A 57172-nucleotide genomic window follows, 5' to 3' on the forward strand; every position below is an offset into this window, starting at 1 on the left:
TGACGAGGGGTCGGAGAGATCGGCCCCGTTGCGTTCGGCGCCCTGCGGGGATCACCCCGACACACACCCGACCCCGCCCCAACCGGCCCGGCTGCGCCGACTTTCAGCCCTGCCGCACCAACTCCAGCCTGGCCGCACCATCCAGCTTCGCCGTACACATTCAGCCTCGGCCGCACAAATTCAGCCCCTCCGGCGTTTGAGGAGCGGGTCCGGGCAGAGCCCGGTGGGGTCCGGGGCGGAGCCCCGATCTTTGAGCCGCACCATTCACCGGCGCCGCACCACTCCAGCCTCCGCCGCACAAATTCAGCCTCGCCGGCGTTTGAGGCGCGGGGTCCGGGGCGGAGCCCCGATCTTTGAGCCGCACCACTCCAGCCCTGCTGCACCACTCCGACCCGCCGCACAAATTCAGCCCCTCCGGCGCTTGAGGAGCGGGGTGCGGGGCGGAGCCCGCGCAGCGGCGGCACACCGGGAAACGGCAGACGGCAAGGCCCGAAAGCGACGGCCTAGTCGAAGCGGATGTGCCGCACGCCGATCAGCGCCCGCCGAATCCGCCCCCGCAACGCCCCGTCGGTGTCCGGCGCCAGGTCCAAGCCCGCAGACGCGGCCACCCGGTCGGCGACCTCGGACACGGTCAGCCGGTCAGTGGTCACGTGCTGCGCGAACTCGGGCGCGCGCAGTGCCTCCAGGCACCCTTCCAGCCGGGCCACCGCAAAGCTCTCCCGCTTCAGCCCGCGCCCCAGCCCCCGCTCCCGCAGCCGCCGCAGCACCGTCTCCCGCCGCGCCAGCAGCGCGAAATGCCGTACGTCGTGCCCCTGTTCCCGCAGCCGCCCCACGGTCTGCGCGAAATAGGCCGGCTCCGTGACCGTCATCGGCACCAGCAGCACCCCCGGATGCCGCCGCGCCGCGAGGTCCAGTACCTCGAACACCCCCTGGCGCCAGGCCGGAAGGTCCTGGAAATCGCCGCGCAGCGCGGGCGGCAGCATCCGGTGGAGCCCGAACCCGACGTGCTCGGGATCGCACACGACGCTTCCCGGCAGCCGCCGGTGCACCTCGTACGCCGTCTGCGTCTTCCCACCCCCGAAGGGCCCGTTGAGCCAGACGATCACCGGGTCACCGCCGTCCACGGGCCGATGCCCAGCTTCCCGGTGTTCCCGAGGTCGAACGGCCGGGCCAGCCGCAGCCACAGCCGGGGCGCTCCGGGGCGGGGCGCGATCTCCAGCACCGGCACCGTCGTGGCCGTCACGGTCGCGTCGGTGACGAGGTTGCGCCACACCACCGACCACGACGCGGCCTGTCCCGGTGCCAGCGTCACCCGTTCCGGGGCCGCCTCGATGTTCGGCACGCCCGTGGTGATCCCCTCCGCGCCGTGCACCACGGTGACGTCCAGCGGATCGTTGCGGCCGTCCCGCAGCGACACCTCCGGGTAGCCCTCCAGTACGTAGGGCTCCGTACCGCAGTTGACCAGCTGGAAGCCCTCCACGCGCAGCCCCATCGCCGCGTCCCCGCCCGTCTCGACGAGCCGGACCCCGCCCTCGGGGCACTTTTCGTGAGGCGTCCGATCCGGGGCGGGCGAGCTCCGGTTCGGCGTGGGTCTGACCTGCGGCCCGAGGGTCGGCCCCGGCGCGGCCCGCGGCGCCGGCGGCGTACTGCACCCCGCCACCACCCCCGCAACGACCACGCCCCCGACAACGCCACGCACCCACCGCTTCCCGATCACCCACCGACCCTACGACGCCCCGCCACTGGCCCACCCAACGCCTCGGCCGGTTCCGGCAGGAGGCTCCGACCCCCGGGCGGTTTCGGCGGGGTCGGGTGTGTGCCGGGGCGATCCCCGCAGGGCGCCGAACGCAACAGGCCTCCGCTCTCCGACCCCTCGCCACGTTCGGTGTCCGAGGAGACGTCCCGGCGCGCGCCCGGCCCCGCCGAAACCGCCCCACCCCACCCGGCCCAGCCCGCGCCGTCCGTGCTTCGGCCGCGCCCGTGGCCCGCCAAGCCCCGGAGGATCCGACCCGCGGCGCGCGGGCCCGGCGACGCGCGGGCCAATCCGTGCCGATTGGCCCGCCCCGGCAGGGCGCGGCGCGCCTACCGTGCCCCCATGGACCGTACGCTCGCCGCCGACCTCGCCCGGCTCCCCGACCTGCTCGAAGCCACCCGCCGCGCCGCCGCCGACGCGCTCGCCACCCTGGACGCGCGTCCCGTCGTACCGCCCGCCGGCAAGCGGCCCCCCGGCCCCAACCCCGACCCCGCCCCCGAACCCCTCCCCGAGCACGGCACCGGCACAGCCGCCGCCCTCACCGCCTTCCGCGCGCGCTGGGAGCCGCGCCTCTCCGCCTCCGCCGGCCCCCGCTACCTCGGCTTCGTCACCGGCGGAGCCACCCCCGCCGCCCTCGCCGGGGACTGGCTCACCGCCGCCCACGACCAGAGCTCCAACTCCGCCCTCGACGGCGCCGGCCAGGACCTCGAACGCGAGACCGTCGGCTGGCTCCGCGAGCTCTTCCACCTCTCCGCCGCCCACACCGGCACCTTCGTCAGCGGCGCCACCATGTCCAACACCACCGGCCTCGCCATCGCCCGCGAATGGCTCGGCGAACGCCTCGGCGTCTCCCCGGCCGACGACGGCGCAGCCGCCCTCGGCCCGGTCCGCGTCCTCTCCGGCGCCCCGCACTCCTCCATCGCCAAGGCCCTCTCGGTCCTCGGCCTCGGCCGCAGCTCCCTCGTACGCGTCCCGACCCTGCCCGGCCGCGAGGCCGTGGACCCGGCCGCCCTGGACCGCGCCCTCGCCGACACCCCCGGCCCGGCCGTGGTCGTCGCCAACGCGGGCACCGTCAACACCGTCGACTTCGACGACCTCCCCGCCATCACCGCCCTGCGCGAACGCCACGACTTCTGGCTGCACACCGACGCCGCGTTCGGCGCCTTCGCCGCCCTCTCCCCGGACCACGCGCACCTCGCCGCCGGCCTCGACGCCTCCGACTCCCTCTGCGTCGACCTGCACAAGTGGCTCAACGTCCCCTACGACAGCGCCGTCCAGTTCACCCGCCGCCAAGACCTCCAGGCCCGCGTCTTCCAGAACTCCGCCGCCTACCTCGGCCCCCTCGGCGACCACCCCGACCTCGTCCACCTCACCCCGGAGAACTCCCACCGGCTGCGCGCCCTCGCCGCCTGGTTCACGCTCCGCGCGTACGGCCGCGAAGGCCACCGCGAGATCGTCGAACGCGACATCGCCTGCGCCCGCGCCCTGGGCACCGCACTGGACGAGGACCCCGCCTTCACCCTCCTCGCCCCGGTCCGCCTCAACGTCGTCTGCTTCACCCTCGCCGACACCCCCACCGCGGCCCGGCTGACCGCCCTGCGCGAGGCCGCGGCCGCCGAGGTCTTCGTCACCCCGACCGTCTACGGTGGAACCCCCGCCCTGCGCGCCGCGTTCTCCAACTGGCGTACCACGCAGGCGGATGTACGCCGGGCCGCGGAGGCCCTCGGCGCGGCGGCAAGGGAGATCGCATGACGGACAACCCCCTGACCCTCATCGAGGTGGAGGCCCTCGCGCGCACCGCGCACGAAGGCCAGACGGACAAGGCCGGCCGGCCCTACGCCGAGCACCTGGCGGCCGTGGCCGAGGGAGTCCGCCTGCGCGGCGGCAGCCCCGAACAGCAGGCGGCGGCCTGGCTCCACGACGCGATCGAGGACGATGCCCTCAGCCTCACCTGGCTGGATTCCGCCGCCCTTCCCCCCTCGGTGAAGGACATGATCCTCGCGGTCACCAAGCGCCCCGGCGAACCGGTCGAGCAGTACACGGCCCGCATCCTCGCCACGCCCGGCGCCCTCCTCGTCAAGGAGGCCGACCTGGCGCACAACGCCGACCCCGTACGCCTCTCCGTACTGGACGGTCCCACGCGCGATCGGCTGTCCGCGAAGTACGCGTATGTCCGGTCCCTGCTCGGTCTCACCACCCCATAACCCGGGCCCCGCGCCCGAAACATGCCCGGCGCACATGTGGTTGGCGGAAACGGAACCACGGCGATTCGCCACCCGGCGGATAGCCGGGGCCCGTTGGTGGGAGGATGGTCCATGTGGGGGTGTGCCTGGCCGCGCGCCCCGGGCCGACCAGGGGACGACCGAAGGTGTGATCAGTAGTGGCCATTTCGCTGTCAGTGGTGGTTCTGTTGGCGGTCATCCTGGTGGTGCTGATCCGCGGCAACCACATCAAGACGGGCCCCGCCATCGTCGCGGCCCTCTTCGGCTTCTTCCTCGCATCCAGCTCGATCGCGGACGACGTGAACCGTTTCCTCAACTCCCTCGCGACGATGATCGCCAACATCAAACTCTGACCCGGCCCTTCGTCTTCAGACCGGGCAACGGGAACCACACCCGCGCAACCGGTTCCGAAGATCGCGTACGCACAAGAGGCCCCCCGAACGCTCCCCGGCATTCCCCCCGGAGCGTTCGGAGGGCAGATCCTCATGCCCGCTCGACTGCGTGAGGCGCCCTGCCCCTGAAAAGGGCACGCTGTACGCCCCAGGGACGGCTCGAACGTCTGTGAACATCCGGACGGAGCGGGTCGGAGAGTTCTGCCCGCAGGGCAGCCTCCAGCAGCGCAAGCCCTTCTTCCACGGCCTCAAGAGGTGGCCGCCCCGTTGTCGGCGTGCGCCTGAGGACCACGAGCTGGGCGGCGGAGAACCTGCCCTGCAGATCCTCAATGGCAGTCCGAACCGGCTCGGATGCTATGAGCGAAGCCTCGACGCCCCACTTGTAGGCACTTCCCCGAGCCTCCGAGAGCCGCCCGTCGTCCTCGTCGCGCCAGATGGAAACCAACGAGTCGTGCCAGCCGTTCGTCGCGATCAGGAGATCGCGATACAGGCCCTTCTTGTCATCCAGCCAACGCACTCGTTCCTCGTACGCCCGCTGCTCTCGCTGTTGGCGTAGCTGCCCCCGCTGGGCGAGCCAGGCCCCTGCGAAGCCGGCCATCGCGCCTACGGTTGTGCCTGCAAGTCCCGTCAGAGCCGCGTCCATGGCCGCTTCTTAGCAGACGGAGAGCCCCGCCCGTCGGTCAAAGGACGAGATCCACGCAGCCCCCGCCTGCGTGGCCTTCACCTCTGCCGGCCGTCCTGGACCCGGAGACCAGCCAGTGACGACGGGCGCGCGCACAGCCTCAGTTCGCCGTTCGGGTGGATATCCAAGGTCACGGCGTCGAGCAGGCTCCCGATCGGCGGGAACTCGTCCGAGGTCAGGTGCCTGCGTTCGTCGGTCAGCAGGACGAAGTCGACGAAGGCGGCGACGTCGGATCGGGGCTTGACGATGGAGACCTCTACGCCGAAGCGCCCTCGGTGCCCGGTGACCTCACATCGAACGACCTGGTCCGGGTGAAGCCCGATGCTCGCCCAAAGATCGTCCATCTCCCCGCCTCTCGTACGGAACGACGAAGGGCCAGGTTCAGGAGAACTCCCTGACCTGGCCCTTTTGTGCTTCAGAGTGGGTGGCGGGAATCGAACTCGCTTAGCTGGTTAGGAAGATCGCGTACGCGCCTACCCGCTCACCGGCCAAGTCCCTGGCCTGCACCTTACGGCCAGCCTCCCCGCGTCTCCCCGACACTCCCCGCCCGAGGCCCCCGCGCGGCCACGCGGGGGACACGGCCCGCCGGGGCCTTGGGGGGATGGCGTCGGCGAGTGGCATACACGGTTGTGGTACATCGCTACCGGAACCCACAGCCGGCAACGAACCTCGTCGAAGCCGCTTAGTCGCGCTTGGGCCAAACGGGGCCCTGGTCGGTCCAGGTGACGCCCTTGTTGCGGCACAGGCAGAAGGGGTGGCCGATCGGGTCGGTGTAGACCTGCCAGCCGTAGCCGTTGGGGCCGATGAAGTCCTGCCTCAGCGTCGCGCCGAGGTCGAGGACGCGGCGCTGCTCGGACTCGATCTCGTCCACTTCGAAGTCGAGGTGGAACTGCTTGGGGTGCTCGCTGTCGGGCCACTGCGGAGCGCGGTAGTCGTCCACCCGGATGAATGCCAGCTCGATCTCGCCGAACTGGATGCCGGCCCAGTCCTCAGAGCTGCCTTCCTTGATCGGACGGCCCGTCACCTCGGAGTAGAAAGTTGCCAGCTTCATCGTGTCCGGGCAGTCGATAATGAAATCGGTGAGTCGCAGCATCCCGCGATCTTGGCACAACCTCACACCCGACTTCGAGAGCAGGCCCTTCGCCCCCAGATCCCGTTCACCAGGGGCGGCCAGGGTTGTCCCGCAGGTGCGGATCGGCAGCGGACTTCGGCGGAGCCGATTAGAGCGAGTCGTCACGCTCCAGAACGAGGCCGGACGAGCCGTCCTCAAGGTCAACGCCCGCATCGAGGTGCAGGTGGCGCCCGTCCCGTACGCCGGGGCCGGCGAGCTCCAACAGCCGCTCCGCGAGGACGCGAAGCCCTTCGGCGTTGGCCTTGATGTGAGCCTCGCCGGCTGAGCTCTGCACCTTGATCAGCGGTTCATCCATGCAGCCACGCTAATGCCGGGCGGCCACGAAACGGGTTGCAGCATGTCCGCGCTGGCGGCCGACAGGGATCTCGTGGACGATCTCGCACAGTGCGGCGGGGACGACGATGTCCGCCGTCTCCACGGGCCGCCCCTGGTCGCTGTAATACCTCCGCCGGATGCGGGTGACCAGAGCGGCCTTCTGGATCCCGGGGAGCGATGCCTCCTCCGCGCTCGCCTGTCGCGGCCCCGGATGCTCGACGGCGCGGCTGACCGTGATCCCGATCTCGGCCATCCGGTTCACGACGCCAACGCCGGCATGCGGCCCACCCTCCGGCAGGACGACGAGCGTGCCCGCGGTGAGTCCGTGCGGCTCCCAGCTCGTCGACAACTGAACCGGCCGCTCATCGGCGAGGAACTCATAGACCGTACGCACGCACAGGTCGCGTCGACGAGGCTCGGCGACGTACGTGCCCGACCCCGCGCGCCCCTCCAGCACTCCCTGGGAGATCAGCAACGCGCCCAGGCGTCCCCAGCCGCCGCACCCGTTGGCCTCCCCGTGATCTGCGAGGCTTGCGACTGCCCCTGCCACACCCCGGACACTGCACTGGCCCCGCGGCAGGTGAACCAATGAGCGGCTGGGCTCCCAGCGGCGCCTTCGCCGCCAACATCGAGATCAGTTCGATCAGCGTGCGTCGCGGCGACGTTGTCCAGATCGGCGGCCAAGCGTGCCGCGTGACCGCCCTCGTCCAACTGCCCGCCGGCGCCAAACGGCGGTTCTCGAGTCAGGCGAGGCGCTGACGATGCACGCTCGTCCCCGTCCTCACCTGCGACAGAGCGGACGCCCTCTTCACCACCCGCCTCGTGACCGAGGAGAGGAGCTCGAAGGAGTGACCGAGAGAAACGAACTGCGCCTCCTCCCATGGTCGGGCCTCGAAGACAAGCCCTGCTACCTGAGCGCCGACACTCCCACCGGCTACCTGTCCCGCCTCGCCGACAACACCGAAGAGATCCAGCTCGGCTTGGGATCCGAGCTCCTGGCCCAGGCCCTCGAAGTGCTCGCCGACACGAATTCGGCCTGACCGGAGCCCTCCGGAATGCAGTCCGAGTAGCAACCAGCCGCGGCCACCGCCTCCCGCACCCAGCGCACTCCGCCCACGAAGGAGCGTCGGCGCACCTCAGAGAGCAAGAGCTCACACGAATCAACGGAGCGGCCCCAAACCTAGTCAGGAAGGTGCCGCAAGACAGGGTGGGGCGAAGACTGGGAGTAGGTCCTACGGAGTGGGTTAACCGTGCAGTTCGATCTTGACGGCACTGACGAATTGCGCTTCTTTCTCGCGGAATTGGTGAACGGCATCGAGGTATGAGCTGCTCGATGTCGGAGGATGAGATGACCATCCCTCTAGTAGTGCTCTGAACTCGCCGTCGTCCAGAGTGTCCGGTGGCAATGTGCTCCAGGCGTCGCGGCAGGACCGTTCCGCAGCTCGGCCCTCATGAGTATTCTGCCTACCCGGCTCATCGAGTTCTGATCGGAAAGTGGAGCGGAGGTTAGCCAGTGCCTCCATGAGTCTCACAGCAGCAGCGCTCACATCTGGCGATTGGTGATCCAATGTCCGGCCGAGCTTGCTCCACGCTCTCTCGTACGTTGCCTGCTTCCCGAGGTGATAGCCCATCGAGTGTGCGGCATCGGTCATGCCTGCAGCAGGGGCGGCAACGTCGTCAGGCCCTTCTAGCTCAATCACCGTTTGAGCCGCCTTAAGGTTCGCGAGAGCGTCGTAAATATCAGCCTTCCCGGCTCTGATGGTCTCCGCTGATATCTCCTCCTCGTTGTTCGCGACGAATCGCTCACCCAACTCCTGCACTCGATTGGCAGTGAGGAGGAAGGAGGCATAGGCGTCCCTCTGGATGCCACGACGCCATTGCAGGTGAGCGGCGTTCGCCTGGGCGCGAACAGCGTCCAGCGCTGCACGGTATGTAGACTCGGCTTGAGCCAGCCCCGCTTTGCTTGTGGCCTCCGCCGTACGCAAGCCGGCCTTCATCTGCCATCGGCCAATCAGCATGGTCGTCGGAATCCCGATGCTCGCTACGACGGCCGCAGACAGCGCGCCTATCCCCTCAAGGTCCATGCTGGTTATGGTGCCGCAAGCGAAGGGCGTGGCCGCGTGACCTTGGTCGGCGGAGCTGCTTTGGGGCGGCTCTGTATAAGCGCGAGTATCTGCACGGCTCGTTCAGTGCGTCGCCGACTGCGCCACCATACGCGCGAGTCGCCTCCGCGACGGGCTGTGCCACCTGCCAGCCAGGTCCACGTGGCGACCTCCGTGGCGACGAGGTGCTAGTACGCAGAGATTTCCCCGCCCCTTGTACGGAGCTGGCGTGCCGACAAGCTGGCCGCCGGCACCGGGCCCACCACCGTCGCCAAGGCCTACGCCCTGCTCCGGGCCATCCTGGGGACGGCCGTGTCCGACGAGCTGATCCGGCGGAACCCCTGCCAGGTGAAGGGGGCCAGCAGCGTCCGCACGCCGGAACGGCCGACCGCCACGGTCGAGGAGGTCTACGCGCTGGCCGAGGCGATCCAGCCGCGCTACCGCGCCCTCGTGCTCATGGCCGGGCGAGACGTGGACCTGGAGCACCGGACCGTACGGGTCCGGCGGGCCGTCGCCGAACTGAGCAACGGGCAGCGGGAGATCAAGGCGCCGAAGAGTGCCGCCGGCAAGAGGACGGTCTCCATCCCCGGCGTGATCCTCCCGGACCTCCACGAGCACCTGAAGCGATACGCCGAGGCCGGCGCCGACGGGTGTGTCTTCGTCGGGGCCAAGAGAGCGACCCCGCGCTGCATTTTCATGACCTTCGGCAGACGGGCAACACGCTCGCCGCGTCAACAGGTTCCAGCACAAGGGAGTTGATGACGCGCATGGGCCACAGCACCGCTCGTGCCGCACTGATTTACCAGCACGCGAGCGCCGATGCGCTCAGTGGGCTGGTGCAGGCGGGGCGCAAGGGTGCGAAGGGGCAACTCGGCAGGACTGCCGAAGCGGACGGCTGAACACGGCATTCGTGCGGGCGACCCGGGCCAGGCCGGGGATATTCCTGCGGCCTGGCCCTGAGTCGTGGATGCGGATCAGCTTTCGGTGTCCGAATCGCTGACCGGCGGCGCGACCTCCTGCCAGTCGGTGACCGGCTTGGTGCGGAACATGCCCCGGTACACCTCACGCGTCAGCACCACGGCACCCTCGCCGTACTCGTGCAGCTCCTCGAAGGCTTCCTCCGCGGACTCGTACACGAACTTCCGCCCCTTGGCGTTGCGGATGATCCATTCCCGGTCGTGACTGACCCCGAGTGCCATGCCGGCGCTCATGCGATACCCCCTGGACAGTGGGCGCTGATCGTACTGGCAGGCACGTGGCGAGTGAGGGGCACGCGGGGGGCACGCGCGAGTGATCCGGGCCCCGGGAATGACCAAGGGCCAGGTCGAGGAAACGTCCTCTGACCTGGCCCTTTGTGGTTCAGAGCGGGTGACGGGAATCGAACCCGCGTAGCTAGTTTGGAAGACTAGTGCTCTACCATTGAGCTACACCCGCAACGCGCGCGCCGCAGGTACGGGACCGCGGCACGGACAGCATCCTAGCGGGTCGTACAGGGGGAGCGCACACCACATTTCGCGCGCACGCCCCGGACGAGCCCGAAACGCATCGGGAAACCCCGCACATCAGAGGGTCTCCGGGCATGTACCCTACGTGTCGCACCGACGGGGTGTGGCGCAGCTTGGTAGCGCGTCCGCTTTGGGAGCGGAAGGTCGTCGGTTCGAATCCGGCCACCCCGACCAGCAGCAGTGTCTCCACAAGATCGCGTTGTGGGCTGATTGCCGCTTGCGGCTACTATGCAAGCTGCGTGCCCGTGTGTCTGATGTACCGGGCCGAAGTCCGCTGAACCGCTGAATCGCAGCGAGACGGCAGATCCCCCAGAAGTCAGCCACAAGGAGACCGAACCGTGAAGAGCGCCGTGGAGACCCTGAACCCGACTCGGGTTCGGCTCACTGTTGAGGTGCCCTTCGAGGAGCTCAAGGACAGCCTCGACGCGGCGTACAAGAAGATCAACCAGCAGGTCACGGTGAAGGGCTTCCGCAAGGGCAAGATCCCGGCCCGCGTCATCGACCAGCGCTTCGGCCGCGGTGCGGTGCTGGAGGAGGCCGTCAACGACGCCCTCCCGAAGTTCTACACCGAGGCCGTCAACGAGGCCGACCTGAACCCGCTGGGCCAGCCCGAGGTGGACATCACGGAGCTGAAGGACGGCGAGCTGCTGGCCTTCACCGCCGAGGTCGACGTCCGTCCCGAGATCGAGATCCCGGACTACTCCGGCATCGAGGTCGAGGTCGACGCCATCGAGGTCTCCGACGAGGACGTCGAGAAGTCGGTCGAGCAGCTGCGCGGCCGTTTCGGCTCCACCAAGGACGTCGAGCGCGCCGCCGCCGACGGTGACGTCGTCACCATCGACCTGGAGGCCAAGGTCGACGGCGAGGTGCTGCCCGACGGCGTCGCCTCCGACGTCGCGTACACCATCGGCTCGGGCGAGCTCCTCGAGGGCATCGACGAGGCCGTCACGGGCCTGGAGGCCGGTGGCGAGGCCACCTTCACCTCCCAGCTGAAGGGCGGCTCCGCCGAGGGCAAGGACGCCGAGGTCACCGTCAAGGTCACCAAGGTCTCCGCCAAGGAGCTCCCGGAGCTGGACGACGAGTTCGCGCAGATGGCGAGCGAGTTCGACACCCTTGAGGACCTCAAGGCGGACAGCCGCAAGCGCCTCGAGAACATGAAGCAGTACGACCAGGCCACGCAGGCCCAGGAGCGCGTCCTGGAGAAGCTGCTGGAGCTCGTCGAGGTCCCGATCCCCGAGAAGCTCCTCGCGGACGAGGTCCAGACCCGCAAGCACAACCTGGAGCACCACCAGCTCGGCCAGATGGGTCTGACCATCGAGAAGTACCTGGAGTTCCAGGGCAAGACGGTCGAGGAGTTCGACGCCGAGACCTCCGAGCAGGCGATCAAGGGCATCAAGACCCAGTTCGTCCTCGACGCGCTGGTCAACAAGGAGAAGCTGGGCGTCAACCAGGAGGAGCTCACCGAGCACCTCATGCGCCGTGCCCAGTCCTCCGGCATGTCCCCCGACCAGTTCGCCCAGGCGGTCGTCGAGGGTGGCCAGGTTCCGATGCTCGTCGGCGAGGTCGCCCGCGGCAAGGCCCTCGCGGTCGTCGTCGAGGCCGCCAAGGTCGTCGACACCAACGGTGACGTCGTGGACCTGTCCGACGAGGACGAGGAGACGGCCGTCGAGACCGTCGAGGCCACCGTCGACGGTGACGACGAGGTCAAGGCCGACGAGGCCAAGTAACACCCCGGGCGAAGCCCACTGAGCAGTGCCCCGAAGGGCCCGTACGCAGCCGCGTCCGGGCCCTTCGGCCTGGCGCCCCAACGGCCCCGGGACCTTGCGCTCCGAGCGAACAGTTCGGGAAGCGGGATGGCGTTGTCCGACCTGCGCGTTAGGGTCCATGAATACGAGGGCACGTGAGTACCCGGGCGCCGGCGGACTCGTCCGCACCGGCCGGACCGCGCCCCAGAACGAGACGCTGAGACGGCACATGGCCGTCGGAGACGAGCAGGTGGATACGTGACGAATCTGAAGCCTTACGCCGCGGGTGAGCCGTCCATCGGTGGCGGCCTCGGCGACCATGTCTACAACCGGCTGCTCGGCGAGCGCATCATCTTCCTCGGCCAGCAGGTTGACGACGACATCGCGAACAAGATCACCGCACAGCTCCTGCTCCTGGCCGCCGAGCCGGAGAAGGACATCTACCTCTACATCAACAGCCCCGGTGGCTCCGTGACGGCCGGCATGGCCGTCTACGACACCATGCAGTACATCCCCAACGACGTCGTGACCATCGGCATGGGCATGGCGGCCTCGATGGGGCAGTTCCTGCTCACCGGTGGCGCCAAGGGCAAGCGCTTCGCCCTGCCGAACACCGACATCCTGATGCACCAGGGCTCCGCCGGCATCGGTGGCACCGCGTCGGACATCAAGATCCAGGCCCAGTACCTGCTGCGCACCAAGCAGCGGATGGCCGAGATCACCGCGTTCCACTCGGGCCAGACCGTCGAGGCGATCATCCGCGACGGTGACCGCGACCGCTGGTTCACCTCCCAGGAGGCCAAGGACTACGGCCTCATCGACGAGATCATCTCGGCCGCGTCCAACGTTCCGGGCGGCGGCGGCACCGGGGCCTGATCCCGGCACCACCGTCAGTACCCAGCAGTCGACAGCCCGCAGAACGCCACCAGGATGGTGAACACCCAGATGCAGAACAACTTCTCCGCGAGCGCCAACGGCCTCTACACCGGCCCGCAGGTGGACAACCGCTACGTCATCCCGCGCTTCGTCGAGCGCACCTCGCAGGGCGTGCGCGAGTACGACCCGTACGCGAAGCTCTTCGAGGAGCGCGTGATCTTCCTCGGCGTGCAGATCGACGACGCCTCCGCCAACGACGTCATGGCGCAGCTGCTGTGCCTGGAGTCGATGGACCCCGACCGCGACATCTCGATCTACATCAACAGCCCCGGTGGCTCCTTCACCGCGCTGACGGCGATCTACGACACGATGCAGTTCGTGAAGCCGGACATCCAGACGGTCTGCATGGGCCAGGCGGCCTCCGCCGCCGCGGTCCTGCTCGCCGCCGGCACCCCCGGCAAGCGCATGGCCCTGCCGAACGCCCGTGTGCTGATCCACCAGCCCTCCGGCGGCACCGGCCGTGAGCAGCTCTCCGACCTGGAGATCGCGGCCAACGAGATCCTGCGCATGCGCGACCAGCTGGAGACCATGCTGGCCAAGCACTCGACGACGCCGATCGAGAAGATCCGCGACGACATCGAGCGCGACAAGATCCTGACGGCCGAGGACGCGCTCGCGTACGGCCTGATCGACCAGATCATCTCCACCCGCAAGAGTTCGCACTGATCCTTGCCGCCAGTTGGCGTGGAACCGCCGCCGGATTCGGCGATGTGAACCACGTCAAGGGGGCCCCGCACGGGGCCCCCGGCAAGGTACCGTCGGATATGAGGCACCAGGAGCGCTGAACCAGGCGTCTCCCAGGCGAAGGGGAAGCACCTCGTGGCACGCATCGGTGACGGCGGCGACCTGCTCAAGTGCTCGTTCTGCGGAAAGAGCCAGAAGCAGGTGAAGAAGCTCATCGCAGGACCCGGTGTGTACATCTGCGACGAGTGCATCGACCTCTGCAACGAGATCATCGAAGAAGAGCTCGCGGAGACCTCCGAGGTCCGGTGGGAGGAACTCCCCAAGCCCCGTGAGATCTACGAGTTCCTGGAGAGCTACGTCGTCGGCCAGGAGCCGGCGAAGAAGGCTCTCTCCGTAGCGGTCTACAACCACTACAAGCGGGTCCAGGCCGGCGAGAACGGCGGCGCGCAGGGCCGGGACGACGCGATCGAGCTCGCGAAGTCCAACATCCTGCTGCTGGGCCCCACGGGCTCCGGCAAGACGCTGCTCGCGCAGACCCTCGCCCGCATGCTGAACGTCCCGTTCGCCATCGCCGACGCGACGGCGCTGACGGAGGCCGGGTACGTCGGCGAGGACGTCGAGAACATCCTGCTGAAGCTGATCCAGGCCGCCGACTACGACGTCAAGAAGGCCGAGACCGGGATCATCTACATCGACGAGATCGACAAGGTGGCCCGCAAGAGCGAGAACCCGTCGATCACGCGCGACGTGAGCGGCGAGGGCGTGCAGCAGGCCCTCCTGAAGATCCTGGAAGGCACGACCGCCTCCGTACCGCCGCAGGGCGGCCGGAAGCACCCGCACCAGGAGTTCATCCAGATCGACACGACGAACGTGCTCTTCATCGTGGGCGGCGCCTTCTCCGGCCTGGAGAAGATCATCGAGTCGCGTGCGGGCGCCAAGGGCATCGGCTTCGGGGCGACGATCCGCTCGAAGCGCGAGATCGAGGCCAGCGACCAGTTCCAGGAGGTCATGCCGGAGGACCTGGTGAAGTTCGGGATGATCCCCGAGTTCATCGGCCGCCTCCCCGTGCTGACCTCCGTGCACAACCTGGACCGGGAGGCCCTGCTCCAGATCCTGATCGAGCCGCGCAACGCCCTGGTGAAGCAGTACCAGCGGCTGTTCGAACTCGACGGTGTGGAGCTGGACTTCGAGCGCGAGGCCCTCGAGGCCATCGCCGACCAGGCGATCCTCCGCCAGACCGGCGCGCGCGGCCTGCGCGCCATCATGGAAGAGGTCCTCATGTCGGTGATGTACGAGGTCCCGTCCCGCAAGGACGTGGCCCGCGTGGTCATCACGTCCGACGTGGTCCGCTCCAACGTCAACCCGACGCTGGTCCCCCGGATCGTCCCGAAGGACCAGGGCCCGCACGAGAAGTCCGCGTAGCCCGCAGAGCAGCATGCAGAAGGGGCGCCCCCGGCCGGGGGCGCCCCTTCTGCATGTCCTGCCGTGCCGCTACTTCTTGACGCGGGCGGTGTTGTAGAGCTTCGCGGCGAGCTCCGCGGTCTGCTCCTGGGTGTAACCCGACTTGCCGGAGAGCAGCGAGGCCATCTCCATGGAAGTGACCGTGCTCAGGGTGCTGTAGTCACCCCAGATGCAGATCGGGACCGTGAACTCCTTCGGCCCCTTGACGGTCGTGTCCTTCGAGGTGAACTTGGCTTCCTGGCACTTGAGCACGGCGCCCTTGAAGTTGGCCGGGCTCATCGTCTTGGGGCTCCCGACGAGGTCGACCGTGGACTTGCTGTCGTCCTTGGTGCCCTGCAGCTTGGCCAGGGCGAAGTACGCGTCCACCGCCTTCTCCGGGTCCGCGATCTCGCCGTAGACGCCCGAGAAGTTGAGGAGCTTCCCGGCCAGCGGGTTGCTCGGGTCACCGGACTGGTAGGTCATCCCCACCTGGGTGGGGTTCTTGACGCCCACCGCCTCGGCTTCCTTCTTGTCCTTGTCGGTGAAGGGCTTTTCCTTGTACTTCGGGTCCTTCTTGAAGTCGTCCACCGACTCCGGGGCGACCAGCTTGTAGCCCTTGGTGTCGGCCGCGATGTCGCCGCCCGCGCCGCCGCCCTTCGTGAAGTACCAGCCGGCGCCCGCGACGACCGCGACCGCGACGACCGCGGCGATGATCACCCCGGCCTTGGACTTCTTCGGCGGCTGCCCGCCGTACGGAGCCTGCTGCTGCGGGTAGCCGTACGCCGGCGTCGGCGGCTGCTGCGGGTAGCCCTGCGGGGGAACGCCCGGCTGCTGCGGGTAGCCGTAGCCCGGCTGCGGGGCGGGCTGGCCGTAGGGCCCGGGCTGGGGGGCGGGCTGGCCGTACGGATTCGGCTGCGCGGGCTGCTGCCCGTACGGTCCCGGCTGCTGAGGCTGCTGCCCGTAGGGCCCTGGCTGGTTGTAACTCATCCCGCGTCCCCCAATGAGGTTGGCTATCCGTTTTGCTTATCCGTTCCACACATCCTGGCGGAAGGGGATGGCGCCCGGGGCGGCGGGCCCCCTCATTACCGGTTTCATGACTGGACTGTTACGGCCGTAAACTGTGGCCCGTGACCGAGAACACGCAGACACCCAGCAGCCCCAACTCCGAATTGCCGACCGCGTACACGCCGGCCGAGGTAGAGGGGAAGCTCTACGAGCGCTGGGTAGAGCGTGGGTATTTCGAGGCCGACGCGAAGAGCGAGAAGCCGCCGTACACCATCGTCATCCCGCCGCCGAACGTCACCGGCTCGCTCCACCTGGGCCACGCCTTCGAGCACACGCTCATCGACGCCCTGACCCGCCGCAAGCGCATGCAGGGCTTCGAGACGCTGTGGCAGCCCGGCATGGACCACGCCGGCATCGCCACCCAGAACGTCGTCGAGCGTGAGCTCGCCAAGGAGGGCAAGTCCCGCCACGACCTGGGCCGCGAGGCGTTCGTCGAGCGCGTCTGGCAGTGGAAGGGCGAGTCCGGCGGGCAGATCTCCGGCCAGATGCGCCGCCTCGGTGACGGTGTCGACTGGTCGCGCGAGCGGTTCACCATGGACGAGGGCCTCTCCGAGGCCGTCCAGACCATCTTCAAGAAGCTCTACGACGACGAGCTCATCTACCGGGCCGAGCGCATCATCAACTGGTGCCCGCGCTGCCTCACCGCGATCTCCGACATCGAGGTCGAGTACCAGGACGACGAGGGCGAGCTCGTCTCCATCCGGTACGGCGAGGGTGACGCCTCCATCATCGTGGCGACCACCCGCGCCGAGACGATGCTCGGCGACACCGCCGTCGCCGTCCACCCGGAGGACGAGCGCTACAAGCACCTCGTCGGCACCGAGATCGAGCTGCCGCTGACCGGCCGCCGCATCCCGGTCGTCGCGGACGAGCACGTCGACCCGGAGTTCGGCACCGGCGCCGTCAAGGTGACCCCGGCGCACGACCCGAACGACTTCGAGATCGGCCAGCGCCACGGCCTGCCGAACCTCGCCGTCATGGACGAGCACGCCATCATCACGGCCCACGGCCCCTTCCAGGGCCTGGACCGGCTGGAGGCCCGCTCCGCCATCGTCGCCGCGCTGCGTGCCGAGGGCCGGATCGTCGCCGAGAAGCGCCCGTACACCCACTCCGTCGGCCACTGCTCGCGCTGCAAGACCACCATCGAGCCGCGTCTGTCCATGCAGTGGTGGGTCAAGGTCGGCCCGCTCGCCCAGGCCGCCGGTGACGCGGTCCGCGACGGCCGGGTCAAGATCCACCCGCAGGAGATGGAGAAGCGCTACTTCGACTGGGTCGACAACCTCCACGACTGGTGCATCTCGCGCCAGCTGTGGTGGGGCCACCGCATCCCCGTCTGGTACGGCCCGAACGGCGAGGTCGTCTGCGTCGGACCGGACGAGCAGCCGCCCGCGGGCGAGGGCTGGACCCAGGACACCGACGTCCTCGACACGTGGTTCTCGTCGGGCCTGTGGCCCTTCTCCACGCTCGGCTGGCCGAACCGGACCGAGAGCCTGGCGAAGTTCTATCCGAACTCCGTCCTGGTCACCGGCTACGACATCCTCTTCTTCTGGGTCGCCCGGATGATGATGTTCGGCCTGTACGCGATGGACGGCACCCCGCCGTTCCACACCATCGCCCTGCACGGCATGGTCCGTGACGAGCGCGGCAAGAAGATGTCGAAGTCCTTCGGCAACGCGGTCAACCCGCTGGACTGGATGGACCGGTACGGCTCCGACGCCGTCCGCTTCACCCTGGCCCGCGGCGCCAACCCGGGCGTCGACGTCCCGATCGGCGAGGACTGGGTCCAGGCGTCCAGCAAGTTCGCCAACAAGATCTGGAACGCCACGCGCTTCGCGCTGATGAACGGCGCCACGATCGAGGGCGAGCTGCCGGCCGTCGAGGAGATGTCGGCGACCGACCGTTGGATCCTGTCGCGGCTCAACAAGACCGTGGCCGAGGTCGACGCGTTCTACGACGACTACCAGTTCTCGAAGCTGTCGGACTCCCTCTACCACTTCGCGTGGGACGAGGTCTTCGACTGGTACGTGGAGCTGTCGAAGACGACCTTCTTCGCGGGCGGCGAGCAGGCCAAGGCCTCCGCCCGGGTCCTCGGCGAGGTCCTCGACGTCATGCTGCGCCTGCTGCACCCGGTGGTCCCGTTCGTCACCGAGACCCTGTGGACCACGCTGACCGGTGGCGAGTCCCTCGTGATCGCCGACTGGCCGAAGGACAGCGGCTTCCGCGACGCGGCCGCCGAGGCCGAGATCGAGGCCGTCCAGAGCCTGGTCCGTGAGGTCCGCCGGTTCCGCAGGGAGCAGAACCTCGACGACAAGCAGAAGGTCCCGGGCCGCCTGGACCTGTCGGGCACGACGCTGGGCCTGCACGAGGCCGCCATCCGCCAGCTGCTGCGCCTGCAGCCGGAGGGCGAGGGCTTCGAGGCCACCGCGACCCTCCCGGTCGGCGGTGCCACCGTCGCGCTCGACCTGTCGGGCACGATCGACATCCCGGCGGAGCGCAAGCGGCTGAGCAAGGACCTGGCCGCCGCCGAGAAGGAGAAGCAGCAGGCCGAGGCGAAGCTGGGGAACGAGGCGTTCATCGCCAAGGCCCCCGACAACGTCGTGGACAAGATCAAGGGCCGGCTCGCCAAGGCCGAGGCGGACATCACGCGCCTCCAGGCCCAGCTGGCCGCGCTGCCCGCCGCCTAGCGGTCCGCAGGAACAGGCACAGGGCGAAGGCCCCCACACCGTCGGTCGGTGCGGGGGCCTTCGCCGTATCCCTTCCCCGTGCGGGGGACGGCGTCACAGCAGGCGGGTGCCGAACCGCGCCAGGACCAGCGCGGCCGGCACCGCGTACCCGGCCGGCGGCACCAGCCAGTGCGGGAGCGCGCCGGGAGCAAGGTCGCGGGAGGCCGGGACCGGACCTCCGACCTGTCCGAAGTGCCCTAAATCACTGCGTTTTCGGTCTCCGTCGATCCGATCCGATCCGCTGACCACGGATGATGGAGGGCATGCGCGTCCAGCCCCTCGTCTCGGCGTACCACCGGTGGGTGGCCTCCGGCCGCCGGCTCACCGAGAGCTGGGCCGGATCGCCGCGGGCGCTGGACGTGCTCACGGCACTGAGCTGCCTCGGCCTGATGGCCCTCGACCTGCCGGGACTCGCCGCCGCCGACAACTCGCTGAGCGGGCCCGCCGCCGCCGTCGTGCTCGCCGTGGGCTGCGCGAGCCTGCTGGTGCGCCGCCGGACGCCCTGGATCTCGTACGTGGCCGCGCTGCTCTTCATCGGATGGCTGCACGAGCTGACCCTGATCCAGTTCGCGCTGTACTCGGTGGGCCGCTACCGGGGCCGGCGGGCCGCCGTCCTGGCCACCATCGGGTATGTCGGCTTCGCGCTGCTCCTGTTCTCCTGCGTGCCGGGCTGGGCGGCGGACAAGGCCGAGACGCTCAGCGGCTTCCTCAGCCTGTTCGTGCCCATCGGGGTGCTCGCCGCGGCGGTGGGCATCGCCGCCTACCGGCACGACCTGGTGGGGGAGCTCACCGCCCGGCGGGCCGAGTCCGCCGTGCTCCAGGCCGTCCAGCAGGAGCGCACCTCCGTCGCCCGCGACGTCCACGACTTCGTCGGGCGGGAGCTGACCTTGCTGACGGTGCGTTCCGAGGTGCTGTCGGTACGGGCGCGCGAGACGACGCACGCGAAGGACTTCGAGGAGCTGGCCGACACCGCGCGCCGGGCCCACCTGGTGCTCAACGAGATCATCGTGCAGCGCGGGGAGCGGGCCGCGACCCCGGGCGTGGACGGGCTGGCCGCGCTGGCCGAGGAGAGCGGGCGGGCGGGGTCGCCCGTACGGCTCGCCATGGACCGGGAGGTGCACGGGCTGTCGCCGCTGCGGCAGGCGGCGGTCTACCGGGTGGTGCAGGAGTGCCTGACCAACGCCGCCAAGCACGCGCACGGGGAGACCATCGAGGTGTCGATCGCGGCGGACGGACCCCGGCTGCGGATCGCCGTGAGCAACGCGCTGCCGGCCCGGACCCCGGGCCGGGCCCCCGTCTCGGCGGGCTCCGGCACGGCGAGCATGTCCGAGCGCGTACGCAGCCTGGGCGGGACCCTGACGGCGCGGCGCACGCAGGACGCGTACGAGGTCGTGGCCACGCTCCCGCGCGGCTAGATCTGTCCGGGACCTCAGGCCTTCGCGGGGACCAGCAGGCTGCCCAGTGTGTCGAGGTCCTCCACGCACCGGCCGGAGCCCAGCGCCACGCAGTCCAGCGGGTTGTCCGCCACGAAGACGGGGATGCCGGTCGCGGAGGCCATCCGCAGGTCCAGTCCGGGGAGCAGGGCGCCGCCGCCGGTCAGGACGATGCCGTGCTCCATCACGTCGCCGGACAGTTCGGGCGGGCACTCCTCCAGGGTGGTGCGCACGGCGGCGATGATCGCCTCGACCGGCTCGTCGAGGGCCGCCCGGACGTCCGCGGCGCCCAGCTCCAGCGTCTTGGGCATGCCGCCGACCTTCTCGCGGCCGCGCACGGTGAAGGTGCGCGTCTCCAGCTCCGGCCGGTCCGGCACCGGCCAGGCCGAGCCGATGGCGAGCTTGACGTCCTCGGCGGTGCGCTCCCCGATGAGCAGCGCGTGCCGCTTGCGCACGTGGTCGATGATCGCGGCGTCGAGCCGGTCCCCGCCCACGCGCAGCGACTGGGAGGTGACGATGCCGCCCAGGGAGATGACGGCGACCTCGGAGGTGCCGCCGCCGATGTCCACGACCATGGAGCCGCGGGGTTCGGCCACGGGCAGTCCGGCGCCGATCGCCGCCGCCATCGGCTCCTCGATCAGGTGCACGGCCTTGGCGCCGGCCCGGGTGGAGGCGTGGATGATGGCCCGCCGCTCGACGGGGGTGACCCCGGACGGTACGCAGATCACCATGCGGGTGCGGGGCCGGCGGCCGGGGACGGCCTTGCGCACGAAGTGCCGGATCATCTCCTCGGCCGCCTCGTAGTCGCAGATCACACCGCCCTTGAGGGGACGGATCGCGGTGATGGAGCCGGGGGTGCGGCCGATGGTCTCCTTGGCGTCCGCCCCGACGGCCAGGGCGGTGGTGGTGCCCGCCTTGACGGCGACCACGGACGGCTCATTGAGGACGATCCCGTGGCCCCGTGCGTAGACGAGGGTGTTCGCGGTCCCCAGGTCTATCCCTGTGTCGCGGCTGGAAGCCGTCTTGTTGGTACTGGCCTGCGGCATTTGTTCCCCTATCTGCTGCCCGCAAGGCTTGCATAACGATCCGGTCGCTCTTGCCGCCGAAAGTCCCCAAACGGCCGGGCCGAAAGTCCTCGGGGTCCCCGTCCGTAGACTGGCCCTGTGAGTGAGCAGCAGCCCGAGAGCCACGACCGCGACGACAACGACGACCTCGCCGGCACCTTCGACGAGTTCGACCAGATCGTGGCGGAAGAGTCCGACCGCGACCCCGACCTGGCGGTGATCGAGGCCGGCAGCCGTACCCTGCGCGCCCAGGCCGGTCCGCCCCAGGGCGACCCGGTACCCGCCCCGCCCGTCGACCCGGAGGTCGCGAAGGCGCTGCTGGAGGTGGAACAGGAGCTTTCCACCCGCTGGGGCGAGACCAAGCTCGAACCATCGGTGTCGCGGATCGCGGCGCTGATGGACGTGCTGGGCGAGCCGCAGCGCGCGTACCCCTCCATCCACGTCACCGGCACCAACGGCAAGACGAGCACGGCCCGCATGATCGAGTGCCTGCTGAACGCCTTCGAGCTGCGCACCGGGCGCTACACCAGCCCGCACGTGCAGTCGATCACCGAGCGGATCAGCCTCGACGGGGCGCCGATCAGCGCCGAGCGGTTCGTCGAGACGTACCACGACATCAAGCCGTACATGGAGATGGTCGACGCCGCCGAGGAGTTCCGGCTGTCGTTCTTCGAGGTGCTCACCGGAATGGCCTACGCGGCCTTCGCGGACGCGCCCGTCGACGTCGCGGTGGTCGAGGTCGGCATGGGCGGCAGCTGGGACGCGACCAACGTCATCGACGCCTCGGTCGCGGTGGTCACCCCGATCAGCCTGGACCACACCGACCGGCTCGGCTCCACGCCCGGCGAGATCGCCGTGGAGAAGGGCGGCGTCATCAAGCAGGACGCGACCGTGATCCTGGCGCAGCAGCCGGTGGACGCGGCGCAGGTGCTGCTGAAGAAGGCCGTGGAGGTCGACGCCACGGTGGCCCGCGAGGGCATGGAGTTCGGCGTCGTCTCGCGCGAGGTCGCCGTCGGCGGCCAGCAGCTGACGCTGCGCGGTGTGGGCGGGGAGTACGGCGGCATCTTCCTGCCGCTGTACGGCGCCCACATGGCGCACAACGCGGCGGTGGCGCTGGCGGCGGTTGAGGCCTTCTTCGGCATCGGCCAGGAGCACGCGCGGGTGCTGGACCTGGAGACCGTGCAGCGGGCCTTCGCCTCGGTGACCTCGCCGGGCCGCATGGAGGTCGTGCGGCGCAGCCCGACGGTGGTCCTGGACGCGGCGCACAACCCGGCGGGTGCCGCGGCGACGGCGGAGGCGGTGACCGAGTCCTTCGGCTTCAGCCGGCTGATCGGGGTCGTGGCCGCGAGCGAGGGCAAGGACGTCCGCGGGGTGCTGGAGGCCTTCGAGCCGATCTTCGCGGAGGTGGTGGTCACGGAGAACTCCAGCCACCGTTCGATGGGCGCGGACGAGCTGGCGGCCGTCGCGGTCGAGGTCTTCGGCGTGGACCGGGTGCAGGTGGAGCCGCGGCTGGACGACGCCCTGGAGGCGGCGATCACCCTGGCGGAGGACGAGGCCGAGTACGGAGGGGCCGGGGTCCTGGTGACCGGTTCCGTGATCACGGTGGGCGAGGCCCGCCTGCTGCTGAAGAGGGGCTGAGGATGCGCACGCTGTGTGCGAGCACGCTGATCGGCGAGTTCTTCGTGATCGGCTTCGCGGGGCTGGTGGCGATGAAGGACCCCGACCTGACCCAGGCCACGGTCTGGACGGTCTGCGGGGTCGCGATGCTGCTGTCGGTGCTGCTGTGCGGGATGCTGTCGCGTCCCGGGGCGGTCCAGCTGGGCTGGGCGCTGCAGATCGGTCTGATCGTGAGCGGGTTCGTCGTCCCGACGATGTTCTTCCTTGGCGCGGTGTTCGCCGGCCTGTGGTGGTGCTCGGTGCACTACGGCCGGAGGATCGACACGATCAAGGCGAGGTGGGCCGCCGCGCAGGAGGCGTCCGGGGCGTCCGGGGCCTCCACGGCGCCCGACACCGCGTGACGGATCCCCTTCGGGTCCGGCCGGGGACCGGCCGGACCGCCCCCTGATGGCCCTGTAGATTCGTCCCACCGCACCCGTTTGCCGCAAGGAGCCGAAACATGACCCAGCGCACCCTCGTCCTGCTCAAGCCCGACGCCGTCCGTCGCGGTCTGGTCGGCGAGATCATCGGCCGCATCGAGCGGAAGGCCGGCTGGACGATTCCCGCACTGGAGCTGCGCACGCTGGACCAGGAGACCCTGGAGACGCACTACGGCGAGCACAAGGGCAAGCCCTTCTACGAGCCCCTGATGGGCTTCATGGCGAGCGGTCCGATCGTCGCCCTGGTCGTCGAAGGGGAACGCGTGATCGAGGGTGTCCGCCAGCTGGCCGGACCCACCGACCCGATCGCCGCGGCGCCCGGCTCCATCCGGGGCGACTTCGGCACCGTCACCCGGGAGAACCTGATCCACGCCTCGGATTCCGAGGAGTCCGCGGAGCGCGAGCTGAAGCTGTTCTTTCCCGCTCTCTGACTCTTCCGGAGCACTCCTTACTGACGAGACATCAGCCAAATAGCGCTCATGACCTGGGGCGACCGAAGTAATTTCGGTCGCCCCTTGGTATTTCCCGGCGCGAGCGGGAACGCCTGGGCAGGACACGTCGTCACCACTAAGGGGGCGGGTATCCATTCCGGCGGGATTGCCGGAGTCCCGTCGCGCGGTGTCGGTACAACCGTGACTACGATGGGGCCTCCACCCACACACCCACCTCGCCGACCTGACAGCAGCCGCTATCAACTGGAAGGCCAGACGCTCCTCATGGGGAACAAGGGGAACAAAATGTCGTTCATCGGCCGTGACATGGCGATCGACCTCGGGACCGCCAACACGCTGGTGTACGTGAGGGGCCGGGGGATCGTCCTGAACGAGCCGTCCGTGGTCGCCATCAACACGAACACCGGTGGCATTCTGGCGGTCGGCTCCGAGGCGAAGAAGATGATCGGGCGCACGCCCGGCAACATCGTCGCCGTACGACCCCTCAAGGACGGCGTCATCGCCGACTTCGAGATCACCGAGCGCATGCTCCGGTACTTCATCCTCAAGATCCACAAGCGACGCTACCTGGCACGTCCGCGCGTCGTGGTCTGTGTCCCCTCCGGCATCACCGGGGTGGAGCGACGCGCCGTCATCGAGGCGTCCACGCAGGCCGGCGCCCGTCAGGTGCACATCATCGAGGAGCCCATGGCCGCCGCCATCGGCTCGGGCCTGCCCGTCCACGAGGCCACCGGCAACATGGTCGTGGACATCGGCGGCGGCACCACTGAGGTCGCCGTCATCTCCCTCGGCGGAATCGTCACGGCGCAGTCCATCAGGGTGGCCGGCGACGAGCTCGACAACGCGATCATCCAGCACATCAAGAAGGAGTACTCGCTCCTCCTCGGTGAGCGGACGGCCGAACAGATCAAGATCACCATCGGGTCGGCGTACGACCTCGACAAGGACGAGCACACCGAGATCCGAGGACGCGACCTGGTCTCCGGCCTGCCCAAGACGGTCGTCATCTCGGCCGCCGAGGTCCGCAAGGCCATCGAGGAGCCGGTCAACGCCATCGTCGACGCGGTCAAGACCACGCTCGACAAGTGTCCGCCGGAGCTCTCCGGCGACATCATGGACCGCGGCATCGTCCTGACCGGCGGCGGCGCCCTGCTGCGCGGCCTCGACGAGCGGCTGCGCCGGGAGACCGGCATGCCGATCCACATCGCCGAGGACCCGCTCGACTCCGTGGCGCTCGGCTCCGGCAAGTGCGTCGAGGAGTTCGAGGCGCTCCAGCAGGTCCTGGACGCCCAGCCCCGTCGCTGACAGAAACCCCTCCCTGCCGGAGGGGCCATGCGGAACACACAAGGATCCGCCGTACGGGTGCTACCGGGCCCGTGCGGCGGATCGTTGATATACAGGCAAAAGAGAATTCCGACGAGGAAGGCACGGCCGCCGCACGTGAGGGACACACGAGAAAGCCGGCTGCTCCTGGTGCTTCTGATCGCCATCGCGTTCGCGTTGATCACGGTGGACATCAGGGCAGGCGAGGAGTCGCCGGTCGACGGTGCCCGGCAGGCCGCGGCAGCGGTCTTCGGGCCGGTCGAGGAGGGTGTGGCGACCGCTGTCGATCCGGTCGCCAACGCCATAGGGGCGGTACGGGACTCGGGCGAGCGGCACAACCGCATCGCCACGCTGGAGCGCGAGAACGCCGCCCTGAAGGCCAAGCTGGGCAGCGAGGACCAGACCCGCAGCCGCATCCACGAGCTCGACGAGATGCTCAAGCGGGCCGGCGCCGGACAGTACGGCATCAAGGGCGCCGAGGTCATCGCGATAGGAGCGGCCCAGGGCTTCTCCTGGACCGTCACCATCGACGCCGGCAGCAAGGACGGCATCGAACGCGACATGACCGTCCTCAACGGGGACGGCCTCGTCGGCCGGGTCAGCACCGTCGGCCCGGACACCGCCACCGTCGTCCTCGCCAACGACCCCGACTTCACCGTCGGCACCCGCCTGGAGAAGACCGGCGAACTCGGCTTCGCCACCGGCCAGGGCGACCGCGCGATGTCCGTGCAGATGCTCAACGGCAAGGCCAAGATCAACCCCGGTGACCGGCTCGTCACCTTCGGCTCGCGCGGCAACAAGCCGTTCGTGCCCGGCGTGCCGATCGGCGAGGTCGTCAAGGTCGACCCCTCGCGCGGAGACCTGACCCGCACCGTATGGGTCAATCCGGCCGTCGCGTTCTCGCGCCTCGACATCGTCGGCGTCGTCGTGATGCCGCCGCGCGAGGACCCGCGCGACGCCGTCCTGCCGCCCAAGCCCGAGGCCCCCAAGCCCACCCCGACGGTCACCGTCACGGTGACCCCGTCCGGGTCCGCCAGCGTGCCCGGCAAGCCGGCCGACGAGTAGGAGCAGACCGCCCATGCGCTTCAACCGGATCCTGCTCTCGGCCACGCTCGTCGTGGTCGCCCTCGTCGTCCAGGTCACCGTCCTGGGCCGGCTCCAACTGCCCGGTGCCGTCCCGGACCTGCTGCTCCTCACCGTCGTCGCCCTCGCACTCGTGTACGGGCACGTCAGCGGAGCCCTGATCGGCTTCGCCGCCGGTCTCCTCGCCGACCTGGCCCCGCCCGCCGACCACGCCGCCGGCCGGTACGCGCTCGTGCTGTGCGTCATCGGCTACGTCTGCGGGCTGGTCCGGCCCGACGGCGGGCGCTTCCGCTCCGCCTGGGGCCCGATGCTCACCGTCGTCGCCGCCGCGATCGGCTCCACCCTGCTCTACGCCGGCGTGGGCGCGCTCGTCGGCGACACCGCCGCCCGCCACGTGGGCCTGACCGGGCTGCTGTTCACGGCGACCCTCTACGACCTGCTGCTCGCGCCGTTCACGGTGCCGTTCATCATGGCCCTGGCCCGGCGCGCCGAGAACGACCCGATGGCCGTCGAGGCCGGCGGCGGTCCCACGAACAAGGCCGCCGACGTCTCCGCCGGCTGGCTGGCCGGCGGTACGGGCCTGCGCATCGGCAGCCAGCGCGGCGGCCTGCGACTGAAGACCGCGCGCTCCCGCGCCAACAAGGCCGTCCGCATAAAGGGCGTCAAGGCAGTCAAGGGTGTGAAGAGCGTCAAGAAGCTGTGAGGGAGGAGCAGGCATGACGAACGTTCCGGAGACCGGCCGCACCTCCCGGGTGCAGATCAGGCTCGTCATCATGCAGGTGCTCATCCTCTCGATGCTGGTCACCCTCGGCGGCCGGCTCTGGTTCCTGCAGATCCGCAACGGCGCCGAGTACTACCACGAGGCCAAGAGCAACCACGTGCAGCGCGTGGTCCAGCCCGCCGTCCGCGGCTCGATCCTCGACGCCCGCGGGGTCCCCCTCGCCGACAACGAGACCCGGCTCGTCGTCTCCGCCAGCCGCACCGCGCTGATGAAGATGAAGGACCGGGGCAAGGGCGTCATGACCCGCCTCGCCGACGTCCTGGACATGACCCCCAAGGAGGTCATGGAGAAGGTCCGGCTCTGCGACTCCCAGACCCCGGCGCCCTGCTGGAACGGTTCCCCGTACCAGCCGATCCCGGTCACCCTGGAGGCCACCACCCAGCAGGCGCTCCAGCTGCGCGAGCGCCCCGAGGACTTCCCCGGCATCACCGCGGAGCCCACCGCCGTCCGCCGCTACCCGGCCCCCGGCGGGGCCCGCACCTCGCAGGTGCTCGGCTACCTCTCGCCGGTCACCGACGACGAGATCCAGAAGGCCAAGGACACCGACTCGCCGCACCTGCGCTCCGATCAGGTCGGCCGCTCCGGGATCGAACGCACCTATGACCGGCAGCTGCGCGGCAAGGCGGAGGTCACCTCGTACGAGGTCGACAACCTCGGCCGGGTCATGGGCCAGACCAAGTCCGACCCGGGCGTGGCCGGGGCCACCCTCATCACCAGCATCGACGCCCGGGTCCAGGCCGTGGCGGAGTTTGAGCTCCAGGCGGCGATGAAGGTCGTCCGCAACGAGACCGACAACATCACCGGCCGCAAGTACGAGGCCGACTCGGGCGCCGTCGTCGTCATGGAGGCCAAGACCGGCCGCGTCGTCGCGATGGCCTCCCAGCCCGACTACGACCCCAACGCCTGGGTCGGCGGCATCTCCGGCAAGGACTACGCCAGGCTCACCAGCAAGAACTCCAACTACCCGCTGCTCAACCGGGCCATCCAGGGCCAGGCTCCCGCGGGCTCCATCTTCAAGGTGGTCTCGGCGAGCGCGGCCGTGCGGGCCGGCTACGACTTCAACGACAAGTACAACTGCAGCAGCTCCTACAGCCTCGGCGGCCGGAGCTTCGCGAACTTCGAGTCCAAGGGCCACGGCCCCATCACCCTCGGGGACGCGCTCAAGTTCTCCTGCAACACCGTCTTCTACGCCCTCGGCCACAAGGAGTGGCAGCGCGACGGCGGCCTCAAGCCCAAGAAGAACGCCCACGACTGGTTCTACCGGACCGCCCGCGAGTTCGGACTCGGCTCCGAGACCCACATCGACCTGCCGAACGAGGTCACCGGCCGGATCCCCGACCGCCAGTGGAAGCAGAGCTTCTGGGCGGCCAACAAGGACTCCTGGTGCAAGCAGGGCAAACGGGGCGGCAGCTACGTCGAGCAGATCGCCTACGAGAGCTGCCTCGAAGGCAACCAGCTGAAGGCCTACGACAGCATCAACTTCGCCATCGGCCAGGGAGACGTCCTCGTCACCCCCATCCAGATGGCCACCGCGTACTCCGCCATCAGCAACGGCGGCACCCTCTACAACCCCACCGTCGGCAAGGCCCTGGTCAGCCCCGACGGCAAGGGCATCGAGATGATCAAGCCGCAGTCCCACGGCAGGCTGCCGATCGACGCCAAGACCATCGGCGACCTCGACAAGGGCCTGCGCTCGGTGGCCGAGCCGGGCGGCACCGCCGCCTGGCGCTTCATCGGCTGGCCGATGGACAAGATCCCGATGCACGCCAAGACCGGCACCGCCCAGGTCTACGGCAAGCAGACCACGTCCTGGCTGGCGACCTACACCAAGGACTTCACGATCGTCATGACGATCTCCCAGGGTGGCACCGGCTCCGGAGCCTCCGGCCCCGCCGTCCGCAACCTCTACAACGCCATCTACGGTCTCGACATGGCAGGCAAGCAGGACCTGAAGAAGGCCCTGCTGCTGCAGCCCGAGGCGAAACTGCCCAAGATCCGCCCCGACGGCTCCATCGACTCCCCGGAGATCCGGCCGTACGTGCCGCCGTCCCCGGAGGAGCTGGAACCGCCCGCCCTCGCCGGGCCGCCCGCCCCGCCTCCCGCACGGCACGACTGAGGACCGAAAGACATGCAGACCGCCAACAAGTTCTCCGTCTCCCGGTACGCGCCCGAGCGCGGGGCGATGGCCAAGCTCACCGCCCGCGACTCCGTGGTGCGCCGGCTCGACTGGCCGATACTCCTCTCCGCGCTCGCCCTGTCCTTCATGGGCGCCCTGCTGGTGTGGTCGGCGACCCGCAACAGGACCCAGCTGAACCAGGGGGACCCGTACTACTTCCTGGCCCGGCACGCCCTGAACACCGGTATCGGCCTCGTCCTGATGATCGGCACCGTCTGGCTCGGCCACCGCACCCTGCGCGGTGCGGTGCCGGTCCTCTACGGGCTCTCGCTGGTGCTCATCCTGGCCGTGCTCACCCCGCTCGGCGCCACCATCAACGGCGCCCACGCGTGGATCGTGATCGGCGGCGGATTCTCCCTCCAGCCCTCCGAGTTCGTGAAGATCACGATCATCCTGGTCATGGCGATGCTGCTGGCCACCCGGGTGGACGCGGGCGACCTCACCCATCCGGACCACCGCACGGTCGTCAAGGCGCTCTGCCTGGCCGCCGCCCCGATGGGCATCGTCATGCTGATGCCCGACCTCGGGTCCGTCATGGTCATGATCGTCATCGTGCTCGGCGTGCTGCTGGCCTCCGGCGCCTCCAACCGGTGGGTGCTCGGGCTCCTCGGCACCGGCGCCGGCGGCGCCATCCTGATCTGGCAGCTCGGCGTCCTCGACGAGTACCAGATCAACCGCTTCGCGGCCTTCGCCAACCCCGAGCTCGACCCCGCGGGCGTCGGCTACAACACCAACCAGGCACGCATCGCGATCGGCTCCGGCGGGCTCACCGGCTCCGGGCTGTTCAAGGGCTCGCAGACCACCGGCCAGTTCGTGCCGGAGCAGCAGACCGACTTCGTCTTCACCGTGGCGGGGGAGGAACTGGGCTTCCTCGGGGCCGGGCTGATCCTGTTCCTGCTGGCCGTCATCCTGTGGCGGGCCTGCATGATCGCCCGGGAGACCACCGAGCTGTACGGGACGATCGTGTGCGCCGGGATCATCGCCTGGTTCGCGTTCCAGTCCTTCGAGAACATCGGGATGACCCTCGGGATCATGCCGGTGGCCGGGCTGCCACTGCCGTTCGTCTCGTACGGAGGCTCGTCGATGTTCGCCGTGTGGGTGGCCATCGGACTGCTGCAATCGATCAAGGTGCAGCGGCCATTGTCAGCCTGATCTGCTGTTCACCCTGCCGCCGTGATCCGTTCAGGACTAAGTTCGGTCTATGGCGGACACCAAGCGCGAAATCGAGCGTAAATTCGAGTTCTCCAAGGCCAAATCTGCCCGGCGCGGGCTGCCGGACCTGACGGGCACGGCCGCGATCGCGGCCGTCTCCGACCAGGGCACCGTCGACCTCGACGCCGTCTACTACGACACCCCCGACCAACGGCTGGCCGCCGACGGTCTCACCCTGCGGCGCAGAACGGGCGGCGCCGACGCGGGCTGGCACCTCAAACTGCCCGTCTCCCCCGGAGTGCGCGACGAGGTCACGTCCGCGCTCAGCGACACCGTCCCGCCCGCCCTCGCCGCCCTCGTCCGCTCCCGGGTGCGCGGCGCCGGCCTCCGGCCGCAGGTCAGGCTGGTCTCCTCGCGCCGCGTCAGCCACCTGCTCGACGCCGACGGAGCCCTCCTCGCGGAACTGAGCACCGACGAGGTCCTCGCCGAGCGGGGCGAGGCCAGCGCCTCCTGGACCGAGGTCGAGGTGGAACTCGCCGACGGCGTGGACCCCGAACTGCTCGACGCCGTCGAGAAGACCTTCCGCAAGGCCGGCCTCCGGGTCTCCGACGCCCCCTCGAAGCTCGCCCGGGCCCTCGTGGAGACCGACGCCGCGCCCCCGGCCCGGCCCGAGGGCGGCGGCCCCGAGGGCACGGCGGGCGCGTACGTGCTGGCGTACCTGCGGGACCAGCGCGACGCCCTGGTCGCGCAGGACCCGGCCGTGCGGCGGGGCCTGCCGGACTCCGTCCACCAGATGCGGGTCGCCACCCGGCGGCTGCGCAGCGCCTTCAAGACGTACCGCAAGGTGCTGGACCGGACGGCCACCGACCCGATCGGCGAGGAGCTGCGCTGGCTGGCCGCCGAACTCGGCGTCGACCGCGATCAGGAGGTGCTCCTGGAGCGGATCCAGACCCGGCTCGGCGAGCTGCCGCGCACCCTGGTGATCGGCCCGGTCCGCAGCCGGCTGCGGACGTGGAACACCGCCCGGCGCTCCGCGTCGCGGCGCCGGGCCGTGGCCGTCCTCGACGGCGAGCGGTACGTCTCCCTCCTGGACTCCCTCGACGCCCTGCTGGAGGCGCCGCCGCTGCTCAAGGGCGCCGAGGCGCAGCCGCGGGCGGTCCTGCCGAAGGCGGTGCTCGGCGACTACGCGCGCCTGGCCGTCCGGGTCGAGGGCGCGCTCGCCCTGCCGGAGGGCGAGGAACGGGACCTGGCCCTGCACGACGCCCGCAAGGCGGCCAAGCGCCTGCGGTACGCGGCGGAGTCGGCCGTGCCGGCCCTCGGCAAGCCGGCGAAACACCTGGCCAAGGCGGGGAAGACGGTCCAGACCCTGCTCGGCGACCACCAGGACAGCGTGGTGGCCCGCGAGGCCCTGCGCGGTCTCGCGGGCCAGGCGGCCGGCGCGGGCGAGTCGGCCTTCACCTGGGGCGTCCTGTACGCCCGCGAGGAGGCCCTGGCCGAGCGGCGCGAACGGGAACTTCCGGACATCTGGGCGAAGACCGCGGACCCCGCGCTGCGGGGGGCATTGGGATGATCATGTGGGCGGGGGCGGCTGGGGGCCGAGGTACGCTTGAGAGCTGCCCCCTGCCCGCTTCACGAAAGTCGCGTGATGACCGAATCGGTCTTCCCTCAGCTTGAGGCCCTGCTTCCGCATGTGCAGAAGCCCATCCAGTACGTCGGCGGTGAACTCAACTCCACGGTCAAGGAGTGGGAGAGCTGCGATGTCCGCTGGGCGCTCATGTACCCGGACGCGTACGAAGTCGGGCTGCCCAACCAGGGCGTCATGATCCTTTACGAGGTGCTGAACGAGCGCGAGGGCGTCCTCGCCGAGCGCACGTACAGCGTGTGGCCCGACCTCGAAGAGCTGATGCGCGAGCACAAGGTGCCGCAGTTCACCGTGGACAGCCACCGTCCGGTCTCCGCCTTCGACGTGTTCGGCCTGTCCTTCTCCACGGAGCTGGGCTACACCAACATGCTCACGGCGCTGGACCTCGCGGGCATCCCGCTGGAGGCCCGCAACCGTACGGTCGACCACCCGATCGTCCTCGCGGGCGGCCACGCGGCCTTCAACCCCGAGCCGATCGCGGAGTTCATCGACTGCGCGGTCATCGGCGACGGCGAGCAGGCCGTCCTCGACATGACCGAGATCATCCGCACCTGGAAGGCCGAGGGGCGGCCGGGCGGGCGCGAGGAAGTCCTGCTCCGCCTGGCGAAGACCGGCAACGTCTACGTGCCGGGCTTCTACGACGTGGAGTACCTGCCGGACGGCCGCATCGGCCGTGTCGTGCCCAACCGCTCCGGCGCGCCGTGGCGCGTGTCCAAGCACACGGTCATGGACCTCGACGAGTGGCCCTACCCCAAGCAGCCCCTGGTCCCGCTCGCCGAGACCGTCCACGAGCGCATGTCCGTGGAGATCTTCCGCGGCTGCACCCGCGGCTGCCGTTTCTGCCAGGCCGGCATGATCACGCGCCCCGTGCGGGAGCGAAGCATCACCGGCATCGGCGAAATGGTGGAGAAGGGCCTCAAGGCGACCGGCTTCGAAGAGGTCGGCCTGCTCTCCCTCTCCTCGGCGGACCACACGGAGATCGCCGACATCGCCAAGGGCCTCGCGGACCGCTACACGGACGACAAGGTCGGCCTCTCCCTCCCCTCCACCCGCGTGGACGCCTTCAACGTGGACCTGGCCAACGAGCTGACCCGCAACGGGCGCCGCTCCGGCCTGACCTTCGCCCCCGAGGGCGGCTCCGAGCGCATGCGCAAGGTCATCAACAAGATGGTCTCGGAAGAGGACCTGATCCGCACGGTCTCCACCGCGTACGGCAACGGCTGGCGCCAGGTGAAGCTGTACTTCATGTGCGGCCTGCCCACCGAGACCGACGAGGACGTCCTCCAGATCGGCGACATGGCGGTCAACGTCATCGCCAAGGGCCGCGAGGTCTCGGGCCAGAACGACATCCGCTGCACGGTCTCGATCGGCGGGTTCGTCCCCAAGCCGCACACCCCGTTCCAGTGGGCGCCGCAGCTGTCGGCCGAGGAGACGGACGCCCGCCTGGGCAAGCTCCGCGACAAGATCCGCGGCGACAAGAAGTACGGCCGCTCCATCGGCTTCCGCTACCACGACGGCAAGCCGGGCATCGTCGAGGGTCTCCTCTCCCGCGGCGACCGCCGCATCGGCGACGTCATCCGCGCCGTGTACGAGTCGGGCGGCCGCTTCGACGGCTGGCGCGAGCACTTCTCGTACGACCGCTGGATGGAGGCCGCGGAGAAGGCGCTGCCGGCCTACGGCGTGGACGTCGCCTGGTACACGACGCGCGAGCGCACGTACGAGGAGGTCCTGCCCTGGGACCACCTGGACTCCGGCCTCGACAAGGACTGGCTCTGGGAGGACTGGCAGGACGCCCTCGACGAAACCGAGGTCGACGACTGCCGCTGGACCCCCTGCTTCGACTGTGGCGTGTGTCCTCAGATGCAGACCGAGATCCAGATCGGTCCGACGGGCAAGAAGCTGCTGCCGCTGTCCGTCGTGAAGTAACCCTTGGGTCACGAGAGGCCCCCGCCCGCAACGGGTGGGGGCCTCTGCCGTGTCCTTGACTGCATGGAACTGGACGAACGGCCTCCCGGCGGCGGTGGCGACGGATGCCTGGTGGGGGTCATCAGGATCCCCGTCAAGATCGTCGCCGTACTCGTCGTACTGCCCGTACGAGTGGTCTGGGAACTGCTCGTCGCCGTCGGCCGGGCCGCGCACCGGCACGTCCTCGGGCCGCTGTACGTCCACGTCGTCGAGCCGGCGCTCCGGGTGCTCGGCTGGGTACTGGTCACCCTGCTCAAGCTGGTCTTCGTCTGGCCGTGGGTCGGGCTGTGGCGGTACGTGATCACCCCGGTGGGGCGGGGGCTGGCCTGGCTGGGCCGCGGCGCGTACGCGCACCTGCTCGCGCCCGCCGGGCGGATCCTGAGCACGTACGTGTTCCGGCCGCTCTGGGCAGCGCTGACCTGGGCCGGCCGGGGCGGGCTGCGGTACCTGCTCGCCCCGCTCGGCAAGGGGGTGGCCTGGGTCGCGTGGGCCCTGGCCATGGTGCTGTTCGTGTGGCCGTGGGTCGGACTGTGGCGGTACGTGCTCGCGCCCGTCGGCCGCGGCCTCGCCCGGCTGGCCGCCGCGGCCTACCGGTACGTGCTCACCCCGCTCGGACACGGCCTCGCGTGGCTGGCCACCGCGGTGTACCGCTACCTGCTGCGGCCCGTCGGGCTGGGCCTCGTATGGCTGGTGGTGGCGGTGTACCGGTACCTGCTGCGGCCCGTCGGGCTCGGCCTCGCGTGGCTGGCGGTCGCGCTGTACCGGTACGTGCTCACCCCGCTCGGGCAGGTCCTTCTCTGGGCCTGGCACGTGGCCGGGCGGATCGCCGGCTGGCTGTGGCGCGGGCTCAAGTGGGTCGGCTGGGTCCTGGTCGGCTGGCCCGCATCCCGGGTGTACCGGCACGTGCTGACCCCCGCCGGCCACGCCGTCCGCGAGGTCTGGCGCACCGGCCGCGCCGCGGTCCGGGAGGCGCGGGCCGCAGTGCGCACGGCGCTCTTCGGTGCTCCTCCCGTGGAACCGGCGAGGTCACGGGCGCGTACTCTGGGTAGTACGACAGCCGCAGGCAACACGCCCGCTCCCGAGATCTCCCTCCACGAACGGCAGGGGTGAGCCGGAGGCAGGGCGGCGCCGGCCGGTCCCACAGACGCTCAGGGCGACGCGCGAGCCGCGGAGCCCCGCACAAGGAGAAGAACCACTGGGCAAGCGACAGCCCGAAGGCCCGCCTCCCGCACCGGTGGTGCAGCGCATTCGACTGCGCTACACCAAGCGCGGCCGCCTCCGGTTCACCAGCCACCGAGACTTCCAGCGCGCCTTCGAGCGGGCCCTGCGCCGCGCCGAGGTGCCGATGGCGTACTCGGCCGGCTTCACCCCCCACCCGCGCGTCTCGTACGCGAACGCCGCCCCCACCGGGACCGGCAGCGAGGCCGAATACCTGGAGATCGCCCTCGCAGAGCCCCGCGACCCCGAGAAGCTCCGCGAGCTGCTCGACGAGTCGATGCCGACCGGGCTCGACATCATCGACGCCGTCGAGGCCCGCACCTCGGGCCTCGCCGACCGGCTGACCGCCTCCGTGTGGGAGCTGCGCCTGGACGGCGTGGAGCCCGCCGAGGCCGAGCGGGCCGTGACGGCCTTCCTCGCCGCCGAGACCGTGGAGGTGCAGCGCCGTACCAAGAACGGGATGCGGACCTTCGACACGCGTGGCGCGGTCGTCAGCCTGGAAGCCCTTCCTGCCCCGGCTGATAGGCCGCTGGACAATGCCTGTGCGATACTGCGGCTGGTTGTTCGGCATCTGACACCTGCCGTGCGACCCGACGACGTCCTGTCCGGTCTCCGAGCTGTGGCCGACCTGGCGCCGCCGGTCCCCTCAGCGGTGACCAGGCTGGCGCAGGGGCTCTTCGACGAGGAGTCCGGCACGGTGACCGACCCGCTCGCGCCCGACCGCGAGGCTGATACGGCCGCTCCACCCACGGCCGCCGTAGCCGCCGACGCGAAGGCGCCGGAAGGTCCCGCCGCGTAGGGATCGTCGTCGTCGCGCAGCCCTGGTACTCGGGAGCCACCTGGGTCGGGCCGCGCACTGACCTGAAGACTTCCGCCAGGCCGTACGGACAACACGTACGGAACCGGCGGCCATGGACTACAGCTCCCGTGTGGCGAACGCGCCCCGGAGGCCGGTTCCGCGCTCATTACGCGGAGCCGAGCCGGACCGGAAGTCAGCCGCGGCGCCCGGGAGCGTGACGGGAGAACCGCCCGCAATGCTCAACAACGAAAACGACACCACCGCAGGTAACGCCGACAGCGGCAGCCCCAGCGACAACCTGCCCCCGCGCAGGCGTCGCCGCGCCGCTTCCCGGCCCGCCGGCCCGCCCGGCGGGGCCACCGCAGAGGCGACCCCGGCGACAGAGGCCGCTCCGGCCGACCCCCAGGCGGGCGCCGATGAGGCCGCTCCGGCCGCCGCCCCCGCACGTACCCGCCGCCGCGCGACCCGCGCCGTGGCCGCTCCCGAGACGCCGGCCGAGGCCGTCGTCGTCGAGGCTCCGGCCGCCGCGGCTCCCGCTGCCGCCGCCCCCGCCGCCGAGGAGCCCACCGCTGCCGCCCCGCGTGCCCGTCGTCGTGCCACCCGTGCGGTGACCGCTCCGGAGGCTCCGGCCGCCGAGGCTCCCGTGGTCGAGGCCGCGCCCGTGGTCGAGGAGGAGGCCCCGGCCGCTCCCGCTCCGCGTGCCCGTCGTCGTGCCACCCGCGCCGTGACCGCGCCGGCCGCCGAGGCCGCCGTCGCGGAGGCCCCCGTGGCCGAGGCCGCGCCGGTGGTCGAGGAGGAGGCTCCGGCCGCTCCGGCTCCGCGTGCCCGTCGTCGTGCCACCCGTGCCGTGACCGCTCCGGAGGCTCCGGCCGCCGAGGCTCCCGTGGTCGAGGCCGCGCCGGTGGTCGAGGCCGCGCCCGTGGTCGAGGAGGAGGCCCCGGCCGCTCCCGCCCCGCGTGCCCGTCGCCGTGCCACCCGCGCCGTGACCGCCCCGGCCGCTCCGGCCGCCGAGGCCGCCGCCGTCGCCGAGGCCCCGGCCGCCGAGGCCGAACCGGTCGTGGAGGAGGCCCCCAAGGCCACCGCCCGCACCTTCACCGTGGCCGACGCCCTGGACTCCCCGAAGCGCGGCGGCCGCCGCCGCGCCACCCGCTCCACCACCGCGTCGGCCGCCCCCGCGCAGCCCGCCGCCGAGGCCGAGGCGCCCGCCGCCCCGGCCCGCGCCCGCCGCGCCGCGCGCCCCGCCGTGGCCGTCTTCCAGGCCCCGGTCTTCGCCGAGCCGATGTTCCAGACCCCCGAGACGGCCGCCATGGCCGCCGCGGCCGCCCGCGCCGCCGCCCCGGCCGACGAGGTCGAGGAGGAGGAGGAGCTCGAGGCCGAGGCCGAGGTCGTCCAGACCCCCGCCCCGCAGCCCGCCGGCCGCCGCCGTCGCCGTGGGCGCGGCGCCGCCGAGTCCGCTCCGGCCGCCGAGTCCGCACCGGTCTCCCTCCCCGAGGTGCTCGCCGAGGAGGAGCCCGAGGCCGAGCTCGAAGAGGAGTCCGGCGAGTTCGACGAGGGCGACGAGTCGGGCGAGCGCCCGTCGCGCCGCCGCCGTCGCGGTGGCCGTCGCCGCCGCCGCGGTGAGGCCGCCGACCTCGACGAGTCCGCCGAGGAGGAGACCGAGGCAGAGGCCACCGAGCAGGAGGCCGAGGCCGAGGACGAGGAAGACGACGAGGCCGAGGAGGCCCTCGGCTCCAGCTCCAGCCGCCGTCGCCGCCGTCGCCGTCGCCGCAGTGGCGACAACGCCGGCGAGTCCGCCGAAGCGGGTGACGAGGACGGTGTGCGCACCGTCGTCAAGGTCCGCGAGCCGCGCCCGGCGCGCGAGAAGGCCGAGCCGTCCGACGAGGTCCAGTCCATCAAGGGCTCGACCCGTCTGGAGGCGAAGAAGCAGCGCCGCCGCGAGGGCCGCGAGCAGGGCCGTCGCCGCGTCCCGATCATCACCGAGGCCGAGTTCCTGGCCCGCCGTGAGGCCGTCGAGCGCGTCATGGTCGTCCGCCAGGCCGGCGAGCGCACCCAGATCGGCGTCCTCGAGGACAACGTGCTCGTCGAGCACTACGTCAACAAGGAAGAAGCCACCTCGTACGTCGGCAACGTCTACCTGGGCAAGGTCCAGAACGTGCTGCCGTCCATGGAGGCCGCCTTCATCGACATCGGCAAGGGCCGCAACGCCGTCCTGTACGCCGGTGAGGTCAACTTCGAGGCGCTCGGCATGGCCAACGGGCCGCGCCGCATCGAGTCCGCCCTCAAGTCCGGCCAGTCGGTCCTGGTGCAGGTCACCAAGGACCCGATCGGCCACAAGGGCGCCCGCCTGACCAGCCAGGTCTCGCTGCCCGGCCGCTACCTGGTCTACGTGCCCGAGGGCTCGATGACCGGTATCAGCCGCAAGCTGCCCGACACCGAGCGCGCGCGTCTGAAGACCATCCTCAAGAAGATCGTCCCCGAGGACGCGGGCGTCATCGTGCGCACCGCCGCCGAGGGCGCGAGCGAGGACGAGCTGCGCCGCGACGTCGAGCGTCTGCAGGCCCAGTGGGAGGACATCCAGAAGAAGTCGAAGCAGATCTCGACCTCTTCGCCGAGCCTGCTGTACGGCGAGCCGGACATGACCGTCCGCGTCGTGCGCGACATCTTCAACGAGGACTTCTCGAAGGTCATCGTCAGCGGCGACGGCGCCTGGGAGACCATCCACGGCTACGTGAACCACGTGGCCCCGGACCTGGCCGACCGGCTGTCGCGCTGGACCTCCGAGGTCGACGTCTTCGCGACGTACCGGATCGACGAGCAGCTCGCCAAGGCGCTCGACCGCAAGGTGTGGCTGCCCTCGGGCGGCTCGCTTGTGATCGACAAGACCGAGGCGATGATCGTCATTGACGTCAACACCGGCAAGTTCACCGGTCAGGGCGGCAACCTCGAGGAGACCGTCACCAGGAACAACCTGGAGGCGGCCGAGGAGATCGTGCGCCAGCTGCGGCTGCGCGACCTGGGCGGCATCGTCGTCATCGACTTCATCGACATGGTCCTGGAGTCCAACCGCGACCTGGTCCTGCGCCGGATGCTGGAGTGCCTGGGCCGCGACCGTACGAAGCACCAGGTGGCCGAGGTCACCTCGCTGGGCCTGGTCCAGATGACCCGCAAGCGGGTGGGCCAGGGTCTGCTGGAGTCCTTCTCCGAGACCTGCGTCCACTGCAACGGCCGCGGTGTCATCGTCCACATGGAGACGCCGACCGCGATCGGCGGCGGTGGCAACGGCAAGCGCTCGAAGCGCCGCGGCGGCCGTGGCGAGTTCGACCAGCACGACCACGAGGTCGAGACGGTCGAGTCGGTCGACGCGGAGTTCGAGTCCGAGGCGGAGGTGGCTGCCGAGGCCGCCGCTCCGCGGGCGCTGCCCGAGCCGGAGTTCGTCGCGGACGAGGAGCTCTACAGCAGCCCCGCCGAGGCCGAGGCCGCGGCGGGTGTGAGCAGCCGTCGCAACCGGCGCCGCGCCACCCGCAAGGCGACCGCTCCGGCGGGTGCCCCGCGCGGTGCGGCCGCTCCGGCGCAGGCCGAGGTCCAGGCCCCGGCCCCCGTGGCCGAGGCGGAGCCGGTGACCGAGCGGGCCGACACGGTGCTGGTCCCCGAGCCCGAGCCCGTCGTCGAGGCCGTGGCCGAGGTCGTCGCGGAGCCGGTGGCGGAGGAGGCCCCCAAGGGCCGTACCCGTCGCCGTGCGACCCGTAAGGCCACCGCCCCCGCGGGTGCCCCGGCCACCGCGGCCGAGGTGGCCCCGGAGCCGGAGCCCGAGCCGGTCGTCGTGCCGGAGCCCGAGCCCGTCGTCGAGCCCGAGCCCGTGGCCGTCGTCGAGGAGGCCCCCGTGGCGGAGGCCGCACCGGCCCGTCCGCGCCGGCGTGCCACCCGTAAGGCCACCGCACCCGCCGGGTCCCCGGCAGGCGCGGCGGAGGCCGCCGTGGTGGTCGTCGAGGCCCCGGTGACCGAGGCCCCGGCTCCCGCCGAGGACGCCGCACCGGCCGAGGAGGCCGCACCGGCGAAGAAGGCCGCCAAGAAGGCTCCGGCCAAGAAGGCGACCGCGGCGAAGAAGGCCCCGGCCAAGAAGGCGGCGGCCGCCAAGAAGACCGTGGCCAAGAAGGCGGCCACGGTCAAGAAGACCGCGACGAAGCGGGCGACGAAGAAGACCGCGGCGGCGGAGCAGCAGACTGCCCCGTCCGTCTCGGCTCCGACCGAAGCCTGATCCGCTCCTGACCGTGGGCCCCGCCGAGCGGCGGGGCCCACGGTCGCGCGGGGCCCGGTTTGACCCTCCGGAACCGGCCCCGTAACCTAGACCGTCGGCGTGTCTTGGACGAATCCGTCCAGCGTGCGCCGCGCTCCTGAGCACCTTCCTCCCGTTCCGCACGCGCGAGCGTCGTTCGAGAGAGGCCGCTCGTCCAATCCGGATCAGAGCCGTCCCCGTCAGCACGAGGGGTCTGTCTGAGCGGCTGGCTTCAGGAGCATCCGTCCCGAGTGAGAGAGAGATCCGCGTGTACGCCATCGTGCGCAGCGGTGGTCGCCAGCACAAGGTTGCTGTCGGCGACATCGTTGAAGTTGACAAGATTCCCACTGCCAAGGTTGGCGACACGGTCGAGCTCTCGACCCTGCTCGTTGTCGACGGCGAAGCCGTGACCAGCGACCCGTGGGTCCTGGCCGGCATCAAGGTCCAGGCCGAGATCGTGGACCACCACAAGGGTGCCAAGATCGACATCCTTCGGTACAAGAACAAGACCGGCTACCGCCGTCGCCAGGGTCACCGCCAGCAGTACACGGCGATCAAGGTCACCGGTATCCCCGCGGCTGCGAAGTAAGAGGGACTGAGACATGGCACACAAGAAGGGCGCATCGTCCACCCGGAACGGGCGCGACTCCAATGCCCAGCGGCTCGGCGTGAAGCGCTTCGGCGGTCAGGTCGTCTCCGCCGGCGAGATCCTCGTCCGCCAGCGTGGCACCCACTTCCACCCGGGTTCGGGTGTCGGTCGTGGTGGCGACGACACGCTGTTCGCGCTGCAGGCGGGTGCCGTGCAGTTCGGCACGCACCGTGGCCGCAAGGTCGTCAACATCGTTCCGGCCGCCTGATCCAGCTTCGGCTGATCAAGCGTTCGTAACTTCCCGAGGGCGGATCTCAGCTCTTCCCGGCTCTGGCCGGGAAGAGAGGTCCGCCCTCGGCGCGTTGGTACGTACAGACGTTTTAATGGACAGCAAGGCCTGTCCGGGACATTCCCGTATGTAACTGGAGGAACAACCATGACCACCTTCGTGGACCGCGTCGAGCTGCATGTCGCCGCGGGTAACGGGGGCCACGGCTGCGCCTCCGTTCACCGGGAGAAGTTCAAGCCGCTCGGCGGCCCCGACGGCGGCAACGGCGGCCGTGGCGGCGACGTCATCCTGGTGGTGGAGCAGGCGATCACCACCCTGCTGGACTACCACCACAGCCCCCACCGCAAGGCCACCAACGGGCAGCCCGGTGCGGGCGACAACCGCTCCGGCAAGGACGGCCAGGACATGATCCTGCCCGTCCCGGACGGCACCGTCGTCCTCGACAAGGAGGGCAACGTCCTCGCCGACCTCGTCGGCCAGGGCACCACCTACGTCGCGGCCGAAGGCGGCCGGGGCGGCCTCGGCAACGCCGCGCTGTCCTCCGCCCGGCGCAAGGCCCCCGGCTTCGCCCTGCTCGGCGTACCGGGCACCGGCGGCGACGTCGTCCTGGAGCTGAAGACCGTCGCCGACGTGGCGCTCGTCGGATTCCCGAGCGCGGGCAAGTCCTCGCTCATCTCGGTGCTCTCGGCGGCCAAGCCGAAGATCGCCGACTACCCCTTCACCACCCTGGTCCCCAACCTCGGCGTGGTCACCGCCGGCTCGACGGTCTACACGATCGCCGACGTCCCCGGCCTCATCCCCGGCGCCAGCCAGGGCCGTGGCCTCGGTCTGGAGTTCCTGCGCCACGTCGAGCGCTGCTCGATCCTCGTGCACGTGCTGGACACCGCCACCCTGGAGTCCGACCGCGACCCGCTGGCCGACCTCGACGCCATCGAGAACGAGCTGAAGCTCTACGGCGGCGGCCTGGAGAAGCGTCCGCGCCTCGTCGTCCTGAACAAGGTCGACATCCCCGACGGCCAGGACCTCGCCGACATGGTCCGCCCGGACCTGGAAGCCCGCGGCTACAAGGTCTTCGAAGTCTCCGCGGTCGCCCGTACGGGCCTCAAGGAGCTGTCGTACTTCCTCGCCGAGGTCATCGCGAAGGCCCGCGCCCGCAAGCCGAAGGAGGAGGCGACCCGCGTCGTCATCCGTCCGAAGGCCGTGGACGACTCCGGCTTCACCATCACCTACGACGAGGTCGAGGACGTGTACAACGTCCGCGGCGAGAAGCCCGAGCGCTGGGTCCGCCAGACCGACTTCAACAACGACGAGGCCGTCGGCTACCTCGCCGACCGCCTCAACCGCCTCGGCGTCGAGGACGCGCTGCGCAAGGCCGGCGCCCGTGCCGGTGACGGCGTCTCGATCGGCTCCGACGAGAACTCGGTCGTCTTCGACTGGGAGCCGACCGTGATGGCCGGCGCCGAGATGCTGGGCCGCCGCGGCGAGGACCACCGTCTGGACGCCCCGCGTCCGGCGACCACCCGCCGCAAGGACAAGGAAGCCGCCCGCGGGGACTCGGCGCAGAAGGAGTACGACGAATTCCGGCCGTTCTAGTCCCCTCCCGAGGGAATCCCGCCCGGAGGGTTTGAAGGCGTCTTTATGTGGGTCGCCTAGGATCCTTCGGGTGAACAGCAGCAACCTCCCCACGGTCTCCGTCGTGGTCATCGCGTACAACGACGCCGGGCTCGTGGGCGAGGCCGTCTCCTCGGCCCTCGCCCAGGGCCCGGTGGTCGCCGAGGTCATCGCGGTGAACGACGCCTCGTCCGACGGCACCGCGCGGGTGCTGGACGAGCTGGCGGCCGCGCACCCCCGCCTGAAGGTCGTGCACCGCACGGAGAACAGCGGGGGGTGCGGCACCCCGCGCAACGACGGGATCGCGGCCGCGTCCGGCCGGTACGTCCTCTTCCTCGACAGCGACGACGTCCTGCCGCCGGGTGCGGCCGACGCCCTGGTGCGCACCGCCGAGCGGCACGGCGCCCCGGTCACCGTGGGCGCGGCGGTCCGGCGCGAGCTGCCCCAGCGCCACGACGTGCCGTGGATGCCCGGGCTGTACACGCCCGGCGACGTCATCGAGCGGCCGGCGGACCGGCCCGAGCTCGTCCGCGACACCCTCTGCGTCAACAAGCTCTACGACCGTGCCTTCCTGGAGGAGCACGGCCTGCGCTTCCCCGACGGCCGGTTCGTCTACGAGGACTTCGTCTTCACCTCGCGCGTGCTGGCCGCGGCCCCCCGCATCGCCGTCACCGGCGACCTCGTCTACATCTGGCACGTGCGCCGCAGCGCCGCCCAGGTGTCGATCTCCCTGGACCGCAAGGACGTCGGGAACTGGCGCGCCCGCATCGAGGCCCACCGGACGGCCGCCCGGACCCTCGCCGCCGCCTCCCCGGTGCTGGGCAGCGCCTGCCAGGTGAAGTTCCTCGAGTACGACCTGCGCATGTACCTGCGCGAGCTCGGCAAGGACCCCGAGTACCAGGCCGCCTGGTGGACCCTCACCCGCGAGTACCTCGACACCTTCGCCGAGGCCGACATCGAGTCCGCCGCCGCACACGCCCGCTGGATCGTGGGGGTGCTGCGGGCCACCGCGACCCCGCCCGCCGACATCGGCCGGCTCACCCGGCTGGCCGCCGAACCGCCGCGGCTGCTGCCCCCGTACGCGGTCGATCCCACCGGTGCCCCGGTGTGGAGCGAGGAGCTCCCGGTGGAGCTGGACGGCCTGGCCGGGCTGCCGGTCGCCGAACTGCCCGTCACCGTCGACGCGGAACCGGCCGGCCGCGGCGCCGTCCGGGTCCGCCTGCACGACCTGTACGGGCGCCTCGCCGAGGCCGGGCCCCGGACCGTACAGCTGAGCTTCATCCCCCGCGCGGGAGCCGAACCGGTCCTCGCCCAGCCGGTCGAGCTGCGCCCCGACCGCAACGGCGGCTGGATCGCCGTGCTGCCCTTCCGGCTGGCCGACCTGGCCGTCACGGGCCGCCGCCAGGGGCTGCGCAGGATGCAGGCCTGGAACGTCGGGGTGCGCGTGGAGTGCGCCGACGGGAGCTCGGTGTTCACCTCCCTGCGCCCCGGCGGCCGTCTGCTCCGCCGACGGGCCCTGCCCAGCAGCCGGTACGGTGTTCTGCTGGCGCAGCCCTACCGGACGGGGGCCGGCGCCCTCGCGCTGCGCCTCGCGCCCGGCGCCGAGGGAGCGCTGTACCTCGTGCGCAACCGCCTCCACCGGGCCCGGGCAGGCCGCGGGGCGGGCTGACGTCCCCTTCCACACCGCTGTGCTTTCACCACCGAAGTCGGACAGGACCAAGGAGATACACATGACGTTTCTGATCACCGGTGGCGCCGGTTACATCGGCGCGCACGTCGTCCGCGCGATGCTGCTCGCAGGGGAGAAGGTCGTCGTGCTCGACGACCTCTCCACGGGCAACGAGGACCGCGTCCCGGAGGGCGTCCCGCTGGTGGTCGGCTCCGTCCTGGACCGGCTGACCCTGGACAAGACCCTCCGCGCGCACAAGATCACCGGCGTGGTGCACCTGGCGGGCAAGAAGCAGGTCGGCGAGTCCGTCGAGAAGCCGCTGTACTACTACCACGAGAACGTGCAGGGCCTCACGGTCCTGCTCCAGGCCGTGGCCGACGCGGGCATCCGCAACTTCCTCTTCTCCTCCTCCGCCTCCGTCTACGGCATGCCCGACGTGGACCTGGTCACCGAGGACACCCCCTGTGCGCCGCTGAGCCCCTACGGCGAGACGAAGCTGGCCGGCGAGTGGCTGGTTCGCGCCGCGGGCAAGGCGCACGGCATCTCCACCGCCTGCCTGCGCTACTTCAACGTGGCGGGCGCGGCGACCCCCGAGCTCGCCGACACCGGCGTCTTCAACCTGGTCCCGATGGTGTTCGAGCGCTACGACTCCGGCCAGGGCGCCAAGATCTTCGGTGACGACTACCCGACCCCGGACGGCACCTGCATCCGCGACTACATCCACGTCGAGGACCTCGCGGAGGCCCACGTGGCGGCGGCCCGCAAGCTCGCCGAGTGGGGTGCGGCCGGGGACTACAAGGACCTCACCGTCAACATCGGGCGCGGCGAGGGCGTCTCGGTCGCCGAGATGGTGGCGCTCCTGAACAAGAACACCGGGCACGACTACGCGCCGGTGATCAGCCCGCGCCGCGCCGGCGACCCGGCGAAGGTCGTGGCCTCGGCCGACAAGATCACCGGTGAGCTGGGCTGGAAGGCCCGCCACGACGTCCGCGAGATGGTCACCTCCGCCTGGGCGGGCTGGGAGGCCAACAAGGCCGCCCGCACGGACCGTCACAAGGACGTCCACAAGGCCTGACCGGCCGGCGAAGGACACGTACGAAGCCGCCCGCCCCGGATGTGTCCGGGGCGGGCGGCTTCGTGTGTCGCGCGGCGGGGGAGCTCAGCGCTCCAGGAAGGAGAACAGCTTCTCCCAGCGGTCGGTGATGTCGGTGCTGGAGTACCGCTTCACCGCGTGGAAGGCGTTGTCCCCGAGCCGGTCGCGCAGTTCGCGGTCGGACATCAGCGCGTTCAGGTGCCCGGCCAGTTCCATCGTGTTGCCCAGCCGGGCCAGCAGCCCGTCCTCGCCGTGCTCGACGATCTCCCGTACGCCCGGCGCGCAGTCGAAGGCGGCCACCGGAACGCCCGCCGCCATCGCCTCCAGCAGCGTGATCGGGAAGCCCTCGGCCCGCGAGGCCTGGGCGAAGACCGAGGCCCCGCGCAGGGCGCCCAGTACGTCGCCGGTGCTGCCCATCCACTCCACGGAGTCGTCCAGGCCCAGCGAGGTGCAGTGCGCCCGCAGCGCCTCCTCCTCCGCGCCCGCCCCGTAGATCCGCAGGACCCAGTCGGGGTGGTGCGGCGCGGCGTCCGCCCACGCGTCGAGGAGCAGGTCGACGCCCTTCTCGAAGGCGAGGCGGCCCACGCACGCCACGACCTTCTCCGTGCGCGGGGCCGGGGTGTCGGGCATGAAGGGCAGCGGGTTCGGCATGCTGCCGACGTTCTCCATGCCCGCCCGGATCCACAGGTCCGCGTCCTCGGCGGTCAGCACCAGCAGCCGGTCGACCTCGGGGTAGTAGCGGCGGACCCGCTCGCCGCGGGTGGACTTGTGGCTGGCCTCGAAGGACTCGTGGCTCATGCCGATGACGCTGAGCCCCTTGGTGTCGGCGAGCGCCACCCACTCCATCGCCCAGACCTGCGTGACGATGACCACGGCGCCCGGACGGGCCGCGCGCAGCAGCTCGCCGAGTTGCTCCGCCTTGACCCGCATCTTCGCCCGCCGGGCCGCCTGACGGCGCCGCTCGGGGGCGTTCAGCCGGCCCTTGATGCCGCGCAGCCGGCGGGCCGACGGCGGGTGGGCGTCGTAGAGCGTGGTCATCGCGTATGGCAGGTCCTGCGGCAGCTGCTGCCGGATCTCCTCGGCGACCGGGGCGATGCCGACGATGTGCACCCGGTGCCCGCGGTCCGTGAACAGCCGGGCCATCTGGTGCGACCAGGTGGTCACGCCGCCGAGCTCGTCGACGTTGTTGGAGACGATGAAGATGTCACGGCCGCCCGGGGTGCTGGTCTCCTGGCTCACTTGCCGCTCCTGGTGAAGAACTTCTCGACGATCTGGCGGGCCGCGTCCCCGCGGTCGTACTCGCCGAACTCGGCGAGGAAGCGCTGGCGCGCCTGGGCGTACTTGACGTCCGCCTCCTCGAAGGCGGCGACCGCCTGCAGGAGTTCGTCCGCGGTGGCCACCACCGGGCCCGGGGCCTTCTCCTTCAGGTCGAAGTACGTGCCGCGGATGTCGTTGGCGTACTTCTCGTAGTCGTACGCGAAGAACAGCATCGGCCGGTCCAGGACCGCGTAGTCGAACATCACGGACGAGTAGTCGGTGATCAGTCCGTCGGCGAGGGCCAGCAGCGGGGTGATGTCGTGGTGCCGGGACACGTCGATGACGCGGCCCGCGACCGACGGCGGCAGCGAGACGCTGTTGAGGTAGTGGGTCCGCACCAGCAGCGTGAAGCGGTCGCCGAGCCGGTCCGCGAACTCCTCCACGTCGAAGGGGAAGGTGAAGCCCTCCACCGCGCCGTCCGCGCCCGCCCGGAAGGTCGGCGCGTACAGCAGCACCTTCTTGTCCGGGTCGATGCCGAGCTCCGTCGCCAGCGGGCCGCGGACCCGCTCACCGCTGTCCGCCTCGGTCCGGTACGCCTCGACGAGGGCGTCGTTGCGCGGGTAGCCCGTGCGCAGCAGCACCTCGTCGCGCAGCCGGAAGCCCTTGGCGAGGGTGCGGGTGTCGTGCTCGGAGCGGATCAGGAAGTGGTCGAAGCGGTCGACGGCCTCCTGGAAGCGCTTCTGGCCGGCCCGGCCCTGCGCCTTGGTGCGGGGCTCGTGGAAGCCCATGCGCTTGAGCGCGGAGCCGTGCCAGGTCTGGATGTACGTCGTGCCCGGGCGCTTGGCCAGCGCCAGCGGGAAGCCCTGGTTGTCGACCCAGTACTCGGCCTGGGCGAGGGCCCGCAGGTAGGGCCAGCTCCAGCGCCGCACCAGGGTGGCCTCCTTGGGGAAGCCGGTGGGCTTGCCGCCCGCGTACGACCAGATCGCCTCGAACGGCGCGCCCTGGCGCACCATCTCCTCGTAGATCGCCTTCGGGCTGTCGCTGTACTGCTTGCCCATGTGGCTCTCGAAGACGACCGTGCCCTTCTTGATCGGCAGCTTCGAGAAGACCTCGTGGTAGAGCTTCACCTTCTGCTCGCCGGAGCCCATGTTCCGGCGGGCCCGCAGGGCCTTGCGCAGGCCCCGCTTGACCACGCCGGCCGCCTTGCCCTGTATGGCGTTGTTGATCAGCGACTGGGTGCGTACGGCGGCGGCGCCCTCGGCGGACAGGACGTAGCTGAGGTTGCCCTTCTTGGTCATCTCCGGCCCGAAGCGGTCGGAGACCAGCCGGGTCAGGCGCGGCCGCACGCGCAGCCGGGCCGCCGAGTCCAGGTCCACCCCGCCCACCGAGACACGGGTGGTCAGCCGTTCCTTCCCGGAGGTCAGCTTGAGGCGGACGTCCCAGACGGCGTCGATGATGCCGAGGGGGCGGACCGTGCCGGCGACGTCGGCGGTGCCGGTCCACTCGATCGTGTCACCGGTGTGGCGCACGCTTGCCACCGGGAAAGCGAAGGAGCGCACGCCGACCTGCCGGCGGGCCCGGAACTCGAGCGTGGCCTTCAGGTCCGCGTCGGCCGGGATCCGGCCCAGCGGGTTCACGACGGAGCCCGACATCGTGACGGTGCCGCGCCCGTCGTCCTCGTAGGAGGTGAGGCGGTTGCCCAGGGTGAGGGAGGTGAGCGGGGTGGTGTGGAAGCCCTGCTCGGTGACGTCCAGTATCCGGCGGGCCTCGGCGGCCTCGGCGGGGTCGGGGCTGTCGATGTGCCGCCCGCACCAGTAGACGCGGCCGTCGCGCTCGGCGAGGGGGGAGGTGAGCCGGCCCTTGTTGGTCATGGCGTCGGCGGCCGGGAGCAGGTTGTCCCAGTCCTCCTTGCCCAGCAGGTAGGCGCAGATCGCCTGGAGGTGGGTGACGTTCTCGTACGCGGCCGGGTCGATCCCCGCGAGGTAGCCGTTGGCCAGCCGGGCGAACTCCTGGCGGTACTCGTCGCTCAGCAGGCGCAGGTCGCGCAGGTGCAGCACCAGGTCGTGCTTGACGAACTTGGCGTCCTTCGCGGACTTGATGTCCGCGTGTCCCTTGGCCGCCAGCAGCTCGTCGACGCGGCGGTGGATCTCCATCCGGTGGACGAAGTTCTCGATCTCGTGGCGCCGGTTGCTGATCGACAGGGCGGAGGCCTTCTCGACCACGTTCCAGAAGTAGACGTGGTTGGGGATCAGCGTGATGCGGCCGGCCGCGACGTAGGCCTGCGCGGAGAACAGCAGGTCCTCGTAGTGGATGCCGACCGGGAACTCCAGGCCCTGCTCCAGCAGGAACGCGCGCCGGTAGCACTTGTTCGTGGAGAGGGTGTCGTAGACCAGCAGGTCGGGGAACTCGGTGATCGATTCCAGCGTGCGGGTCCGCGCGTAGATCCAGGGGTACCACTCGGTGGTCTTGCCCCACCGGTTGTCGAGGTGCACGCGTACGCACATGCCCGAGACCAGATCGGAGCCGGTCCGCTCGGCGGCCTGCAGCATGTTCCGGCAGGCGTTGCGCTCCAGCACGTCGTCGCTGTCGAGGAACATCACGTACGTTCCGGTGGCCTGCAGGATGCCGTGGTTGCGCGGCGCGCCGCAGCCACCGCTGTTCTCCGGCAGCCGGAAAGCGCGCACTCTCCCCGGATGCGCGGCCTCCAGTTCCTGGGCGACCGCATAGGAACGGTCCTTGCTGCAGTCGTCGACGATCACGACTTCGACCCCGTGCAGGGTCTGGTCCAGAACGGACTGGACTGCTGTCGACAGACGCTCTGCGTCGTTGTAGACGATGACGACCACGGAGACGTCGGGCACGTGCACCTCGATCCCTTCGTTTCGTTGCGTTTCGTTCAGCTCATTCCGCTTATCTCGTCAAAGCTACCGTGTACCGCTCTCGGCTCAGGCAGGCCGACCGACGCTCCACCCTCGCCGTGCATACTTCTAAGGAAGAGGTGAGAGGCCGGTCCGGTCGCCGACAATCACCCGTTCGGACCCAGCAGGAAGTGTTCATGACGAAGCTGTCCGTAGTTGTCCCTTGCTACAACGAAGAGGCCGTCATCGACAGCTTCGACGCGGAGGTCCGCAGGGTCCTGGACGCCCTCCCCGTCGAGTACGAGATCTGCTACGTCGACGACGGCAGCCGCGACGGCACCCTCGGGAAACTGCGGAAGATCGCCGCGGAACACGGCGACCAGACGCGCTACGTCTCCTTCAGCCGCAACTTCGGCAAGGAGGCCGGCATGCTCGCCGGCCTGCGCGAGGCCACCGGCGACGCCGTCGTGATCATGGACGCCGACCTCCAGCACCCGCCGGAGCTCATCGAGCGCATGCTGGAGCACTACCGGCAGGGCCACGACCAGATCATCGCCCGCCGCACCCGCGAGGGCGACAAGAAGCTCCGCTCCGCCCTCAGCCGCCTCTACTACCGGGGCGTCAACCGCTGGGTCGACGTCGAGCTCACCGACGGCGTCGGAGACTTCCGCATGCTGTCGCGCCCGGCCGTGGACGCCCTGCTGTCGCTGCCGGAGTACAACCGCTTCTCCAAGGGCCTCTTCTCCTGGATCGGCTTCGACACCGTCCACTTCGACTACCGCAACGCGCAGCGCGAGGCCGGCGAGACGAAGTGGAAGTTCGGCTCCCTGCTGAACTACGGCATGGACGGCCTGATCTCCTTCAACAACCGGCCGCTGCGCATCGGGATCTGGTTCGGCGTGTCGCTGGTCGCCCTGACCGGCCTGTACGCGCTGTGGATCACGATCATGGCGATCACCAACGGCGTCGAGTCCCCGGGCTACGTCACCCTCGTGGCGATCATCACAGGCCTGGGCGGCGTCCAGCTGATCATGCTCGGTCTCATCGGCGAGTACATCGGCCGCATCTACTACGAGACCAAGCGCCGGCCGCACTTCCTGGTGAAGGAGTCGCACGGCACGGAGCAGCCCCCGCGCGACGGCCGGACCAAGGCGGCGGCGGAGCCCGCCATCGTGGAGCGCAGCGCCCGATGAGCCGCAGGGACCAGCTCGGCCAGATCTTTCGCTTCGCCCTCGTCGGCGGGGTCAACACCGGCACCTTCTTCGGCATCTACCTCCTGCTGCACCCGTGGATGCCGTACTTCGCCGCCTACTCCCTCGCCTTCGTCCTGGCGATGGTCGGCTCGTTCTTCATGAACACCTACTTCACCTACCGGACCCGGCCGACCTGGAAGAAGTTCTTCCTCTTCCCGCTGACGAACGTGACCAACTACGTCATCCAGTCGGCCGGCCTCTACGCCCTGGTGACCTGGGCCGGGATGGACACCCGGATCGCCCCGCTGGTCGCGGCGATCGTGGCCATCCCGTTCACCTTTCTCCTCTCCCGCAAGATCCTCGTCCCGGGCGCGGCGCTGGCCCCCGAGCCGGAGCACGCGCACGACGGCCCGTCCAGGGTCTGAAACCCCCGAGCAGCCCTTCCCACCCACCCCGTAGATTGAGGTGGCAGGCATTTCGGCAAGGGGCAAGGGGACAGACGTGTCAGCGGCTAGGCAAGGTGTCGTGGACGCCCGCAGGATCGTGGTCAAGGTCGGCTCCTCCTCCCTGACCACCGCGGCGGGCGGACTCGACGCCGACCGGGTGGACGCGCTGGTCGACGTCCTCGCCAAGGCCCGCGGCGGCGGCGAGAAGGAGATCGTCCTCGTCTCCAGCGGAGCCATCGCCGCCGGACTCTCCCCGCTCGGCCTGCGCCGCCGCCCCAAGGACCTGGCCCGCCAGCAGGCCGCCGCCAGCGTCGGCCAGGGCCTGCTCGTCGCCCGCTACACCGCCTCCTTCGCCCGCTACGGCGTGCGCGTCGGCCAGGTGCTGCTCACCACCGACGACACCAGCCGGCGCGCGCACTACCGCAACGCGTACCGCACCCTCGACCAGCTCCTCGCCATGGGCGCCCTCCCGGTCGTCAACGAGAACGACACCGTCGCCACGGACGAGATCCGCTTCGGCGACAACGACAGGCTGGCCGCCCTCGTCGCCCACCTCGTCCGCGCCGACCTCCTCGTCCTCCTCTCCGACGTGGACGGCCTCTACGACGGCGACCCGTCCCAGCCCGGCACCACCCGCATCGACGAGGTCCGCGGCCCCGAGGACATCGCGCACGTCACCATCGGCAGCGCCGGCAAGGCGGGCGTGGGCACCGGCGGCATGGTCACCAAGGTCGAGGCGGCCCGGATCGCGGCCGCCGCCGGGATCCCGGTCGTGCTGACCTCCGCGAGCCAGGCCGCCGACGCCCTCGCCGGGCGGGGGACCGGCACGTTCTTCCACGCCACCGGGCGCCGCTCGGCGGACCGGCTGCTCTGGCTCCAGCACGCGTCGACCCCGCAGGGCCACCTGGTCCTGGACGACGGCGCGGTGCGCGCCGTCACCGAACGCGGCAGCTCCCTCCTCCCGGCCGGCATCGCCGCCGTCGAGGGCGACTTCGTCGCCGGGGACCCCGTGGAACTGCGCGCCGCCGACGGCCGCGCGGTGGCCAGGGGCCTGGTCAACTTCGACGCCAAGGAGCTCCCGCAGCTCCTCGGCCGCTCCACTCGCGAGCTCGCACGGGAACTCGGACCCGCGTACGAGCGGGAGGTCGTCCACCGGGACGATCTGGTCCTGCTGCAGGGCTGAGGTTCGGGAAAAGCGCAGCGCGGAGGGCCGGGGACTGGTCAACTGTGAGGGGCGGGCGGACACGCGCAGCGGAGACAGGAGGCGGCTGGTGAGACGAGCGCTGACCAGCGTCGGTCCGGGGGACGGTGACGGCGGCGGCGGTGGCGGGGAGGAGCAGGATCACGCCTCGCGCCTGTGGCACGTGACCCTGAGCGTCTCCGGCAAGCCGGCCCCGCTGTCCGAGGTCCGGCGCGGACTGGAACAACTGGCCCACGACCACCCCTTCCTGCTCACCAGCCGGTACGCCGACGACCACGCGGAGATCCGCTACTGGGAAGAGGCCCGCGACCTCCACGACGCGGCGGCCGTCGCCCTGCGCCTGTGGGGCGAACACCGCTCCTCGGCGCAGCTCCCGCCCTGGGAGATCGTCGGCCTGGAGGTCATCGACCGCGCCACCTACCACCAGCGAGTGGCCGAAGGCTACGGCCCACCCCCAGCCCACCCGGTAGGCGTCCACCCGTACTGATCCAGCCCCGCCAATCCAGCCCGTCCGGCGTTTGAGGACCGGGTCCGGGCGGAGCCCGGCAGACGGCCCGCGGCCGCGTCTCGCGGGGTGGAACCCCATCGGCGGGGCTGCGGCAGGGGCTTACCCTGGCGGCATGACCTCGCTCGACGCCGCCACGGCCACCTCGCCCGTCACCGCCACCGCGCAGCGGTCTCGCACCGCCGCCGCCACCATCGCCCCACTCCCGCGGTCCGCCAAGGACACGGCCCTGCTGGCGATCGCGGACGCGCTGGAGGCCCGTACGGCCGAGATCATCGCCGCCAACGCCGTGGACACGGACAAGGCCCGCGCCGCCGGCACCAGCGAGACCGTCATCGACCGCCTCACCCTCACCCCCGAGCGCGTCGCCGCCATCGCCTCCGACGTGCGCGACGTCGCCGCCCTCCCCGACCCCGTCGGCGAGGTCGTCCGCGGCTCGACCCTCCCCAACGGCATCGACCTCCGGCAGATCCGCGTTCCCCTCGGCGTCGTCGGGATCATCTACGAGGCCCGCCCCAACGTCACCGTCGACGCCGCCGCCCTCTGCCTCAAGTCCGGCAACGCGGTCCTGCTGCGCGGCAGCTCCTCCGCCTACGCCTCCAACACCGCGCTCGTCGACATCCTGCGCGACGCCATCACCGCGGCCGGCCTGCCCGCCGACGCGATCCAGCTCGTCCCCGGCGAGTCCCGCGACTCCGTCCGCGAGCTGATGCGCGCCCGCGGCCTCGTCGACGTGCTCATCCCGCGCGGCGGCGCCTCCCTCATCAAGACCGTGGTCGAGGAGTCCACCGTGCCGGTCATCGAGACCGGTACCGGAAACTGCCACGTCTACGTCGACGCCCAGGCCGACCTGGACATGGCCGTGGACATCCTCGTCAACTCCAAGGCCCAGCGGCCCTCCGTCTGCAACTCCGCCGAGACGCTCCTCGTCCACCGCGACATCGCCGACGCCTTCCTGCCCCGCGCCCTCGACGCGCTCGCCGACGCCGGCGTCACCGTGCACGGCGACGCCCGGGTCCTGGCCGCGGCCGAGGGCGGCAAGGTCACCGCCCTGCCCGCCACCGACGAGGACTGGGCCGCCGAGTACCTCTCCTACGACATCGCCGCGGGCGTCGTGGACTCCCTCGACGACGCCGTCGCCCACATCCGCCGCTGGACCTCCGGCCACACCGAGGCGATCGTCACCACCTCCCAGGCCGCCGCCCGCCGCTTCACCCAGCTGGTCGACTCGACCACGGTCGCCGTGAATGCATCCACCCGGTTCACGGACGGTGGTCAGTTCGGATTCGGCGCCGAGATCGGCATCTCCACCCAGAAGCTGCACGCCCGGGGCCCGATGGGCCTTCCCGAGCTCACCTCCACCAAGTACATCGTCACCGGCGACGGTCACGTTCGGTAGTCATCGCCTGGACACGGTGTGGCCGGATTTCGGCTCACACCCTGCCCAAAGGCGCCCCCCAGGTCTAGGCTGGTCCTGTGCCGGACGACGTGGGGGGCAAGCCGTTCCCGGACGACGGGGAGCCCGACGACGACCGCGGAGGCGCGGATCAGGACTTCGCCTCCGTGGTGTTCGACGAGGCCTTCGTCCGGAACGCCGAGATCCATGAACCGAGTGCCGCCGAGCGCCAGCGGGCGGCCGACCGGGCGCGCGCGGAGGCGGAAGCCGCCCGCGCCGTGGCCGGCGGCTGGACGGGCGACGACGACTACGACGGATACGGATACGGCCATCCCGACGGGTACGAGGCCGACGACCAGGGCTGGGACGACCGCGGCCACGGCTACCCCGACGGCCCGTACGGGGCCTACGGCGGCAGCCTGCGCCCCTACCGCGGCCGCGCGCCCTGGCTGCGCCCCGTCGCCTGGGTGCTCGCCTTCGTGATGGGCCTCGGCATGGTCGCGCTCGCCTTCAGCGCCGTCTACCGCAGCGCCGCGGGCGAGGCGGACCCGGCCCCGGCGCCCGCCAGCACCCCCGGGCGTGAAGTCACCGGCGTCGGCGCGTTTACGTACCCCTCCGTCCGCCAACCCTGAAGGTACGACCCCACTCGCGTACGTCGGAGCAGGGGGCTTCTCTGAAGCGGGGACAGCGGGGAGAAGCGATGGCCGTTCCAGGAGATCCGCCCAACGGCACCCCCGAAGGCATGGGCGGGGGCGACGACGAGTTCCGGTCGGACGAGTACCGATCGGTGGTGTTCGACGAGGACTTCGTCCGGGCCGCCCGGCTCCAGGAGTACTCGGCACAGGAACGCATGGGCGAGCACGCCCGGGCCGTACGCAGCCGCTCCATCTGGTCGGGCGGCGGCGGGTCCCGGACCGGCACCCCCGGCCGCGGCGCCCGCCAGGGCATGCTGCTCGTGCTGCTCATCGCCACGGCCTTCGCCGCCGCCGTCTACATGGGGCTGCGCAACCCCTACGTCCCCCCGCCCGGGGGACCCGCCCAGGCACTCAGCAGCACCGTGGTCCCGCTCGCGCCGACCACCGCCGTGCCCGGCGGGCGGCCCGCCGACCTGTACGCGAAGAGCCCCGCCGCCGACTACCGCGTCGGGGCGGCCGGGATCACCCTGCCCGCCGTACGCCGCACGGACCACTTCACCGACGTCCAGATCCTCACCGCGCTGTCCATCGCCAAGGACTACCTGGTGAACTCCTCGCTGGACCCCGACGTCCTGGCCGGAGCCGCCAACCGGCCGGTGCGCGTCCTGCTCGACCCCGACCAGCTGGAGCAGTTCGACCGCAGCATGACCTCGCCCGCCGGCGACGGCCGACACGCGGTCACCGGCTGGCTGGTCCGCTTCGACCCGGCCACCGCCGTCGTGGCCGACTCCCGGGTCCGGGTCAGCGGGAGCCTCGCCTACGCGGAGGTCGCCCCGGAAGTGCTGGAGGTGATGACCGACCACACCTTCGTGTACGCCGTACGGCCGGCCACCGGGGTCCCCGCCGCGGCCGAGGGCGCCTCGCTCTTCACCGTCCGCCGGGAACTGCGGCTGCGGTTCGACCGGGACGACCTGAACACCCGGAGGCTGGAGCTGGCCGCGGCCTACGTGATGGCCGGGCCGCAGGACTGCTCCAGCGACCCGGCCGGGGGCTTCCGCCCGGTGCTGGCCGGAGCCGGCCCGACCACGGTCGGCCCGCCCGCGAGCGACCCGTACGCCACCGGCGAGCCGCGGCGCACGGCCGGTCTGTGCGGCGTACTGGCGCCCTCCGCGACCCCCGGGGAGACCCAGGTCAGTCCTGCTCCGTAGGCCCGCCCTTGGCCGTCGGCCCGGTGCCCGCGGCCGATCCGCTGCCGGCGCCGGTGAACTTGTCGCGGAGCTTGCCGCCCATGTCGGCCGCGCCGCCCGCGATGTCGCCGACCAGCTTGAACAGCGGGTCCTTGCTGGTGCGCACCGCGTCGGCGTAGTGCGCGGCCGACTCCCGGAAGGAGTCGGTGACCGAGGCGTCCTTGTCCTCCTCGCGGCGCGGGTAGTGGCCGTCCATGATCCGCTGGAAGTCCCGGCTCTCCGACCACTTCTTCAGTTCGGCCGCACGGACCGTGGTGAAGGGGTGCGTGCGCGGCAGCATGTTGAGGATCTTCAGGACGGAATCGCGCAGGTCGCCGCCCTTCTCGTACTCGTCGGCCTGCTCCAGGAAGGCGTCCACGTTCATCTCGTGGAGGTGGTTGCCGCCCGCAAGCTTCATCAGCCCCCGCATCGAGGCCGTCACGTCCTGCCCCACCAGCAGGCCGGCCCGGTCCGCCGAGAGCTCGGACTTGCGGAACCACTCGCGCAGCGCGGTCACGAGCGCCGTGATCGCCACATTGCCCAGCGGGATCCACGCGACCTTCATCGCGAGGTTCGTCAGGAACAGCAGGATCGTGCGGTACACGGAGTGCCCCGACAGGGCGTGGCCCACCTCGTGGCCCACCACCGCCCGCATCTCCTCCTCGTCGAGCAGCTCGACGAGGCTCGTGGTCACCACGATGATCGGCTCGTCCAGCCCGATGCACATGGCATTGGGCTTCGGGTCCTGCTGCACGTACATCTGCGGGACCTTCTCCAGGTCCAGGATGTAACAGGCGTCGCGCAGCATCGCGTACAGGTGCGGGAACTGCGTCTCGCCCACCCGCACCGAGTCCGACAGGAACAGCAGCCGCAGGCTGCGCTCCGGGAGCAGCCCGCTCAGGGCCTTGAACACGGTGTCGAACCCGGTCAGTTTGCGCAGCGCCACCAGCGCCGAGCGGTCCGCCGGATGCTCGTACGCCCGCGAGGAGATACCGGGGAACCTCCTGCGGTCCCTCGCCGGTGCCTTCTCGAAACCCGTCTCCGTCATAGC

General features: G+C 70.7%; 52 protein-coding genes and 2 tRNA genes. 39 read left to right on the forward strand and 15 right to left on the reverse strand.

Annotation, left to right across the window (positions count from 1 at the left end; translation table 11 throughout):
- Positions 1-503: 503 nt before the first annotated feature.
- Positions 504-1106: an AAA family ATPase gene (locus ACFYZ4_RS27150; RefSeq protein WP_390785197.1), complete on the reverse strand. Its 603-nt coding sequence runs from the start codon at positions 1104-1106 to the stop codon at positions 504-506.
- Positions 1103-1492, reverse strand: coding sequence for a DUF4232 domain-containing protein (locus ACFYZ4_RS27155; protein ID WP_351302313.1), 390 nt, complete (start codon positions 1490-1492; stop codon positions 1103-1105). Before ACFYZ4_RS27155 ends, ACFYZ4_RS27150 begins: the two co-directional genes overlap by 4 nt.
- A gap of 603 nt (positions 1493-2095) precedes the next feature.
- Here ACFYZ4_RS27155 and ACFYZ4_RS27160 point away from each other — a divergent pair.
- From ACFYZ4_RS27160 to ACFYZ4_RS27170, 3 genes are all read left to right on the forward strand, one after another.
- The gene (locus tag ACFYZ4_RS27160) at positions 2096-3505 is read left to right on the forward strand and encodes a pyridoxal phosphate-dependent decarboxylase family protein (protein ID WP_390785072.1); all 1410 of its coding nucleotides are present in this window, start codon (positions 2096-2098) and stop codon (positions 3503-3505) included.
- On the forward strand, positions 3502-3957 hold the full coding sequence (locus tag ACFYZ4_RS27165) for an HD domain-containing protein (RefSeq protein WP_351302307.1): 456 nt from the start codon (positions 3502-3504) through the stop codon (positions 3955-3957). The genes ACFYZ4_RS27160 and ACFYZ4_RS27165 overlap by 4 nt, the downstream gene beginning before the upstream one ends.
- A 176-nt stretch (positions 3958-4133) precedes the next feature.
- Positions 4134-4328 (forward strand): membrane protein, encoded by a 195-nt coding sequence (locus tag ACFYZ4_RS27170; protein WP_030008564.1) that lies wholly within the window; start codon positions 4134-4136, stop codon positions 4326-4328.
- Between the two features lie 130 nt (positions 4329-4458).
- Here ACFYZ4_RS27170 and ACFYZ4_RS27175 read toward each other — a convergent pair whose 3' ends face one another.
- The 5 genes from ACFYZ4_RS27175 to ACFYZ4_RS27195 form a co-directional block, all read right to left on the reverse strand.
- A complete protein-coding gene (locus ACFYZ4_RS27175; RefSeq protein ID WP_390785073.1) occupies positions 4459-5010 on the reverse strand; it encodes a hypothetical protein in 552 nt (183 codons plus the stop codon).
- Positions 5011-5087: 77 nt separating this feature from the next.
- Positions 5088-5393, reverse strand: coding sequence for a hypothetical protein (locus ACFYZ4_RS27180; RefSeq protein ID WP_390785074.1), 306 nt, complete (start codon positions 5391-5393; stop codon positions 5088-5090).
- 338 nt (positions 5394-5731) lie between these two features.
- Positions 5732-6142, reverse strand: a complete 411-nt coding sequence (locus ACFYZ4_RS27185) for a VOC family protein (protein WP_351302298.1) — start codon at positions 6140-6142, stop codon at positions 5732-5734.
- 127 nt (positions 6143-6269) lie between these two features.
- Positions 6270-6476 (reverse strand): hypothetical protein, encoded by a 207-nt coding sequence (locus tag ACFYZ4_RS27190; protein WP_390785075.1) that lies wholly within the window; start codon positions 6474-6476, stop codon positions 6270-6272.
- 9 nt (positions 6477-6485) lie between these two features.
- Complete coding sequence (locus ACFYZ4_RS27195) at positions 6486-6980, reverse strand: UTRA domain-containing protein (RefSeq protein ID WP_390785198.1); 495 nt, start codon at positions 6978-6980, stop codon at positions 6486-6488.
- Between the two features lie 104 nt (positions 6981-7084).
- Between ACFYZ4_RS27195 and ACFYZ4_RS27200 the strand changes: the two genes are divergently transcribed.
- Positions 7085-7255: a hypothetical protein gene (locus ACFYZ4_RS27200; RefSeq protein ID WP_390785076.1), complete on the forward strand. Its 171-nt coding sequence runs from the start codon at positions 7085-7087 to the stop codon at positions 7253-7255.
- Positions 7256-7344: 89 nt separating this feature from the next.
- Positions 7345-7536, forward strand: a complete 192-nt coding sequence (locus tag ACFYZ4_RS27205) for a hypothetical protein (protein ID WP_390785077.1) — start codon at positions 7345-7347, stop codon at positions 7534-7536.
- Between the two features lie 204 nt (positions 7537-7740).
- Here ACFYZ4_RS27205 and ACFYZ4_RS27210 read toward each other — a convergent pair whose 3' ends face one another.
- Positions 7741-8580 carry a hypothetical protein gene (locus ACFYZ4_RS27210; protein WP_390785078.1) on the reverse strand — a complete coding sequence of 280 codons (840 nt, stop codon included), beginning with the start codon at positions 8578-8580 and terminating at the stop codon, positions 7741-7743.
- 330 nt (positions 8581-8910) lie between these two features.
- Here ACFYZ4_RS27210 and ACFYZ4_RS27215 point away from each other — a divergent pair, with 330 nt between their 5' ends.
- Together ACFYZ4_RS27215 and ACFYZ4_RS27220 are read left to right on the forward strand one after the other, a co-directional pair.
- Positions 8911-9357, forward strand: a complete 447-nt coding sequence (locus ACFYZ4_RS27215) for a hypothetical protein (protein WP_390785079.1) — start codon at positions 8911-8913, stop codon at positions 9355-9357.
- An 8-nt stretch (positions 9358-9365) separates the two neighbouring features.
- A complete protein-coding gene (locus ACFYZ4_RS27220; protein ID WP_351302285.1) occupies positions 9366-9497 on the forward strand; it encodes a hypothetical protein in 132 nt (43 codons plus the stop codon).
- Positions 9498-9572: 75 nt separating this feature from the next.
- On the opposite strand, the gene ACFYZ4_RS27225 is transcribed toward ACFYZ4_RS27220, so the two are convergent.
- Together ACFYZ4_RS27225 and ACFYZ4_RS27230 are read right to left on the reverse strand one after the other, a co-directional pair.
- A complete protein-coding gene (locus tag ACFYZ4_RS27225; RefSeq protein WP_351302282.1) occupies positions 9573-9809 on the reverse strand; it encodes a hypothetical protein in 237 nt (78 codons plus the stop codon).
- Positions 9810-9961: 152 nt separating this feature from the next.
- Positions 9962-10032: transfer RNA gene (locus ACFYZ4_RS27230), tRNA-Gly, on the reverse strand.
- 168 nt (positions 10033-10200) lie between these two features.
- Here ACFYZ4_RS27230 and ACFYZ4_RS27235 point away from each other — a divergent pair.
- From ACFYZ4_RS27235 to clpX, 5 genes are all read left to right on the forward strand, one after another.
- Positions 10201-10277 (forward strand) — tRNA-Pro (locus tag ACFYZ4_RS27235).
- Between the two features lie 164 nt (positions 10278-10441).
- On the forward strand, positions 10442-11830 hold the full coding sequence (gene tig / locus ACFYZ4_RS27240; RefSeq protein WP_362852618.1) for a trigger factor: 1389 nt from the start codon (positions 10442-10444) through the stop codon (positions 11828-11830).
- 276 nt (positions 11831-12106) lie between these two features.
- Positions 12107-12724 (forward strand): ATP-dependent Clp protease proteolytic subunit, encoded by a 618-nt coding sequence (locus ACFYZ4_RS27245; RefSeq protein WP_326590747.1) that lies wholly within the window; start codon positions 12107-12109, stop codon positions 12722-12724.
- A 54-nt stretch (positions 12725-12778) separates the two neighbouring features.
- Entirely contained in the window at positions 12779-13450 is a 672-nt protein-coding gene (locus ACFYZ4_RS27250) for an ATP-dependent Clp protease proteolytic subunit (RefSeq protein ID WP_351302275.1), read from the forward strand.
- 153 nt (positions 13451-13603) lie between these two features.
- The gene (gene clpX, locus ACFYZ4_RS27255; protein WP_351302272.1) at positions 13604-14890 is read left to right on the forward strand and encodes an ATP-dependent Clp protease ATP-binding subunit ClpX; all 1287 of its coding nucleotides are present in this window, start codon (positions 13604-13606) and stop codon (positions 14888-14890) included.
- Positions 14891-14959: 69 nt separating this feature from the next.
- On the opposite strand, the gene ACFYZ4_RS27260 is transcribed toward clpX, so the two are convergent.
- Entirely contained in the window at positions 14960-15895 is a 936-nt protein-coding gene (locus ACFYZ4_RS27260) for a hypothetical protein (protein WP_390785080.1), read from the reverse strand.
- A gap of 140 nt (positions 15896-16035) precedes the next feature.
- On the opposite strand from ACFYZ4_RS27260, the gene ACFYZ4_RS27265 reads away from it, so the two are divergent.
- Together ACFYZ4_RS27265 and ACFYZ4_RS27270 are read left to right on the forward strand one after the other, a co-directional pair.
- Complete coding sequence (locus ACFYZ4_RS27265; RefSeq protein WP_390785081.1) at positions 16036-18657, forward strand: valine--tRNA ligase; 2622 nt, start codon at positions 16036-16038, stop codon at positions 18655-18657.
- Between the two features lie 302 nt (positions 18658-18959).
- Entirely contained in the window at positions 18960-20111 is a 1152-nt protein-coding gene (locus ACFYZ4_RS27270) for a sensor histidine kinase (RefSeq protein WP_384348907.1), read from the forward strand.
- A gap of 14 nt (positions 20112-20125) precedes the next feature.
- Here ACFYZ4_RS27270 and ACFYZ4_RS27275 read toward each other — a convergent pair whose 3' ends face one another.
- Positions 20126-21175: a rod shape-determining protein gene (locus ACFYZ4_RS27275; RefSeq protein WP_390785082.1), complete on the reverse strand. Its 1050-nt coding sequence runs from the start codon at positions 21173-21175 to the stop codon at positions 20126-20128.
- A gap of 117 nt (positions 21176-21292) precedes the next feature.
- On the opposite strand from ACFYZ4_RS27275, the gene ACFYZ4_RS27280 reads away from it, so the two are divergent.
- The 18 genes from ACFYZ4_RS27280 (at position 21293) to galE (ending at position 45386) form a co-directional block, all read left to right on the forward strand.
- Entirely contained in the window at positions 21293-22831 is a 1539-nt protein-coding gene (locus ACFYZ4_RS27280) for a bifunctional folylpolyglutamate synthase/dihydrofolate synthase (protein WP_384348910.1), read from the forward strand.
- A gap of 2 nt (positions 22832-22833) precedes the next feature.
- On the forward strand, positions 22834-23211 hold the full coding sequence (locus ACFYZ4_RS27285; protein ID WP_384348913.1) for a DUF4233 domain-containing protein: 378 nt from the start codon (positions 22834-22836) through the stop codon (positions 23209-23211).
- Between the two features lie 98 nt (positions 23212-23309).
- Positions 23310-23720, forward strand: coding sequence for a nucleoside-diphosphate kinase (gene ndk, locus ACFYZ4_RS27290; RefSeq protein ID WP_351296555.1), 411 nt, complete (start codon positions 23310-23312; stop codon positions 23718-23720).
- Positions 23721-24026: 306 nt separating this feature from the next.
- The gene (locus ACFYZ4_RS27295) at positions 24027-25046 is read left to right on the forward strand and encodes a rod shape-determining protein (RefSeq protein ID WP_008738981.1); all 1020 of its coding nucleotides are present in this window, start codon (positions 24027-24029) and stop codon (positions 25044-25046) included.
- 135 nt (positions 25047-25181) lie between these two features.
- The gene (gene mreC / locus ACFYZ4_RS27300; RefSeq protein ID WP_351296558.1) at positions 25182-26129 is read left to right on the forward strand and encodes a rod shape-determining protein MreC; all 948 of its coding nucleotides are present in this window, start codon (positions 25182-25184) and stop codon (positions 26127-26129) included.
- Between the two features lie 13 nt (positions 26130-26142).
- Positions 26143-26850 (forward strand): rod shape-determining protein MreD, encoded by a 708-nt coding sequence (gene mreD / locus ACFYZ4_RS27305; protein WP_390785083.1) that lies wholly within the window; start codon positions 26143-26145, stop codon positions 26848-26850.
- Positions 26851-26863: 13 nt separating this feature from the next.
- Positions 26864-29044, forward strand: coding sequence for a penicillin-binding protein 2 (mrdA, locus tag ACFYZ4_RS27310; protein WP_390785084.1), 2181 nt, complete (start codon positions 26864-26866; stop codon positions 29042-29044).
- A 12-nt stretch (positions 29045-29056) separates the two neighbouring features.
- Positions 29057-30256 (forward strand): rod shape-determining protein RodA, encoded by a 1200-nt coding sequence (gene rodA, locus ACFYZ4_RS27315; protein WP_351296567.1) that lies wholly within the window; start codon positions 29057-29059, stop codon positions 30254-30256.
- Between the two features lie 49 nt (positions 30257-30305).
- The gene (locus ACFYZ4_RS27320) at positions 30306-31826 is read left to right on the forward strand and encodes a CHAD domain-containing protein (RefSeq protein WP_390785085.1); all 1521 of its coding nucleotides are present in this window, start codon (positions 30306-30308) and stop codon (positions 31824-31826) included.
- 72 nt (positions 31827-31898) lie between these two features.
- Positions 31899-33824: a TIGR03960 family B12-binding radical SAM protein gene (locus ACFYZ4_RS27325; RefSeq protein WP_390785086.1), complete on the forward strand. Its 1926-nt coding sequence runs from the start codon at positions 31899-31901 to the stop codon at positions 33822-33824.
- 63 nt (positions 33825-33887) lie between these two features.
- Positions 33888-34973: a hypothetical protein gene (locus ACFYZ4_RS27330; RefSeq protein ID WP_390785087.1), complete on the forward strand. Its 1086-nt coding sequence runs from the start codon at positions 33888-33890 to the stop codon at positions 34971-34973.
- 127 nt (positions 34974-35100) lie between these two features.
- Complete coding sequence (locus ACFYZ4_RS27335) at positions 35101-35880, forward strand: TIGR03936 family radical SAM-associated protein (RefSeq protein ID WP_053171682.1); 780 nt, start codon at positions 35101-35103, stop codon at positions 35878-35880.
- 235 nt (positions 35881-36115) lie between these two features.
- A complete protein-coding gene (locus ACFYZ4_RS27340) occupies positions 36116-40135 on the forward strand; it encodes a ribonuclease E/G (protein ID WP_390785088.1) in 4020 nt (1339 codons plus the stop codon).
- A gap of 286 nt (positions 40136-40421) precedes the next feature.
- A complete protein-coding gene (rplU, locus tag ACFYZ4_RS27345; RefSeq protein ID WP_214950890.1) occupies positions 40422-40742 on the forward strand; it encodes a 50S ribosomal protein L21 in 321 nt (106 codons plus the stop codon).
- 13 nt (positions 40743-40755) lie between these two features.
- Positions 40756-41010 (forward strand): 50S ribosomal protein L27, encoded by a 255-nt coding sequence (rpmA, locus tag ACFYZ4_RS27350; protein WP_030027134.1) that lies wholly within the window; start codon positions 40756-40758, stop codon positions 41008-41010.
- Positions 41011-41178: 168 nt separating this feature from the next.
- Positions 41179-42624 carry a GTPase ObgE gene (gene obgE / locus ACFYZ4_RS27355; protein ID WP_351296586.1) on the forward strand — a complete coding sequence of 482 codons (1446 nt, stop codon included), beginning with the start codon at positions 41179-41181 and terminating at the stop codon, positions 42622-42624.
- A 70-nt stretch (positions 42625-42694) separates the two neighbouring features.
- Positions 42695-44311, forward strand: coding sequence for a glycosyltransferase family 2 protein (locus ACFYZ4_RS27360; RefSeq protein WP_390785089.1), 1617 nt, complete (start codon positions 42695-42697; stop codon positions 44309-44311).
- 61 nt (positions 44312-44372) lie between these two features.
- Positions 44373-45386 (forward strand): UDP-glucose 4-epimerase GalE, encoded by a 1014-nt coding sequence (gene galE, locus ACFYZ4_RS27365; protein ID WP_390785090.1) that lies wholly within the window; start codon positions 44373-44375, stop codon positions 45384-45386.
- Positions 45387-45470: 84 nt separating this feature from the next.
- Here the strand turns inward: galE and ACFYZ4_RS27370 are convergent, their stop codons facing one another.
- Positions 45471-46643 (reverse strand): glycosyltransferase, encoded by a 1173-nt coding sequence (locus ACFYZ4_RS27370; protein WP_384345638.1) that lies wholly within the window; start codon positions 46641-46643, stop codon positions 45471-45473.
- Positions 46640-49528 carry a CDP-glycerol glycerophosphotransferase family protein gene (locus ACFYZ4_RS27375; RefSeq protein WP_390785091.1) on the reverse strand — a complete coding sequence of 963 codons (2889 nt, stop codon included), beginning with the start codon at positions 49526-49528 and terminating at the stop codon, positions 46640-46642. The genes ACFYZ4_RS27370 and ACFYZ4_RS27375 overlap by 4 nt, the downstream gene beginning before the upstream one ends.
- A 188-nt stretch (positions 49529-49716) precedes the next feature.
- Between ACFYZ4_RS27375 and ACFYZ4_RS27380 the strand changes: the two genes are divergently transcribed.
- The 7 genes from ACFYZ4_RS27380 to ACFYZ4_RS27410 all read left to right on the forward strand — a co-directional run bounded on the left by ACFYZ4_RS27380 (position 49717) and on the right by ACFYZ4_RS27410 (position 56103).
- Positions 49717-50712, forward strand: a complete 996-nt coding sequence (locus ACFYZ4_RS27380; protein ID WP_351302407.1) for a glycosyltransferase family 2 protein — start codon at positions 49717-49719, stop codon at positions 50710-50712.
- Positions 50709-51137, forward strand: coding sequence for a GtrA family protein (locus tag ACFYZ4_RS27385; protein WP_351302410.1), 429 nt, complete (start codon positions 50709-50711; stop codon positions 51135-51137). The genes ACFYZ4_RS27380 and ACFYZ4_RS27385 overlap by 4 nt, the downstream gene beginning before the upstream one ends.
- A gap of 76 nt (positions 51138-51213) precedes the next feature.
- Positions 51214-52341, forward strand: coding sequence for a glutamate 5-kinase (gene proB / locus ACFYZ4_RS27390; RefSeq protein ID WP_351302413.1), 1128 nt, complete (start codon positions 51214-51216; stop codon positions 52339-52341).
- Between the two features lie 34 nt (positions 52342-52375).
- Positions 52376-52846: a hypothetical protein gene (locus ACFYZ4_RS27395; protein ID WP_390785199.1), complete on the forward strand. Its 471-nt coding sequence runs from the start codon at positions 52376-52378 to the stop codon at positions 52844-52846.
- 133 nt (positions 52847-52979) lie between these two features.
- On the forward strand, positions 52980-54263 hold the full coding sequence (locus ACFYZ4_RS27400) for a glutamate-5-semialdehyde dehydrogenase (protein WP_351302416.1): 1284 nt from the start codon (positions 52980-52982) through the stop codon (positions 54261-54263).
- A 77-nt stretch (positions 54264-54340) separates the two neighbouring features.
- The gene (locus tag ACFYZ4_RS27405) at positions 54341-54892 is read left to right on the forward strand and encodes a hypothetical protein (protein WP_351302419.1); all 552 of its coding nucleotides are present in this window, start codon (positions 54341-54343) and stop codon (positions 54890-54892) included.
- Positions 54893-54960: 68 nt separating this feature from the next.
- Positions 54961-56103, forward strand: coding sequence for a hypothetical protein (locus tag ACFYZ4_RS27410; RefSeq protein ID WP_351302422.1), 1143 nt, complete (start codon positions 54961-54963; stop codon positions 56101-56103).
- Here ACFYZ4_RS27410 and ACFYZ4_RS27415 read toward each other — a convergent pair.
- Positions 56087-57169 (reverse strand): M48 family metallopeptidase, encoded by a 1083-nt coding sequence (locus tag ACFYZ4_RS27415; protein WP_351302425.1) that lies wholly within the window; start codon positions 57167-57169, stop codon positions 56087-56089. The two genes, ACFYZ4_RS27410 and ACFYZ4_RS27415, sit on opposite strands and share 17 nt — an antisense overlap.
- Positions 57170-57172 lie beyond the last annotated feature (3 nt).

The sequence above is a fragment of the Streptomyces sp. NPDC001513 genome (assembly GCF_042894695.1).
In the GTDB taxonomy this organism is placed as follows: domain Bacteria; phylum Actinomycetota; class Actinomycetes; order Streptomycetales; family Streptomycetaceae; genus Streptomyces.

Bases quoted from the DNA above. Each gene is read 5' to 3' on its own strand.
- ACFYZ4_RS27155 (WP_351302313.1), bottom strand. From the start codon at position 1,492: ATGGGGCTGCGCGTGGAGGGCTTCCAGCTGGTCAACTGCGGTACGGAG.
- ACFYZ4_RS27160 (WP_390785072.1), top strand. From the start codon at position 2,096: ATGGACCGTACGCTCGCCGCCGACCTCGCCCGGCTCCCCGACCTGCTC.
- ACFYZ4_RS27165 (WP_351302307.1), top strand. From the start codon at position 3,502: ATGACGGACAACCCCCTGACCCTCATCGAGGTGGAGGCCCTCGCGCGC.
- ACFYZ4_RS27175 (WP_390785073.1), bottom strand. From the start codon at position 5,010: ATGGACGCGGCTCTGACGGGACTTGCAGGCACAACCGTAGGCGCGATG.
- ACFYZ4_RS27180 (WP_390785074.1), bottom strand. From the start codon at position 5,393: ATGGACGATCTTTGGGCGAGCATCGGGCTTCACCCGGACCAGGTCGTT.
- ACFYZ4_RS27185 (WP_351302298.1), bottom strand. From the start codon at position 6,142: ATGCTGCGACTCACCGATTTCATTATCGACTGCCCGGACACGATGAAG.
- ACFYZ4_RS27190 (WP_390785075.1), bottom strand. From the start codon at position 6,476: ATGGATGAACCGCTGATCAAGGTGCAGAGCTCAGCCGGCGAGGCTCAC.
- ACFYZ4_RS27200 (WP_390785076.1), top strand. From the start codon at position 7,085: ATGAGCGGCTGGGCTCCCAGCGGCGCCTTCGCCGCCAACATCGAGATC.
- ACFYZ4_RS27210 (WP_390785078.1), bottom strand. From the start codon at position 8,580: ATGGACCTTGAGGGGATAGGCGCGCTGTCTGCGGCCGTCGTAGCGAGC.
- ACFYZ4_RS27220 (WP_351302285.1), top strand. From the start codon at position 9,366: ATGGGCCACAGCACCGCTCGTGCCGCACTGATTTACCAGCACGCGAGC.
- ACFYZ4_RS27225 (WP_351302282.1), bottom strand. From the start codon at position 9,809: ATGAGCGCCGGCATGGCACTCGGGGTCAGTCACGACCGGGAATGGATC.
- ACFYZ4_RS27250 (WP_351302275.1), top strand. From the start codon at position 12,779: ATGGTGAACACCCAGATGCAGAACAACTTCTCCGCGAGCGCCAACGGC.
- ACFYZ4_RS27260 (WP_390785080.1), bottom strand. From the start codon at position 15,895: ATGAGTTACAACCAGCCAGGGCCCTACGGGCAGCAGCCTCAGCAGCCG.
- ACFYZ4_RS27270 (WP_384348907.1), top strand. From the start codon at position 18,960: ATGCGCGTCCAGCCCCTCGTCTCGGCGTACCACCGGTGGGTGGCCTCC.
- ACFYZ4_RS27275 (WP_390785082.1), bottom strand. From the start codon at position 21,175: ATGCCGCAGGCCAGTACCAACAAGACGGCTTCCAGCCGCGACACAGGG.
- ACFYZ4_RS27285 (WP_384348913.1), top strand. From the start codon at position 22,834: ATGCGCACGCTGTGTGCGAGCACGCTGATCGGCGAGTTCTTCGTGATC.
- ndk (WP_351296555.1), top strand. From the start codon at position 23,310: ATGACCCAGCGCACCCTCGTCCTGCTCAAGCCCGACGCCGTCCGTCGC.
- ACFYZ4_RS27295 (WP_008738981.1), top strand. From the start codon at position 24,027: ATGTCGTTCATCGGCCGTGACATGGCGATCGACCTCGGGACCGCCAAC.
- mreD (WP_390785083.1), top strand. From the start codon at position 26,143: ATGCGCTTCAACCGGATCCTGCTCTCGGCCACGCTCGTCGTGGTCGCC.
- mrdA (WP_390785084.1), top strand. From the start codon at position 26,864: ATGACGAACGTTCCGGAGACCGGCCGCACCTCCCGGGTGCAGATCAGG.
- rodA (WP_351296567.1), top strand. From the start codon at position 29,057: ATGCAGACCGCCAACAAGTTCTCCGTCTCCCGGTACGCGCCCGAGCGC.
- ACFYZ4_RS27320 (WP_390785085.1), top strand. From the start codon at position 30,306: ATGGCGGACACCAAGCGCGAAATCGAGCGTAAATTCGAGTTCTCCAAG.
- ACFYZ4_RS27330 (WP_390785087.1), top strand. From the start codon at position 33,888: ATGGAACTGGACGAACGGCCTCCCGGCGGCGGTGGCGACGGATGCCTG.
- ACFYZ4_RS27340 (WP_390785088.1), top strand. From the start codon at position 36,116: ATGCTCAACAACGAAAACGACACCACCGCAGGTAACGCCGACAGCGGC.
- rpmA (WP_030027134.1), top strand. From the start codon at position 40,756: ATGGCACACAAGAAGGGCGCATCGTCCACCCGGAACGGGCGCGACTCC.
- obgE (WP_351296586.1), top strand. From the start codon at position 41,179: ATGACCACCTTCGTGGACCGCGTCGAGCTGCATGTCGCCGCGGGTAAC.
- galE (WP_390785090.1), top strand. From the start codon at position 44,373: ATGACGTTTCTGATCACCGGTGGCGCCGGTTACATCGGCGCGCACGTC.
- ACFYZ4_RS27380 (WP_351302407.1), top strand. From the start codon at position 49,717: ATGACGAAGCTGTCCGTAGTTGTCCCTTGCTACAACGAAGAGGCCGTC.
- ACFYZ4_RS27385 (WP_351302410.1), top strand. From the start codon at position 50,709: ATGAGCCGCAGGGACCAGCTCGGCCAGATCTTTCGCTTCGCCCTCGTC.
- ACFYZ4_RS27400 (WP_351302416.1), top strand. From the start codon at position 52,980: ATGACCTCGCTCGACGCCGCCACGGCCACCTCGCCCGTCACCGCCACC.
- ACFYZ4_RS27410 (WP_351302422.1), top strand. From the start codon at position 54,961: ATGGCCGTTCCAGGAGATCCGCCCAACGGCACCCCCGAAGGCATGGGC.
- ACFYZ4_RS27415 (WP_351302425.1), bottom strand. From the start codon at position 57,169: ATGACGGAGACGGGTTTCGAGAAGGCACCGGCGAGGGACCGCAGGAGG.